Annotated in this window: 53 protein-coding genes, 3 pseudogenes and 1 other annotated feature (1 of these 57 running past the window's edge); of the genes and pseudogenes, 25 read left to right on the top strand and 31 right to left on the bottom strand. The window is 62.1% G+C overall.

Going from position 1 to position 55514, the window contains the following annotated elements; translation table 11 throughout:
• Positions 1 to 70, top strand: partial view of an arsenate reductase (glutaredoxin) gene (arsC, locus tag HJB89_RS31970; RefSeq protein WP_221150977.1) — the 3' end only. The gene continues 353 nt to the left of window position 1, outside the view; only the last 70 of its 423 coding nucleotides appear in the window; its start codon lies beyond the left edge, outside the window; the stop codon is at positions 68 to 70.
• A 9-nt stretch (positions 71 to 79) separates the two neighbouring features.
• Here the strand turns inward: arsC and HJB89_RS31965 are convergent, their stop codons facing one another.
• From HJB89_RS31965 to HJB89_RS31945, 5 genes are all read right to left on the bottom strand, one after another.
• Positions 80 to 346 carry a hypothetical protein gene (locus HJB89_RS31965; protein WP_017994411.1) on the bottom strand — a complete coding sequence of 89 codons (267 nt, stop codon included), beginning with the start codon at positions 344 to 346 and terminating at the stop codon, positions 80 to 82.
• A 112-nt stretch (positions 347 to 458) separates the two neighbouring features.
• Complete coding sequence (locus HJB89_RS31960; RefSeq protein ID WP_207580831.1) at positions 459 to 2993, bottom strand: mechanosensitive ion channel family protein; 2535 nt, start codon at positions 2991 to 2993, stop codon at positions 459 to 461.
• Between the two features lie 178 nt (positions 2994 to 3171).
• Positions 3172 to 3723, bottom strand: coding sequence for a DUF924 family protein (locus tag HJB89_RS31955; RefSeq protein ID WP_207580832.1), 552 nt, complete (start codon positions 3721 to 3723; stop codon positions 3172 to 3174).
• A 302-nt stretch (positions 3724 to 4025) separates the two neighbouring features.
• Positions 4026 to 5090, bottom strand: a complete 1065-nt coding sequence (locus HJB89_RS31950) for a histidine kinase dimerization/phosphoacceptor domain -containing protein (protein WP_221150976.1) — start codon at positions 5088 to 5090, stop codon at positions 4026 to 4028.
• 166 nt (positions 5091 to 5256) lie between these two features.
• Positions 5257 to 6702, bottom strand: coding sequence for an MFS transporter (locus HJB89_RS31945; RefSeq protein WP_221150975.1), 1446 nt, complete (start codon positions 6700 to 6702; stop codon positions 5257 to 5259).
• 541 nt (positions 6703 to 7243) lie between these two features.
• Between HJB89_RS31945 and HJB89_RS31940 the strand changes: the two genes are divergently transcribed.
• From HJB89_RS31940 to HJB89_RS31880, 13 genes are all read left to right on the top strand, one after another.
• Complete coding sequence (locus tag HJB89_RS31940; protein ID WP_207580835.1) at positions 7244 to 8569, top strand: ABC transporter substrate-binding protein; 1326 nt, start codon at positions 7244 to 7246, stop codon at positions 8567 to 8569.
• Between the two features lie 134 nt (positions 8570 to 8703).
• Complete coding sequence (locus tag HJB89_RS31935; protein WP_007629705.1) at positions 8704 to 9672, top strand: carbohydrate ABC transporter permease; 969 nt, start codon at positions 8704 to 8706, stop codon at positions 9670 to 9672.
• Positions 9669 to 10622 carry a carbohydrate ABC transporter permease gene (locus tag HJB89_RS31930; RefSeq protein ID WP_221117613.1) on the top strand — a complete coding sequence of 318 codons (954 nt, stop codon included), beginning with the start codon at positions 9669 to 9671 and terminating at the stop codon, positions 10620 to 10622. Before HJB89_RS31935 ends, HJB89_RS31930 begins: the two co-directional genes overlap by 4 nt.
• Positions 10619 to 10831, top strand: coding sequence for a hypothetical protein (locus HJB89_RS31925; protein WP_162117324.1), 213 nt, complete (start codon positions 10619 to 10621; stop codon positions 10829 to 10831). Before HJB89_RS31930 ends, HJB89_RS31925 begins: the two co-directional genes overlap by 4 nt.
• A 3-nt stretch (positions 10832 to 10834) precedes the next feature.
• Positions 10835 to 11932, top strand: coding sequence for an ABC transporter ATP-binding protein (locus tag HJB89_RS31920; protein WP_221117611.1), 1098 nt, complete (start codon positions 10835 to 10837; stop codon positions 11930 to 11932).
• Positions 11925 to 12953 (top strand): ABC transporter ATP-binding protein, encoded by a 1029-nt coding sequence (locus tag HJB89_RS31915; RefSeq protein ID WP_207580838.1) that lies wholly within the window; start codon positions 11925 to 11927, stop codon positions 12951 to 12953. The genes HJB89_RS31920 and HJB89_RS31915 overlap by 8 nt, the downstream gene beginning before the upstream one ends.
• Before the next feature lie 53 nt (positions 12954 to 13006).
• On the top strand, positions 13007 to 14647 hold the full coding sequence (locus HJB89_RS31910) for a dihydroxyacetone kinase subunit DhaK (RefSeq protein WP_207580839.1): 1641 nt from the start codon (positions 13007 to 13009) through the stop codon (positions 14645 to 14647).
• Between the two features lie 47 nt (positions 14648 to 14694).
• Positions 14695 to 15315, top strand: a complete 621-nt coding sequence (gene dhaL, locus HJB89_RS31905; protein ID WP_221117610.1) for a dihydroxyacetone kinase subunit DhaL — start codon at positions 14695 to 14697, stop codon at positions 15313 to 15315.
• Positions 15312 to 15710: a dihydroxyacetone kinase phosphoryl donor subunit DhaM gene (gene dhaM / locus HJB89_RS31900; RefSeq protein ID WP_207580841.1), complete on the top strand. Its 399-nt coding sequence runs from the start codon at positions 15312 to 15314 to the stop codon at positions 15708 to 15710. Before dhaL ends, dhaM begins: the two co-directional genes overlap by 4 nt.
• On the top strand, positions 15710 to 16066 hold the full coding sequence (locus tag HJB89_RS31895) for an HPr family phosphocarrier protein (protein ID WP_207580842.1): 357 nt from the start codon (positions 15710 to 15712) through the stop codon (positions 16064 to 16066). Before dhaM ends, HJB89_RS31895 begins: the two co-directional genes overlap by 1 nt.
• On the top strand, positions 16050 to 17627 hold the full coding sequence (locus HJB89_RS31890; protein WP_207580843.1) for a putative PEP-binding protein: 1578 nt from the start codon (positions 16050 to 16052) through the stop codon (positions 17625 to 17627). The genes HJB89_RS31895 and HJB89_RS31890 overlap by 17 nt, the downstream gene beginning before the upstream one ends.
• 1 nt (position 17628) lies before the next feature.
• A complete protein-coding gene (locus HJB89_RS31885; RefSeq protein ID WP_207580844.1) occupies positions 17629 to 18036 on the top strand; it encodes a hypothetical protein in 408 nt (135 codons plus the stop codon).
• Between the two features lie 48 nt (positions 18037 to 18084).
• A complete protein-coding gene (locus HJB89_RS31880; protein ID WP_221150974.1) occupies positions 18085 to 19077 on the top strand; it encodes a dihydroxyacetone kinase subunit DhaK in 993 nt (330 codons plus the stop codon).
• 16 nt (positions 19078 to 19093) lie between these two features.
• Here HJB89_RS31880 and HJB89_RS31875 read toward each other — a convergent pair whose 3' ends face one another.
• From HJB89_RS31875 to HJB89_RS31860, 4 genes are all read right to left on the bottom strand, one after another.
• Positions 19094 to 19822, bottom strand: coding sequence for an esterase family protein (locus tag HJB89_RS31875; RefSeq protein ID WP_221150973.1), 729 nt, complete (start codon positions 19820 to 19822; stop codon positions 19094 to 19096).
• Entirely contained in the window at positions 19819 to 20778 is a 960-nt protein-coding gene (locus tag HJB89_RS31870; protein ID WP_221150972.1) for an acetylxylan esterase, read from the bottom strand. Before HJB89_RS31870 ends, HJB89_RS31875 begins: the two co-directional genes overlap by 4 nt.
• Positions 20779 to 20976: 198 nt before the next feature.
• Positions 20977 to 21750, bottom strand: a complete 774-nt coding sequence (locus tag HJB89_RS31865; RefSeq protein ID WP_221150971.1) for an alpha/beta fold hydrolase — start codon at positions 21748 to 21750, stop codon at positions 20977 to 20979.
• A 190-nt stretch (positions 21751 to 21940) separates the two neighbouring features.
• Positions 21941 to 22552 (bottom strand): O-methyltransferase, encoded by a 612-nt coding sequence (locus HJB89_RS31860; protein WP_221150970.1) that lies wholly within the window; start codon positions 22550 to 22552, stop codon positions 21941 to 21943.
• Positions 22553 to 22819: 267 nt separating this feature from the next.
• Here HJB89_RS31860 and HJB89_RS31855 point away from each other — a divergent pair, with 267 nt between their 5' ends.
• The 3 genes from HJB89_RS31855 (at position 22820) to HJB89_RS31845 (ending at position 24655) form a co-directional block, all read left to right on the top strand.
• A complete protein-coding gene (locus HJB89_RS31855; protein WP_221150969.1) occupies positions 22820 to 23593 on the top strand; it encodes a siderophore-interacting protein in 774 nt (257 codons plus the stop codon).
• A 129-nt stretch (positions 23594 to 23722) separates the two neighbouring features.
• Positions 23723 to 24214, top strand: a complete 492-nt coding sequence (locus HJB89_RS31850; protein WP_221150968.1) for a MarR family winged helix-turn-helix transcriptional regulator — start codon at positions 23723 to 23725, stop codon at positions 24212 to 24214.
• A gap of 27 nt (positions 24215 to 24241) precedes the next feature.
• Positions 24242 to 24655 carry an NUDIX hydrolase gene (locus tag HJB89_RS31845; RefSeq protein WP_207580851.1) on the top strand — a complete coding sequence of 138 codons (414 nt, stop codon included), beginning with the start codon at positions 24242 to 24244 and terminating at the stop codon, positions 24653 to 24655.
• A 45-nt stretch (positions 24656 to 24700) separates the two neighbouring features.
• Here the strand turns inward: HJB89_RS31845 and HJB89_RS31840 are convergent, their stop codons facing one another.
• The gene (locus HJB89_RS31840; RefSeq protein WP_207580852.1) at positions 24701 to 25999 is read right to left on the bottom strand and encodes an epoxide hydrolase family protein; all 1299 of its coding nucleotides are present in this window, start codon (positions 25997 to 25999) and stop codon (positions 24701 to 24703) included.
• Between the two features lie 126 nt (positions 26000 to 26125).
• Positions 26126 to 27199 (bottom strand): DUF3095 family protein, encoded by a 1074-nt coding sequence (locus HJB89_RS31835; protein WP_207580853.1) that lies wholly within the window; start codon positions 27197 to 27199, stop codon positions 26126 to 26128.
• A gap of 217 nt (positions 27200 to 27416) precedes the next feature.
• Between HJB89_RS31835 and HJB89_RS31830 the strand changes: the two are divergent.
• A pseudogene (locus HJB89_RS31830) lies at positions 27417 to 27755 on the top strand (SAM-dependent methyltransferase); the annotation flags it as partial.
• A gap of 45 nt (positions 27756 to 27800) precedes the next feature.
• Here HJB89_RS31830 and HJB89_RS31825 read toward each other — a convergent pair.
• The 4 genes from HJB89_RS31825 to HJB89_RS31810 form a co-directional block, all read right to left on the bottom strand.
• Positions 27801 to 28148 carry a CAP-Gly domain protein gene (locus HJB89_RS31825; protein WP_207580854.1) on the bottom strand — a complete coding sequence of 116 codons (348 nt, stop codon included), beginning with the start codon at positions 28146 to 28148 and terminating at the stop codon, positions 27801 to 27803.
• Positions 28149 to 28284: 136 nt separating this feature from the next.
• On the bottom strand, positions 28285 to 29598 hold the full coding sequence (locus HJB89_RS31820) for an extensin family protein (RefSeq protein WP_221150967.1): 1314 nt from the start codon (positions 29596 to 29598) through the stop codon (positions 28285 to 28287).
• Between the two features lie 206 nt (positions 29599 to 29804).
• Complete coding sequence (locus HJB89_RS31815) at positions 29805 to 31373, bottom strand: heme peroxidase family protein (protein WP_259672166.1); 1569 nt, start codon at positions 31371 to 31373, stop codon at positions 29805 to 29807.
• Positions 31374 to 31868: 495 nt separating this feature from the next.
• A complete protein-coding gene (locus HJB89_RS31810) occupies positions 31869 to 33686 on the bottom strand; it encodes a methyl-accepting chemotaxis protein (protein ID WP_221150966.1) in 1818 nt (605 codons plus the stop codon).
• A gap of 289 nt (positions 33687 to 33975) precedes the next feature.
• Between HJB89_RS31810 and HJB89_RS31805 the strand changes: the two genes are divergently transcribed.
• Positions 33976 to 34362: an acyl-CoA thioesterase gene (locus HJB89_RS31805; RefSeq protein WP_164012065.1), complete on the top strand. Its 387-nt coding sequence runs from the start codon at positions 33976 to 33978 to the stop codon at positions 34360 to 34362.
• Between the two features lie 19 nt (positions 34363 to 34381).
• On the top strand, positions 34382 to 34969 hold the full coding sequence (locus HJB89_RS31800) for a hypothetical protein (RefSeq protein WP_221150965.1): 588 nt from the start codon (positions 34382 to 34384) through the stop codon (positions 34967 to 34969).
• 132 nt (positions 34970 to 35101) lie between these two features.
• Here the strand turns inward: HJB89_RS31800 and HJB89_RS31795 are convergent, their stop codons facing one another.
• From HJB89_RS31795 to HJB89_RS31755, 9 genes and pseudogenes are all read right to left on the bottom strand, one after another.
• The gene (locus HJB89_RS31795; protein ID WP_221150964.1) at positions 35102 to 36286 is read right to left on the bottom strand and encodes a DUF1501 domain-containing protein; all 1185 of its coding nucleotides are present in this window, start codon (positions 36284 to 36286) and stop codon (positions 35102 to 35104) included.
• Positions 36287 to 36297: 11 nt separating this feature from the next.
• Positions 36298 to 37809 (bottom strand): DUF1800 family protein, encoded by a 1512-nt coding sequence (locus HJB89_RS31790; protein WP_221150963.1) that lies wholly within the window; start codon positions 37807 to 37809, stop codon positions 36298 to 36300.
• 121 nt (positions 37810 to 37930) lie between these two features.
• Positions 37931 to 38278 carry a DMT family protein gene (locus HJB89_RS31785; protein ID WP_164012071.1) on the bottom strand — a complete coding sequence of 116 codons (348 nt, stop codon included), beginning with the start codon at positions 38276 to 38278 and terminating at the stop codon, positions 37931 to 37933.
• 414 nt (positions 38279 to 38692) lie between these two features.
• Positions 38693 to 39502, bottom strand: a complete 810-nt coding sequence (locus tag HJB89_RS31780; RefSeq protein WP_221150962.1) for a class I SAM-dependent methyltransferase — start codon at positions 39500 to 39502, stop codon at positions 38693 to 38695.
• 147 nt (positions 39503 to 39649) lie between these two features.
• A complete protein-coding gene (locus tag HJB89_RS31775; RefSeq protein ID WP_221150961.1) occupies positions 39650 to 41116 on the bottom strand; it encodes a SulP family inorganic anion transporter in 1467 nt (488 codons plus the stop codon).
• A gap of 69 nt (positions 41117 to 41185) precedes the next feature.
• Positions 41186 to 41241 (bottom strand) — a sequence feature (sul1 is cis-regulatory element that is thought to sense ions involved in sulfur or methionine metabolism; They are found in Alphaproteobacteria).
• Between the two features lie 178 nt (positions 41242 to 41419).
• Complete coding sequence (locus HJB89_RS31770) at positions 41420 to 41671, bottom strand: hypothetical protein (RefSeq protein WP_207580864.1); 252 nt, start codon at positions 41669 to 41671, stop codon at positions 41420 to 41422.
• A gap of 55 nt (positions 41672 to 41726) precedes the next feature.
• Positions 41727 to 42107, bottom strand: a complete 381-nt coding sequence (locus HJB89_RS31765) for a response regulator (protein ID WP_207580865.1) — start codon at positions 42105 to 42107, stop codon at positions 41727 to 41729.
• Between the two features lie 444 nt (positions 42108 to 42551).
• Positions 42552 to 43340, bottom strand: coding sequence for a thioredoxin family protein (locus HJB89_RS31760; RefSeq protein WP_221117601.1), 789 nt, complete (start codon positions 43338 to 43340; stop codon positions 42552 to 42554).
• A gap of 191 nt (positions 43341 to 43531) precedes the next feature.
• Positions 43532 to 43876, bottom strand: a pseudogene (locus tag HJB89_RS31755) (adenylate/guanylate cyclase domain-containing protein); the annotation flags it as partial.
• A gap of 233 nt (positions 43877 to 44109) precedes the next feature.
• On the opposite strand from HJB89_RS31755, the gene HJB89_RS31750 reads away from it, so the two are divergent.
• On the top strand, positions 44110 to 44877 hold the full coding sequence (locus tag HJB89_RS31750; RefSeq protein WP_207580867.1) for an adenylate/guanylate cyclase domain-containing protein: 768 nt from the start codon (positions 44110 to 44112) through the stop codon (positions 44875 to 44877).
• Between the two features lie 142 nt (positions 44878 to 45019).
• On the opposite strand, the gene HJB89_RS31745 is transcribed toward HJB89_RS31750, so the two are convergent.
• From HJB89_RS31745 to HJB89_RS31730, 4 genes are all read right to left on the bottom strand, one after another.
• Positions 45020 to 45397, bottom strand: coding sequence for a hypothetical protein (locus HJB89_RS31745; RefSeq protein WP_207580868.1), 378 nt, complete (start codon positions 45395 to 45397; stop codon positions 45020 to 45022).
• Positions 45398 to 45534: 137 nt separating this feature from the next.
• Positions 45535 to 45924: a hypothetical protein gene (locus tag HJB89_RS31740; protein ID WP_207580869.1), complete on the bottom strand. Its 390-nt coding sequence runs from the start codon at positions 45922 to 45924 to the stop codon at positions 45535 to 45537.
• 101 nt (positions 45925 to 46025) lie between these two features.
• Positions 46026 to 46250 carry a DUF982 domain-containing protein gene (locus HJB89_RS31735; protein ID WP_259672168.1) on the bottom strand — a complete coding sequence of 75 codons (225 nt, stop codon included), beginning with the start codon at positions 46248 to 46250 and terminating at the stop codon, positions 46026 to 46028.
• 422 nt (positions 46251 to 46672) lie between these two features.
• Positions 46673 to 47014 (bottom strand): hypothetical protein, encoded by a 342-nt coding sequence (locus HJB89_RS31730; protein ID WP_207580870.1) that lies wholly within the window; start codon positions 47012 to 47014, stop codon positions 46673 to 46675.
• Positions 47015 to 47242: 228 nt separating this feature from the next.
• Here HJB89_RS31730 and uvrB point away from each other — a divergent pair, with 228 nt between their 5' ends.
• A complete protein-coding gene (gene uvrB, locus HJB89_RS31725) occupies positions 47243 to 50275 on the top strand; it encodes an excinuclease ABC subunit UvrB (protein WP_221117599.1) in 3033 nt (1010 codons plus the stop codon).
• Between the two features lie 68 nt (positions 50276 to 50343).
• Here uvrB and HJB89_RS31720 read toward each other — a convergent pair whose 3' ends face one another.
• On the bottom strand, positions 50344 to 51042 hold the full coding sequence (locus HJB89_RS31720; protein WP_221117598.1) for a hypothetical protein: 699 nt from the start codon (positions 51040 to 51042) through the stop codon (positions 50344 to 50346).
• 70 nt (positions 51043 to 51112) lie between these two features.
• Complete coding sequence (locus HJB89_RS31715; RefSeq protein ID WP_221117597.1) at positions 51113 to 51835, bottom strand: SOS response-associated peptidase; 723 nt, start codon at positions 51833 to 51835, stop codon at positions 51113 to 51115.
• A gap of 258 nt (positions 51836 to 52093) precedes the next feature.
• Between HJB89_RS31715 and HJB89_RS31710 the strand changes: the two genes are divergently transcribed.
• The 3 genes from HJB89_RS31710 to HJB89_RS31700 all read left to right on the top strand — a co-directional run bounded on the left by HJB89_RS31710 (position 52094) and on the right by HJB89_RS31700 (position 55336).
• A complete protein-coding gene (locus tag HJB89_RS31710) occupies positions 52094 to 52480 on the top strand; it encodes a GNAT family N-acetyltransferase (protein ID WP_405049249.1) in 387 nt (128 codons plus the stop codon).
• A gap of 382 nt (positions 52481 to 52862) precedes the next feature.
• Entirely contained in the window at positions 52863 to 54635 is a 1773-nt protein-coding gene (locus tag HJB89_RS31705) for a cadherin domain-containing protein (RefSeq protein ID WP_221117595.1), read from the top strand.
• A 233-nt stretch (positions 54636 to 54868) separates the two neighbouring features.
• Positions 54869 to 55336, top strand: coding sequence for a DUF3828 domain-containing protein (locus HJB89_RS31700; RefSeq protein ID WP_221150960.1), 468 nt, complete (start codon positions 54869 to 54871; stop codon positions 55334 to 55336).
• Between the two features lie 75 nt (positions 55337 to 55411).
• On the opposite strand, the pseudogene HJB89_RS31695 reads toward HJB89_RS31700, so the two are convergent.
• Positions 55412 to 55514: pseudogene (locus HJB89_RS31695) on the bottom strand (IS110 family transposase); the annotation flags it as partial.

Here is a 55514-nt window from a genome sequence, read left to right as displayed (position 1 = left end):
CCACAAGGGCGCCTTCGCCAAGGAAGACGGCGAGAAGGTGCTCGACGCCGGGGGCAAGCGGATCGTCTGATCCGCCCACCTACTTGACGACGGCCGAGCCCTTGACGATGTCGATCGTCTCGCCGCCGTCGAGCCCGATACGGTCTCCGTCGGGCGTAGTCATGAAGCAGCCGGAAGCGCAGAGGTTTTCCGAAGCGCCGGCATCGACCACGACTTCGACGCGCTGGCCGCTCTCGGTGATGACGAGCACCACGGCTGCCGGATCGGTGTTGGTGATGGATGCTGCTTCAGCCGCGGGCGCGGCGAGCAGCGGGACAAGCAAAACGGCGGCAAACCTTGCCATCATGTGCGGCGGCGCGGACGCGCCCTCCCCTCGAACGATCGGTGCTGCCCGCGGCAGCAATCCCGCTGGTGGAGATCATGCACATAGACCTGTGAATGATGGCTGAATGAGCCGTTCAGCTCTTCAGGCTGCCATCCGCCGTCCGCCCGCGCAACTGCCGCACCGGCCGCTCCTCGTCCTCGATGGGCTTGTTCTTTGGATCGTCCTGGCCGTCCGTCTGCTCCTTGACGGCATTGGCAAGGACCGGCGCGGCATCGCGATGGATGGTGAGATCGCTCTGCGGCAGCGGGATCTCGATGCCCTCGGCCTTGAAGCGCCGGAGGATCTCCATCCTGAGATTGTTGCGCACCGTCATGCCGTCGCCCATGTCGGCGAGGAAGAAGCGCAGCTCGAAATCCAGGGAATAAGGGCCGAAGCGCAGGAATTCGACATGCGGCTCGGGATTGCGCATGACGAGCGGTATCTTGGCCGTCAGCTCGAGCAGGATATCCATCACCTGCTGCGGATCGGCGTTGTAGCTGACGGAAACCGGAATTTCCGATCGGCCGATCCTGTTGCGATGCGTCCAGTTGCCGACCAGGCCGTTGATCAGCTCCGAATTCGGTACGATGATCGACTGCTTGCGGAAAGTCTCGATCTCGGTGGCGCGCACCGAAATACGTTTGACGATGCCCTCGGCGGTGCCGGAAACGACATGATCGCCGACCTTGAACGGCCGCTCGACGAGCAGGATCAGGCCGGAGACGAAGTTGGAAACGATGTTCTGCAGGCCGAAACCGATGCCGACCGAAAGTGCCGACGCGACAAGCGCAAAGCTCGAGAGATCGATGCCGGCGGCGGAAACGCCGATGATCGCCGCGATACCGACGCCCAGATAGCCGATGCCCGTTTTGACCGAATTGCGCACGCCGAGATCGACATGGCTTCGCGCCATCACATTGCCGTCGAGCCAGCGCTGCAGCCAGCGCGTCAGCAGGTAGACGCCGGCAAACAGCAGGATGCCGGTGCAGATGCCGAGCAGCGAGATGCTGATGCCGCCGAGCCTGACCTCGGTGAACAGCCTATAGGCAAGGATCTGCAGGTCCTGCACATGGAAACCCCAGAGCAGCAGGATCAGCGGGATGCCGACGAGAAGCGCCACGGCATAGATCGCAAGGCCGACGAGCAGACCGGCCTGGTCGATTGCCACCGGGCCCAGTTTGAAGCGGCGCGTCAGGAAGCGCGCGAAGAAGGTGTCGCCAAAGCTTTCCTGCCTGGATATCGCCTTGCCTGAGAGCAGGCCGATATACATGGTGACGACGACCGCGCCGGTGACGATGAGCTGCGTGGCGACGAAGCGCGCCAGCCCCACATAACCGCTCAGCGCGGTGAGGATGAGGCCGCCGCCGACGACGCGCAGGATGATCGCCATGCCGCGCGGCCAATGCCGGCCCGGGGCATCCGGATCGCCATTCTTCGCCAGCATCGGCTTGCCGAACGAGACCGAGATCAGGATCAGGCCGATGATCAACGCGGCAATCAGGCTCCTGACCACGGTTAGCACCAGCGGCGAGCCCATCGTTTCGCCGACGGTCCCGAACAGATAATCGAGCGCATTGACGACGGCCATCGCCAATAGGCAATAGCCGATCGAGCGCGCGCCGAGATTGGAAAGATGAACGAGCCGCCAGCGTGGTTCGTTCGGCGCGAAGATGGCGTTGACGAAGCGACCAACGAAATAAACCAGCCCGATCGCTCCGAACAAGGCCCCGATGACAGGTGCGATGTCGGGCCGCAGAACGTTGAAACTATTGAGAAAGAAGAACGAGGTGACGAGCAGCACCGAAAGCGCCAGGGTCCGGATCAGCGTCGACCAGAAAGCGATCGACAGCCGACCGATATAGGACGGGTTTTCGACAGCTTCGTCGCGGCGCAGATACGAGCCAAACAGCCGGTAGCTGCCGGAGAGCAGGATCAGGGCTGAGGCGAGCGACAGGAAGATCGCGGCAAAAAGTGGAAAACGCTTGAATTTCCAGACGAAGGTGGCCCAGCTCGACAGGGCTTGCATGAACTCGCTGGCCTCATGCACGAAGGCGCTGACGGCATCGTCGAGCACCGAGACCGAAATTTCCGTACGCCTGAGCAGCGTATCGGCAAACAACCGTCGGCGCATCTCGGTGATCTCGTTGACGAGCTTCGTCACCGTGATCGACAGGTTTTCCGCGTCGCCCGTCACCGCGTTGATCTGCGCGCGCTCACCGGCGAGCGCGTTACGCTCCTGGGTGACGATCCCGGCCTCCGGCGGCTGCCCGTCCTTCGGCGGATCGCCGATCTCGGTAAGCCGGTTCTTGATCTGGTCGAAACGCGGCCTGAGATTGACCGATATGGTGATGACGGCGCGGCTAAGTTCGTCGGCCTTGGTCGCAAGGCCGACCAGGGCATCGTCATCCTCGGCATTCTGCTTGACGCCGTCCTGGAGTGCCGTCAGTTGGACCTTGGCATTGTCGATCTCCTTCGTCGCCTGGTCGAGCGGTGTGTCGGCAAGCGGCGCCTGCGCGGCTGCCGATGCCTGCGGCTCCTGCGCGAAGGCCGCAGCACCCTTGAAATGCGCGCCGGCCACCGCCAGCATCAGCAGAAGAATGGTGCGAAGCAGGATCGGTCTCAGCCGCAAAAGCGCCTCCGGAAAGATTATCGTCGGGATAGAATGCCAGCTTGTCATAGCAAAGAAAGGCGACAGAAAGGCGGAAGCTCCTGGAAAGGGTTAAAGCATGTCGCAGCGGTTGCGATAACGACATGCGTAGAACAAAGAACGAAAGCGCGACAAGTGAATCCGAAAGATCGCGGCGCGCTTAGAAACCCGCGCCTGGCGTCGAAAGATAGTCGCGTTCCCTGGCCGTCGACTCCCGTCCTAACATGGCATTGCGGTGCGGAAAGCGGCCATAGGCGGCGATCACGTCGCGATGGCGGATCGCATAATCCAGATATTCCGCGTCGCCGAGAGCGGTGAACAATGCCACCGACCGTTCCTGCTCGCCAAGGTCTTCGGCATGTTCGAACGGCAAATAGAAGAAGGTACGGCAGGCGGTCTCGACCGCCTGATCGCCACCGGCGGCAAGCGCGAGCTTAGCCTCCCGAAGCGCCAGCCCATCGGTCGCGAAGGCCAGCGGCGTGCCGCGATAGATGTTGCGGGGAAACTGGTCGAGCACGATAATGGCCGCCAGCCGGCTTTCCGCATCGGCCCGCCATTCGTCGCTGACACCCGCGGCAAGGGCGAGATGCGTATGGCGGAAGCCTTCGCGGATCTCCACGTCGAGTTCCGGCGGCGGGCGGAACCACAGCTCCCGGCCGCATCGGACGAACCAGAAATCGTAAACTTCCCGCGGCGTACGGATCGTCGTCATCTTCGCTCTCCCTAACGTTAGGCACCTTATGTAGCCTTAGTAAGTTATTGGAGAAGTTGGCGAACAGTGTGCCAAGCAGCCCCTCATCCGCCTGCCGGCACCTTCTCCCCGCCTGCGGGGCGAAGGGGGATAGCGGCAACCCCTCTGTTCCTCACCAGCATTTCGCAGGGCACGTCCCCTCTCCACGTCAGAACGGGGGTCCGAAGGACGGGTCGAGACCCGCGGCTCGGCCCCGGCAGTTAGGGTGAGGGGCAGGCTTCTTGAACTATGGCCGCATTGCGCAATTGCGGCTGCGCAAAACCCTACTTCCCCTCATGCAACGAAAACACCAGCGTCGCCTTCGTACCATCATGCCCGGGATCATAGGCGAAATCCGATTTCAAGCTCGCAGCCATGGCCGTCAAAATACGCGCGCCGAGCCCCGTTCCCCTCGCCGGGCTCTCCGGATCGAACCCCGCCCCATCATCCTCGACGACAACCCTCAACCCCTCGTCCGTCTGATCGACAAATACCCGGATCTCGCCCGGCACGCCGTCCCGATAGGCATATTTGAAGGCATTGGTGACGAGTTCGCTGACGATCAGCCCGAGCGTGATCACCTTGTCGGTCGCCAGATTGACCGGCTCAGCGGTCAGCACGACGCGGTGCGGCCGCTTGTCGTCGCGCATCGAGGCTTCGAGTTCGGTGAGCAGGCTGTTCAGATATTCATCCACCTGGACAGATCCGACCTGCCGGTTGGTATAGAGCCGGCGGTGCACGCTGGCGATGGCGTTGATGCGCAACTGCGTTTCGTGCAGCGCGTCGATCGCCACCTGGTCTTTGGTCATCGAGGATTGCATGCGGATCAGCGCACCGACGAGGCCGAGGCTGTTGGCAATGCGGTGATTGACTTCGGCAAGCAGCATTTCGGCAAGGTCGCGCTGCTGACGGATCACCTCCTGCGCCTGCGCCGTTTCGCGGCGAAAACGCGCCCGCTCCAGCGCCTGTTCGAGGGCAGCGGCGAGCAGGTCGAAATAATCGGCCGAGATTCCCTTGAGCATGTAATCGTCGGCGCCGGCTTTGAGCGCCGCGACCGCGATGCTGGTATCGTCCGAGCCCGTCGCATAGATGACCGGTGGATGATCCGGCAGCGCCGTGATGCAGGGCAGAATGTCGAGGCCGGTCTCGTCAGCCAGGACATGATCGAGCACGACGGCGTCGAAGCCGCCTTTGCCGAGTCTGGCAAGGCCGGCCGCACCGTTCTCAGCCCATTCGACCGAAAAGCCGCGTTGGCCAAGGTTCTTCTGCATCAAGAGGGCGAGCCCCTCGTCGTCGTCGATATAGAGGATGTGGATCAGGGCATCCGCATCGCCGCTAGAATTGCTCATTCCGTCTCCCGGCTTTTTCTCGCAGCGACGACCGCCGGCAAGCGTCCGAGTCGTCCGCATGGCAATGTCGTATTGCATTGGCCGCCCGAGGTAAACAGCGGTTATCCCTCACTCTTGTCGCAGGCGGCGCGGAACGGGACTGGGGCCGATTGTTTCACAGTGGAGGCTAATTTTTCAGGAATTTCCGGTGTCCGGATACTTCAGCTCCCGCCTCCGCCGGCAATTGCAGGAAACGCAGCACCGAGACCATGCCGATCGCGCCAACCACGACGAAAGCCCAGCGGAAATCGGCAAGAACGGGATTGTCGGCGCCTCTCAGAGCCGCGGCGATATTGAGGACGGCCGCCGCCACCGCCACGCCGAGCAGCATCGATACCTGCTGCAGCATGCTCGACAGCGTCGAGGCCGAACTTCGTTGCGCCGGGCCGATATCGGCGAAGGCGAGCGTGTTCAGCGCGGTGAATTCCATCGACCGCGACAGGCCGGCGAGGAAAAGCAGCGCATAGGTGAAAAACTGTGGCGTTTCCGGCGAGAGGAAACCGCAGGCGGCGATCGAAAGTGCCGCGATCAGCCCGTTGAACACAAGCACGAAGCGGAAGCCGAAGAAGCGCAGGAGCGGCGTCGTCACCGTCTTCATGCCGAGATTGCCGAGGAAATAGACGAGCAGATAGGCGCCGGCGGCAATCGAACTCAGCCCGAAACCGAGCTGGAACAACAGAGGCAGCAGGAACGGTGTCGCATTGATCGCCACCCTGCAGGCCGTGCCTGCCAACAGCGTCGACATCGAGAACGTCTGGATGCGGAAGGCCGAAAGCTCGAGCAGCGGATTATCGACGGTGAGGAAATGCCGTGTCGCCATGACAGACAGCACGACGCCCGCCGCCAGCATTGATATGACCGGCAAAAGCCCACCTACCCATTTGATCGAAAGCTCCAGGGCGGCGAGAAGAAAAGTCAGCCCTGCCGCGCTCAGGATGAAGCCGACAAAATCCAGCCGGCCGGGATTGGCCTCGCGCTGCTCCGGCACGAAGCGCAGCACCAGTGCCATGCCGAGAATGCCGATCGGGATGTTGATGAGGAAGTTCCAGTGCCAGCTGGCATAGGTGGTGATGAAGCCGCCGAGCACCGGGCCGATCACCGGCGCCGTCAGCGCCGGCCAGGTGATCAACGCGATCGCCTGGACGAGTTCGGACTTGCGGGCGTTTTTCAGCACGATGATGCGCCCGACAGGCGTCATCAGTGCGCTGCCCGCCCCCTGGACGGCGCGCCACAGCACAAATTCCGCCAGGCTGCCGGACAGCCCGCAGAACAGCGAGGCGGCGGTAAAGACGGCGATCGACATCAGGAAGATACGGCGCGCACCGAACCTGTCGCCGAGCCAGCCCGACAAAGGAATGAAGGCTGCCATCGTCAGCATGTAGACGGTGATGCCGATGCTCATCGACACCGGCTGTACATTAAAGCTTGCCGCCATCTGCGGCAGCGAGGTGGCGACGATCGTGCCGTCGAGGATCTGCATGAAGAAGGAAACGGCAACAACCAGCGCCACGATCTTCGCCTGGCGGCCGCTTGCCGCCTCTTGCCGATTCTCGCTCGTCTCTGCCGTGGTCATCGATCTGCCAATGAAAAGTCTGGATGCCGCGGCAGGAAAACGGGAAGGAAGCCGATCGGAGATCTGCCGCGCGGGAGAACGCGGAAACACGCCGCGCACTGGCTGCATACGCTCGTTGCGCACGGCCGGAAAGGCTAAATCTCGCACTGCTCGGGAATATTCCCGACGCGGCGGGCGGCGCGACCTTAAGAAAAAGGCCCCGCCGGAGCGAGGCCAAGTTTGAACCGCTCCCGGGAAAACAGGAGCGGCGTCGAGGTCCATATCCTGCGGCCAATCTCGCCGCGAGGTCAGATTTCCCCGTATCGGTACGCTCGCGAACGAAATTTCCAAGAAGCGCTGAGATTGGTCCCGCAAACTCCCCGCCCGCTTGGCGAGCCACCTGTGCAGTGCAGCAACGATTGCCGCTTGCAATGTTTATATAAATTGCTATTACTAAACACATTGCTAAACATGATGATTGAGGAGTTCATGTGAGCATTCTCTGAAATGGGTGAACATGCGACGCCGGCGGGGAGCCGGCCCTTGGTTCTGGGAGGAACTTATGCAGAAAACATCGAAAGCCCTTTTGGGGCTCGCCACGGCATTCGTCATGTCGTCGGCATTGCCCAATCTCGCCAAAGCCGATGAACTGACGCTCTGCTGGGCCGCATGGGATCCCGCCAACGCGCTCGTCGAGCTGTCGAAGGATTTCACCGCCAAGACTGGCACGCAGATGAAATTCGAATTCGTTCCCTGGACGAGTTACGCCGACCGCTTCCTCAACGAGCTGAATTCCCATGGCAAGCTCTGCGATCTCATCATCGGTGACAGCCAGTGGATCGGCGGCTCGGCCGAAAACGGCCACTACGTCAAGCTCAACGACTTCTTCGACAAGGAAGGCATCAAGATGGATGACTTCGTGCCGGCGACGGTCGTCGGCTACTCGGAATGGCCGAAGAACACGCCGAACTATTGGGCGCTGCCGGCCATGGGCGATGTCGTCGGCTGGACCTACCGCAAGGACTGGTTCGAGAAACCGGAACTGCAGAAGGAGTTCAAGGGAAAATATGGCCGGGATCTGGCCGCCCCCAAGACCTATGATGAGCTGAAGCAGATCGCCGAATTCTTCCAGAAGCGCGAGATCGACGGCAAGACCGTCTACGGCGCCTCGATCTATACAGAGCGCGGCTCTGAAGGCATCACCATGGGCGTTACCAACGTCCTCTACGACTGGGGTTTCCAGTACGAGAACCCGAAGAAGCCCTACGACATGGAAGGCTTCGTCAACTCGGCCGATGCGGTGAAGGGACTGGAATTCTACAAGTCCCTTTATGATTGCTGCACACCGCCCGGCAGCTCGAACGTCTACATGGTCGAATCCGCCGATGCCTTCAAATCCGGCCAGGTTGCCATGCAGATGAACTTCGCCTTCACCTGGCCCGGTCTTTACAAGGACGAGAAGGTCGGCGGCGACAAGATCGGCTTCTTCCCCAATCCGGCTGAAAAGGCGCATTTCGCCCAGCTCGGCGGACAGGGCATTTCGGTCGTCTCCTATTCCGACAAGAAGGACGCAGCACTTCAATACATCAAGTGGTTCGCCCAGCCTGACGTTCAGGCCAAGTGGTGGGAACTCGGCGGTTATTCCTGCCTGAATTCCGTCGTCAATGCGCCAGGCTTTGCCAAGAGCCAGCCCTACGCCCAGGCCTTCCTGGACTCCATGGCGATCGTCAAGGATTTCTGGGCCGAACCAAGCTATGCCACCCTCCTGCAGGACATGCAGAAACGCGTCCATAACTACGTCGTTGCCGGCAACGGCACAGCCAAGGAAGCGCTCGACGGTCTGGTGAAGGACTGGGAAGAAGTCTTCAAGGACGACGGCAAGATCTAGTGTCCGACCACAGGACAGGCGGCACCCCTCTGCGCGCCATCCTTACCTGGATGGCGGCCCGGATCGGCAGACGAGCCGGGCCGCCAGATCTCCCATATCCCAAAAGACCCACATCCCAAAGATCGGGTGAAAACTTGACCATTTCCCATTCCTCCATAGTCGAGAATGCAGTCGATGCGACAGCAAGGGCAACGCCGGTCTCGGTCGCCCGGCGCGTCCGCGGCCTCTCCGACAGGGCGATCGCCTGGCTGTTTATCGCTCCGGCGATCATCCTGCTGCTGGCGATCAACATCTTCCCGCTGATCTGGGCAATCTATCTCTCCTTCACCAATTACCGCGCCAACCGGCCGAATGCGCCGGTTCAGGGCGTCGGCCTTGGAAATTACCAGCGCGTTCTGAACGACCCCGATATCTGGCAGGCGATGCAGACCACCGCGCATTTCGTCTTCTGGACCATCCTCCTGCAGACGGTGATCGGCTTCAGCCTTGCCTATCTGATCGACCGCAAGTTTCGCGGCCATGCCTTCTGGACAACGATCATCCTGATCCCAATGATGCTGTCGCCCGCCGTCGTCGGCAATTTCTGGCGCTTCCTCTACGAGCCGCAAATCGGCCTCTTCGCCTATGCGGTGTCGCTGGTATCAGGCATTCCAACCTCCGATATCCAGATGCTCGGCAATGTCACTCTGGCGCCCTGGGCGATTATCATCGTCGATACCTGGATGTGGACGCCTTATGTGATGCTGATCTGCCTCGCCGGCCTGCGCTCGATCCCCGACTATATCTACGAAGCGGCCGAGGTCGACCGCGCCTCGCCGTGGCGCCAGTTCTGGTCGATCACCGTGCCGATGGCCCTGCCCTTCATCATGCTCGCCGTGCTCTTCCGTGGCATCGAGAATTTCAAGATGTTCGACATGGTGACGCTGCTCACCGGCGGCGGGCCGGGCTCCGTCACCGAGGTTGCCTCGATCACGCTGAAGCGCGTCGCCTTCGAAAGCTGGGCGACCGGCCGGGCCTCGGCTTTCGCCATCGTCCTCTTCGTCGCGGTGTTCGGCCTCGCCAACATCTATGTCAAGGCATTGAACAGGGTGAAGCAACGATGACCGCCGCCAACTCAGCCCATTCGGTCGTCGAACCGAACCGTTCCAGCAAGCGCATCGCCGGCACGATCGTCATCCTCTATGCGCTGATCACCCTCATCCCGCTCGTCTGGATCTTCCTGACCAGCATCAAATCGCCGCCGGATTCGATCAGTTATCCGCCGAAGATCGTCTTCACGCCGTCGCTCGAAGGTTATTGCAACCTGTTCACCACGCGTACGCGGCAGACTCCCGACTATATCGCCTCGCTGCCGGCGCCGGTCGGCACCTGCGAGGAGGTGACGCGCAAGCGCAACATGGTGATCGCCGGCCCGTCGAATTTCCTGCCGCGTTTCATCAATTCGCTGGTAATCGCCTTCGGCTCCACCTTCCTCGCGGTCTTCCTCGGCACGCTCGCCGCCTATGGCTTCTCGCGCTTCAAGGTGCCGCTTGCCGATGACCTGCTGTTCTTCATCCTGTCGACGCGCATGATGCCGCCGATTGCCGTCGCCATCCCGATCTACCTGATGTATCGCGAGCTCGGTCTGTCGGACACGGCCGTGGGCATGATCCTGCTCTACACCGCCGTCAACGTCTCGCTCGCCGTCTGGCTGCTCAAGGGTTTCATCGACGAAATCCCGCGCGAATACGAGGAAGCGGCGATGATCGACGGCTATACGAGGCTGCAGGCCTTCCGCAAGGTGGTGCTGCCGCAGGCCACAACCGGTATCGCCGCCACCGCGATCTTCTGCCTGATCTTCGCCTGGAACGAATATGCCTTCGCCGCCCTTCTGACCTCGGGCGAGGCGCAGACCGCGCCGCCCTTCATCCCGACGATCATCGGCGAAGGCGGGCAGGACTGGCCGGCTGTTGCCGCCGGCACGACGATCTTCCTGATCCCGATCCTCGTCTTCACGATTCTCCTGCGCAAGCAGCTGCTGCGCGGCATCACCTTCGGAGCCGTCCGCAAATGACCCACCTGATCGAAACACGCACCCCTGCCCGCCCAAAACGGCCGTTCTTCCTGCGCCGCGGCCCGATGGAGACCATCGCAACCGTTCTGATCGGGCTCGGCTTCCTAATGCTGTTCCAACCCTTCCTACTGGTGCTCTACACCTATTCGCTGGTCACCCTGCTTGCAGGCACGGTGATGTTCATCATCGTCTCAAAATTCCCGGAGTGAACCATGGCGGACATCCGGATCGAAAATCTCCGCAAGGAGTTCGGCAGCTTCGTCGCCGTGCAGGATTCGAGCTTCACTGTTCATGACGGCGAGTTCCTGGCGCTGCTCGGGCCTTCCGGCTGCGGCAAGACGACGACGCTTCGCATGATCGCCGGTCTCGAGCTGCCGAGCAGCGGCAAGATCTATCTCGACGGCGAGGATGTTACGTTCAACCGCGCCAGCGCCCGCGACATCGCCTTCGTCTTCCAACTCTTCGCACTCTACCCGCATATGAACGTGCGCAGGAATATCGGCTTCCCTTTGCTGTCGCAGGGCATGGCCAAGGCCGAAATCCGTCAGCGTGTCGAAGAGACCGCTCGGCTGCTGCAGATCGATCATATTCTCAACCGCTCGGTATCGGGCCTGGCCGGCGGCGACCGGCAGCGCGTGGCGCTCGGCCGTGCCATCGTCCGGCGCCCGAAATGCTTCCTGATGGACGAGCCGCTCGGCACGCTCGACGCCGAGTTCCGCGAGATCATGGTCCACGAGCTGCGTGAACTGCACAACCGAATCCACGCGACCACCGTCTACGTCACCCACGACCAGCACGAGGCGATGGCGATGGCCGACAAGATCGCCGTCATGAACCATGGCGTCATCGAGCAGTTCGGCACGCCGCAGGAGATCTATGCCAAGCCCGCAACCATGTATGTCGCCGATTTCATCGGTTCGCCGCCGATGAACTTCATGCGCTTCACCTCGGGCCTGAAAAGCGGCGACCGCTCCATCCTGCTCGACGGCGCCGATGTCGCCGTTCCCGAGATCCGAGAGGACATGGCCGAAAGCGAGCTGGCGCTCGGCGTGCGGCCGGAACATATCCGCTTCAGCGACGCCTCGGCGCTCCGCGGCGCCATCTACGGCAGCGAATATCTCGGCACCAATCAGGTCGTGGCTGTGGAAACCCCGGGCGGCCTGATCAAGGCCCGTGTTCCCGCCAATCGCAGCTTCCGGATCGGCGAAACCGTCGGCCTCGAATTCAACCCGGGAAAACTCACGCTCTTCGACTGCACGTCGGGCCGTGCGGTGGCATCCTCGCTCTATCAGGAGACCCGGCATGGCTGATGTCATCCTCAGGAACCTCGCCAAACGCTTCGGCGATACCCAGGCCTTGGCCGACCTCGATCTTTCGATCCGCGACGGCGAGTTCGTCGTGCTGCTCGGTCCCACAGGCGCCGGCAAGACCACGACGCTGCGGCTGATCGCCGGCCTTGAAAGGCCGGATGGCGGTCGCATCGAGATCGGAGGCCGCGATGTCGCCGCCGAAGCACCCGCCGAGCGCGACGTCGCCTTCGTCTTCCAGCAATATTCGCTCTATCCGCACATGACGGTTTACGAGAACCTTGCCTTCCCGCTGAAGGCGCCGGTCCGTAAGCTGAGTGCGGTGGAGATCGACCGTCGCGTCCGCGAGGTCGCGCGTATGGTCCGCATCGACCACAAGCTGGAGAACCGCTCGACCAGGCTTTCCGGCGGCGAGATGCAGCGTGTCGCGATCGGCCGCGCGTTGGTCCGCCGGCCGGCGATCTATCTGATGGACGAGCCGCTCTCCTCTCTCGACGCCAAACTGCGCGCCGAACTGCGCCTGGAGCTGAAGCGCATCCAGAAGGAACTGGGCTCGACGCTGCTCTATGTCACCCACGACCAGGTGGAAGCGATGACCATGGCCGACCGCATCGGCATCGTCGCCGAGGGGCGGCTGATGCAGGTCGGAACGCCGCGCGAGATCTACGGCAATCCCGCCAACCTGCATGTCGCAGCCCGTCTCGGCCAGCCGCACATCAACCTTCTGCCGGCGGACCTGCTTCCGGGCGGCCAGCCGCCGGCCGGCACGAAGACGGTCGGCGCCCGCACCGAACATCTCGACATCATCGTCGGCAAGGAAGCCAATGCCGCCATCGACTGGATCGAGCATCTCGGCGACCAGAACCATCTGCACATCAGGGTTGCCGATCCCAAGCAGCCCGCGCGGGATCACAAGCTCGTGACACTTGCTGATCCATATCTGGCGATTGCGCCGGGTGACCGGATCAGCCTGACGCTGCGCGATCCGCTTTATTTCGATGCGGCTGGACAGCGCCTGTCCTGACCGGCAAACAGACGTGACGATGGCATGAAAAACAAACAGACGGGTCTCGATCGATGAAACACTTCTTCAACCGCAGAGAAAGCATCGTTACCGAAGCTCTGGACGGTCTGCTCCTGACGAGCGGCAGCGGTCGTCTCGCCCGCCTCGACAGCTTTCCCGACATCAAGGTGATCCTGCGCGCGGATTGGGACAAGTCGAAGGTGGCGATCATCTCGGGCGGCGGCGCAGGCCATGAGCCCTCCCATGCCGGCTTCGTCGGCAAGGGCATGCTGACGGCGGCCGTATCCGGCGAAATCTTCGCCTCGCCGAGCGTCGATGCCGTGCTGACGGCGATCCGCGCCGTGACCGGCCCGAAGGGCGCGCTGCTGATCGTCAAAAACTACACCGGCGACCGCCTGAATTTCGGCCTCGCCGCCGAAAAAGCGCGCGCCGAAGGCTTCGACGTCGAGATGGTCATCGTCGCCGACGATATCGCCATCCCCGACATCAACCAGCCGCGCGGCGTCGCCGGCACGCTGTTCGTCCACAAGATCGCAAGCTATCACGCCGAAAGGGGCGACGACCTGAAGACCGTCGCGGCCCATGCCGCCTCAGCAGCGGGCGACATCGTCTCGCTTGGCATGTCACTCTCCACTTGCAGCGTGCCCGGCCAGGCGCATGAGGATCGTCTCGGTGCCGACGAGGGCGAACTCGGCCTCGGCATCCATGGCGAGCCGGGCGTCGAGCGCATCACGCTGCAGCCGGTTGCCGATATTGTCGCGACCATGGTGGCGCGCCTGTCACCGACATTGCGCGAAGGAGCAAGCCACGCCCTCCTCATCAACAATCTCGGCGCCGTGCCGCCGCTCGAAATGGCGGTCATTGCCAATGCCGTGCTCTCCTCGCCGCTTGGCCGCCGCGTCCGGCTGATCATCGGGCCGGCGCCGATGATGACCGCGCTCAATATGAACGGTTTCTCGCTGTCGCTGATCCGGCTGGATGCCGCTCGCGAGGCGGCGCTGACGGTGGCGGTCGAACCGCATGCCTGGATGCCTGCCGTCGAACGCCACGAGATCAACGTCATCGCCGCACCGAGGGCGGCGGCCGGCATGAATGGCGCGGCCGCAGCCGGGGAAAACACGCGCAACCGTCGCCTGATCACGGCGCTCTGCGAGCATCTGATCTCGCAGGAAAGCGAACTCAACAGGCTGGACGGCCGCGTCGGCGACGGCGATACCGGCTCGACAGTGGCGACAGGCGCCCGCAGCGTGCTTGCCCGCCTCGACACGCTGCCGCTCGACCGGCCGGCGGCAACGCTCGCCTCGCTCGGCGATATCCTCGGCACCAGCATGGGCGGGTCGAGCGGCGTGCTGCTGTCGATCTTCTTCACCGCGGCGGCAAAAGCGATGGCTGACAAAGCCGACATCGCCGCAGCCCTTCTTGCCGGGCTCGATAGGATGACGTTCTATGGCGGCGCCGGAGTCGGCGACCGGACGATGGTCGATGCCTTGGCACCCGCCTTGAAGGCCTTTGCATCCGGCGATATCGCCGCCGCAGCGAGGGCTGCGGCAGCCGGTGCCGAGTCGACGAAGACGATGATGAAGGCAAGAGCCGGACGCGCCACCTATGTCGGCGAAAGGGATCTGGCGGGCGTCGCCGATCCCGGCGCCGTCGCGGTTGCCGGCGCGTTCGGGGTGGTGGCAAGCCTCGTCTGACCGGAGTAAAGTTTGAGAGCCGCGTGGCAGGCGCGGCGACAGGGAGGATGGCAGTGCAGGCGGAACCGGTGCTAGTTGCGGGATTGATCGAGGTGTGCCGCGCGGCAATCGCGGAAAACAGCGATCACCTCTGCGCGCTTGATCGGGCCATCGGCGATGGCGACCACGGAACCAATATGCAGCGCGGCTGCGAAGCGGTGAGCGCCGAAGGCGAAAGCCTGTCCAGCCTGCCCTTCCCCGACGCCGTGGAAAAGATCGGCCTGACGCTGGTGATGAATGTCGGCGGTGCCGCCGGGCCGCTCTACGGCACGCTGCTGATGGAGATCGGCCGTGAGCTTCGCAAAAGCGAGGCGAAGGCCGATTTTTCGCTGGTGCTGAAGCAGGCGATCGACGCGGTGGCAAGGCGCGGACGGGCGCATGCCGGCGACAAGACATTGCTCGACGTGCTCTATCCCGTGCATGCGGCACTCGCCCGCCGCTCACCGCTCGGCACGATCGCCCGCAAGGCCGAACGTTCCGCCAGCCGCACGGCTGATATGAAGGCGATGCGCGGGCGCGCGGCCTATCTCGGCGACCGTTCGATCGGCCACGTCGATCCCGGCGCCTCGAGCTGCGCACTATTGACCACGGCGATCTGCCGTTATCTCGGGGAGCACCGTCCGGAATGAATGGAAAGACCGCAAATGTGGGCATCGTGATCGTCTCCCATTCGCCGCTTGTGGCACGGGGCATCGCCGACATGGTGCGGCAGATGGTCGGCGACTGCGTGCCGCTCTCCTGGTCGGGCGGCAACGTCCATGGCGAGCTCGGCACCGATGCCGGCGGCATCCTCAGAGCGATCGAGGCCGCCTGGTCCGATGCCGGGGTTGCCGTCTTCGTCGATCTCGGCGGTGCCGAAACCAACAGCGAGATGGCGATCGAAATGCTGGGCCTTCCCCGCTCGGCCCTCGTCTCCATCTGCAACGCCCCGCTGGTCGAGGGCGCCGTCATCGCCGCCGCCGAGGCGTCGGGGGGCGCGTCACTGGCCAAGGTGGTCGCCACAGCCGAGGAACTATCGCCCTGATGACGAGCGGATTGCGCATAGAGAAACAGGAGCCCGAGCGATTGCCCGAGCCATCTAAGGTGAATTGCCAGACGGAGGTCGAAGTCAAGCACGGTGTCGGGCTGCATGCCCGCCCCTCCGTCACCTTCACGCGGCTTGCCAAGTCCTTCCCTTGCTCGATCGAGGTCGCGGTCAACGGCAGCGATGTCTGGCTGAACGGCAAGAGCATCATCAAGATCATGGGCGCGAGAATCCGCAAGGGGTCGATCCTCAGGATCCGCGCCGACGGCATTCTTGCAGAAGAGGCGATCCGCGCCCTGAAGGGACTCATCGAGCGCAATTTCGATGAGGAAAAGAAACATGGCCGGACCGCTTAGACTGAAAGCGAAGAGCGCATCCCCGGGCATCGCATCCGGCCCGGCCTTTCTGGCCGAGCGGCCAGGCGCTCCCGCCGCGCCTCGGACCGCCGGCGGATACGCCGCGCTGGAAAAGGCGATCGACATCTCGATCGGCGAACTCGAGCGCCTTGCCGAGGGAGCCGACGCCGAAAGCCGCGATATCATCGATTTCCAGATCGAGGTGCTGCGCGATCCGACGATCGCGGAAGCGACCGGCGCCCGCATGGAAACCGACGCGAACGTCGTCTTTGCCTGGGTCGCCACCCTCGACGCCTATATCGGTGAACTCGAAGCGGCCGACGAGGAGCAGATGCGGGCGCGTGCCGTCGATATTCTCGACATCAAGAACCGCGTGCTCGGCGCGCTCGCCGGCACCCCGATCGCCGATTTCCCGTCCGGCTCCGTCTTTGTCGGCAAGGACATGGAGCCCAGCCGCTTTCTCGCCCATGACTGGTCGAACGGCGGCGGCATCGCGCTGTTTGCAGGCAGCACCGCCGGCCATGTCGCCTTGCTCGCCCGGGCGAAATCGGTGCCGATGGTGGTTGGCACGGGCCGCTTTTCGGCCGTGGACGGAGATCCTGTCAGCGTCGACGGAAACGCCGGTGCGGTCGTCCTGCAGGCGGGCAGCATGCTGATCCCGCCGCTCGCACCCGCACAAGCGCCTGCCGGCGACACACAAACCGCTGGCGGTGAGCTGCGCACGGCGGACGGCGTGCCGATCCTGCTCTCGATCAACATCAACGAGCCCGCCGAGATCGATGCGCTCGATCCGGCAACGGCGGGCGTCGGCCTGATGCGCTCGGAATTTTCAACTGCCTCGGTCGCCGATGCAGCCAACGAGGAGCGGCAGCTGGCAATCTATCGCCGCGTGCTGGAGCAGGCGGGCGAAAGGCCGGTGACGATCCGCATGCTCGATATCGGCGGCGACAAGCCGCTCGCTGGCCTCGAAGACCTGCCGGCTCTCGCCTCGGGCTTGCGCGGCATCCGACTGCTGCTTGCCCAGCCGGAAATCGCCCGCGTCCAGGCACGCGCCCTGCTGCGCGCCGCCGTCTTCGGTAGGCTTTCGGTGATGCTGCCGATGGTGACCTTTCCCGACGAAATCGACAGGATGCGCGAGATATTCCGCGAGGAGGCCGAAAAGCTCGGCCGCCGTTCCCTGCTCCACCGCATGCCGCCGATCGGCATGATGGTGGAGGTGCCGGCGGCGGCATTGATGCTCGACACCTTCGGATCTGCGGCATTCTTCTCGTTCGGAACCAACGATCTCACCCAATATCTTGCCGCCTCCGCCCGAGAGGACGTCGACGCCGATGCCGGCAAGGCAGCACCCGCCGTGCTCCGGCTGATTGCCGAGGCGGTGAAGCTTGCCGCTGGCAAGCCGGTCAGCATCTGCGGCGACATGGCCGGCGATCCCAGCTATCTGCCTGCACTGCTCGCTGCCGGCCTCCGGCATTTTTCCGTGGCGCCGGCCCGGCGTCCCGCGATAAGATCGGCGATCATCGGCCTCAATGCCGATGGCACAAGGGCAGCCGGAGAATAGAATGGCGCGCGAAGACACCGAAGACGCCATTATCGCCTACAAGTCCATTCTGGCGCAGATCATCGACAACAGGCCATCGGGCACGCGCCAGCGCCTGGCGACGGCGCTTGGAAAGCATCGCAGCTTCGTCACCCAGATCACCAGCCCGACCTATGCGACGCCGCTGCCGGCGCGCCATCTCGCGACGATCGTCCGCGTCTGCCACTTCAGCGCCACCGAACAGGAGCGCTTTCTCGAAGCCTATCAGGCCGCCCATCCCGGAAAGCTGCCGGATGTCGGCCACTCAGAGAAATTGCGGCACCTGTCGCTGATGGTGCCTGATTTCGGTGACGACAGGAAAAACCGCCTTCTTGAAGAGGCGATCTCCGATCTGGTGCAGAAGATCGTCGCAATATCGGACGCGGAATGACGAGTGAGCCGCTTGACGTAACGTAATGCTTTTGGCCTTGGGGGCTTGATGAAGAAGTTCATGAACACTGCGGAAACCATGGTCGCCGAAAGCGTCGAAGGCTTCGTGCGCGCCCATGAGGCCTTCGTGGTGTTCGGGCCCGAGCGCAGATGCATCCGCCGCCGCCATCTCAACCCTGGCAAGGTGGCGCTGATCTCCGGCGGCGGCGCCGGGCATGAACCGATGCATATCGGCTTCGTCGGCCACGGCATGCTGGATGCCGCCTGTGTCGGCCATATCTTCACCTCGCCGACGCCGAGCCAGATCATTGCCGCCATCGAAGAGGTCGATACCGGCGCCGGCTGTCTGCTCGTGGTCAAGAATTACGACGGCGACCTGATGAATTTCGAAATGGCCATCGAGATGGCAGGCGACCGTCATAACCTCGACATGGTCGTCGTCAGCGACGACATCGAGACGTCGAGAACCGGTGATGGCCGCGGCCGGCGCGGTGTTGCCGGCACGCTCATCGTCGAAAAGATCCTTGGTGCTGCGGCCGAACGCGGCATGTCGCTCGCCGAGTTGAAACAGCTTGGCGAGGGGATGAACACACGCATCCGCTCGATGGGTGTGGCGCTGAACGGCGTGACGGTGCCGCAGACCGAGCGCACGACGTTTACGCTCGGACCCGGCGAGATGGAAATGGGCGTCGGCATCCATGGCGAACCCGGCCATGCCCGGCAGCCCTTCGCTGCCTCCGACGCCATCATCGGCCATCTCTGCGAGACCATCTTTGGCGACATCTCAGTGACGCCGGACAGCAAAGCACTGCTGTTCGTCAATGGCCTCGGCGGCACGCCGCCTGCCGAACTCTACCTCGCCTATAATGGCGCCCGCCGTTTCATCGAGGAGAAAGCCATCCCGATCGAGCGCTCACTGGTCGGAACCTACGTCACCTCGCTCGACATGCAGGGACTATCGATCACCCTCGCCTTGCTGACCGACGAGGAGATCGCGCTCTGGGACGCGCCGGTGGCGACTGCAGCGCTGCATTGGCCATAAGGGTGTACCACAGACGTCAGATGTAAAGCGCCGCCATCTTCCGCCAGCCCCCGGCGCGGTGGGCGCGGCCGTCCCAGACATGCAACTGATGGCGAATATTCTTTTCGCCGAGCAGCCGGCTGAGATAGCGGTTGTTATCGAGGAAGGGATCGGCATCGCCGATGGTGAGAACGATGTCGCGCTCACGTAGCCTGTCGAGCCGCCAGTCGGAGCCGAGGCCGGGCAGGAAATGCGTCGGCGTGTGGAAATAGACGCTGTCATCGTAATAGCCGTCGAACAGGTCGCTAAAGGATTCTACCTTCATCGTGAGGTCGTAGCGTCCGGAAAAGGCGACGAGCTTGCAGAAGAGATGCGGATGGCGAAAGAAGAGGCTCGCCGCCTGGAAGGCGCCGAGGCTGCATCCATGCACGATGGTGCAGTCATGCGGGTTCTTCGCCGCCATCAGCGGCAGCACCTCGTTGAGGATATAATCCTCCAGTGCGACATGTCGGCGGATACGCTCGGCCGGATGGCGGTCAGAGCCATAAAGGCTCTCGGCGGCCAGTCCCTCGATGCAATAGAGTTGGAGTTGGCCGGCCTGCAGTTTGTCGGCTAGGCTTCCGACCAGGCCAAGCTGCTCATATTCCAGGAAGGTCCCTTCCCGCGTCGGAAACACCAGCACCTTGGCGCCGGCATGGCCGAAAACCAGCATCTCCATGTCTCGATGCAGACGCTGACTGTACCAGCGCAGGTATTCGCGGTTCATGGCACCCTGAAGAACTGTCCGATCTTGTCGCGGAGAACCGCCTCTTGCTCAGCACTTCCAGGGTAGTCGAAATGCCCGGCGTCCAGGATGAAGATTTCATTAAATTTCGGTATCGAATTGGCGACAGCGAACTGGCAGGGCGGCGCCACCGAAGGATCGAAAAGCGCCACTGCCGTCAGCATCGGCACCTCGATCCGCCGTGCTGCGGTCGCCGCATCGTAGAAGCTGAGCGTTTCGAGCACATTTCCATGCTCTGCCTGATATTCCTGCACCGATTGTGCGCTGCCGACGCTCGGCAGGTCGAGGCGCAGCGGCTGGTGCCCAAAACTCGGCAGCGCAAGATGGCCGCGATCGATGCGCTCGTCGTAGGCGATCGCTATTGCCCCGACGCCGCCGCCGAAGCTGATGCCGCTGTAGCCGATATTCCCCGAGAGCCAGGGATAGAGCGCGTCAAGCGTCGAGACGGCTAGCCAGATATCCGCGACGCAGCCGCCGATGATATAGGAGTCCAGCTTGTCGATATTGTACAGCACATGCCAGGACGGGTTTTCGGAAATCGGCGGATGGGCGCTGAGCGACAGCCCGCGGCAGCAGGGAAAGATCAATGCCGTTTCCTTGACCGGTAGGTCGAAATCCGGATGATCCCGCCCGCCGTAACCGTGCCCGACGACAAGGCCGCGCCGCACCTGCCCCTGACGCGGCAAGATGAGCCAACCGCCGATCCGGAACGCATCCGTGGAGACATAGACGAGATCGAGCACATGCCAATCTGGATGGGTGATCTCGCTGCGGGAAAGCACTGGCTGCGGATCGACCGTCAACGCCTTGCGATAACGCCCCTCCCAGAAATCGTCGAAACCATCAGGCGCTTTGGGCGGCTTGACCGCAAGAAGCTCTTCGAGCTGCATGCCGTAGGTCGGATCGAAGGAGAATGGGTGGGTTGTAGGGATACTCATCTGGACTTTGTCGCGTGAAAGCACCGGTCGCGCAAGACGATGTGACGGCTACTTTCCCACCCGCTCTCGCCAGCAGCGCTCATGCGCAGGCCAAAGGGCGGAGCCTCGAAGGGCGGGGGCGGGTGACGTGCACTACGACGGTGCATCCGCTATGCACAGCGTAACCGTCCCATAGACACCACCGCCCGGCGTCGGAAATTACTGCCCGGCCGCCTCCAGGATCAGCTGGGTGATCTCGTCGGGATGGGAAATCAGCGAGAGGTGGCTGGCCTTCACCTCGACCGTCTTTGCCCCCATGCGCTTGGCCATGAAACGTTCGAGATCGGGATTGATCGTCCGGTCTTCGGTCGAGACGGCATACCAACTCGGCTTCGAACGCCAGGCGGCCTGCGTAGTCTTGCCGGTCAGCAGCGCCTTCTGGAATGGCTGCTGCACGGCATAAAGTACTTTCGCCCTCGCCTCCGGCAGGTCCCCGGCGAAATCGCGAAGGAAGGCCGCTTCGTTCAAGCGTCCCTCGTCGCCGTCGAAGACGATGCCGGCCGAAGCCGGCGGCGTCGGGAAGGTCTTCGCAAGCGCGGTATAATCCTCACCCGCATCCGGCGCCCGCGCAGCGACATAGACGAGCGCCGAAACGTTGGGATGAACGCCAGCCTCGGTGACCATCATGCCGGAAAACGAATGCCCGACCAGAACCGTCGGGCCATCCTGCCGGTCGAGCACCCGCTTTACGGCGGCGACGGCGTCGGGCAACGTCGTCAGCGGGTTCTGTGCAGCCGTGGCGTTCAGTCCGGCAGCCTGCAGGCGCGCGATCACCTCGGTCCAACACGAGCCGTCGGCAAACAGCCCATGCACCAGCACGACATTGCGCGCCTTCACCGGAGCCGATGTCGCGGCCATGTCGCGGCTGGAGAGAAGAGTGGCGGCGGCGCCGGCAACGAGGGCGGCCGAGAAAGTCCGTCTGTTCATCATCATGATCTGGTTTCCTCACATGTTGAGACTGTCGAAGGGGCAAGAGCATGGGTTCGAGATCGGGGATCCGGACCCGGTGAAAATCGGTTAGTCGATAACACCGTGTCGGATCGCTCATCTGAGGCGCGAGGTCATCCGCCTCCCGGCATTCGACGCAGCCGGCCTGATCGCTAAAACCAACCTCGCCTCAACCTCAGTCGAAATGGCTGACCTCGAGCCCGTTGCCGACCGGCAGCAGCACACTTGATATGCCCGGCTTGGCGCGGATGGCTTCGCCGTAGCGTCCGACATCGTCGCCTCCCGGACGCAGCATATTGTCGGCGACGATTATCGCGCCCGGATTGAGCTTGGGATAGAAGGCCTCGAGGCAGGGAAGGTAGAGATCCTTCCAGAGATCCACAAGCACGAAGTCGATGCCCTCAGAAAGCGCGGCGATCATCTGGACGGCGTCCCCGACCTTGAACTCGACACGGTCGGCAAGCCCCGCCTTGACGGCCATGTCGCGCGCATAAGCCGACTTGTAATCGTGCATTTCCATGGTGATCAGCCGGCCGCCGGAGGCACGCGCGGCTTCCGCCAGCCATATCCCTGAATAGCCAAACGAGGTGCCGAGTTCGAGAATGGTCGGAGCCCTGAGGCTCCTGGCGATGATATTGATGAACTGTCCGGTCTCTGGTCCGACCGCGCGCAGCCGCTGATCCTGTCCGCCATCGCGGCCGCCGGGAGGCAGCTCGCGCGGGCTATTGCGCTCCGTCTCGATCATCGCGTGATAGATGTCGAGCACTTCCTCGATCCTGCTGTCCATCGGCCCCGCCCTTCTGTCCTTGCGATTGATGGCCGACTTTGCCCGACCGAATTGGCTGCGAAAAGTTAAACTTCGGCAATCATCGGATTTCGCAGCCGGCATGCGGTTGCACACGCCGCCACCGTCGGCTACATCAAACGCGTCAATGGCCGGGTCACCCGGCCACGTAAGCGTTAACGTCACTCAACGCGTATGATCGAACGGCTTTGCGGCTTCGATCTGCGCGACTGTGTCCTGCGGATCGAGTTTCAATGCTCCTGAGGACACATGGATAACAATCAAAGCAAAGAGCAGACTTCATCGGCCCCTGCCATCGAGCGGGCGCGCCACGACACGCGACGGCGCACGCTGACGGCCGAAAGCGTCGTCGATATCACCCCCGGAATGCGCCGCATCACGTTGACCGGCGACGATCTTGCCGATTTCATCAGCCTTGCGCCCGACGACCACATCAAGATTTTCGTACCGGCCGCCGATGGCGGAGAAGAGCGCCGTGACTACACGCCGCGCCGCTATGATAATGCCAGGCGGAAATTGACCATCGATTTCGCCTTGCACGAGGTAGGCCCGGTGACGCGGTGGGCAATCGGCGCCCGCCCCGGCGACCGGCTCGAAATCGGCGGGCCAAGAGGCTCCGCCGTGGTCTCCGCGAACGTCAAACGATGGCTGCTGATCGGCGACGAAACGGCACTGCCGGCGATCGGCCGGCGGATCGAGGAGAGCACCGCCGGAACACTCATCACCACAGTCGCCGCCGTCACCGGCCCGCTGGAAGAGCAGACCTTCGACACCTCAGCCGAATTGCAGGTCCACTGGGCGCATCGGCCTCTCTCGCAGACAACCGATGCCGCAGCGCTGCTGAAACTTCTGGCCACGGTCGATATCCTGCCGGAAACTTTCATCTGGGTCGCGGCGGAAGCCTCTGTGACACGCGATATCCGCGCCTATCTGCTGACGGAAAGAAGCTACCCGCTCGGCTGGATCAAAGCGTCCGGTTATTGGGTGTTCGGCAAGGCCGATGCGACGGAAAAGTTCGCTTAAGCCGAAGAGCTCGACACTGGCCGCCGCTCCGGAAATCGGGGCGACGGCCGGATAAAACACCGTCTTTACCATTGCGATTTAATCGGATGCGATATATATAATTGATAAATATTGAAACAGGATAGGCCCATGCCCGCATCTAAAGCAAAACAGCCCGCATCAAACTCCCCTAAGACTGATGGTGACGGCCGTAAGCTTTCGAACTTCCTGTGCTTTGCGGTCTATTCAGCCAATCTCGCCTTCGGCCGCGCCTACAAGCCGGTCCTGGACGCGATCGGCCTGACCTATACCCAGTATATCGCCATGGTCGCCCTTTCCGCGGAGGACGAACAGACCGTCAGTACGCTGGGGGAAAAACTGTTTCTCGAATCCAACACGCTGACGCCCATTCTCAAGAAGCTGGAGTCAGTCGGCTTTATCACCCGCCATCGCGATCCCGCCGACGAACGGCAAGTGCGGGTGAGCCTGACGCCGGCGGGACGCGATCTTCTCGAAACCGATCCCAGCTCCGTCCTGATCGACGCCGTCGGCCTCGGCGATGATTTCCCCGTCGTACAGAAATCGGTGACGCGGCTGCGCGACAACCTGCTACGGGCACAGGTCAAACCGGAAAAATCATGATCGCGACACATGTCGGCACCTGGTGACATGCCCGAGATCGCAATCGGCGCATTGATTGTGAATGCGAGCGTTCTACTCGCAAGGCGAAGTTCCGAACGCAAGACGCACGCGGATCGGTGGAGCTTGCCGGGCGGTCATGTCGAGAGCGGCGAAGACGCCGAGACGGCGATGCGCCGGGAATTGTGGGAAGAAATCGGCGTGACGCCGCAGCACTGGCAATCGGCAGGAATGTTCGTTTCGGAAAGCCCGCCCGGAGCATCCGCCACATTCCACGTCTATCACGTCGATCGATGGCAGGGCTCCCCGCGACTTATCGGTGATGAACACACAGCGCTCAGATGGTTTGCCGCCGCCGAGATAGACTGCGAAACCGAGCTGGCACCGCCTCAGCTCGGTGAAATCCTCGCAAAGCTCGTCTCGCAGCAGAGCCGCAAAGAGTGAAGGCGCGTTGCGCGAACCCGGTTCGGCACAATGCACTTTTTTGCCTTACTGGCGCAGCGATCCAAATGCCGTCCTCAGCTCAGCCGCCATAGCCATAGGCTGTTCCCAGGCGGCAAAGTGGCCGCCTTTGTCGAGCCTGTTGTAGTGAATGAGTTTCGGATAGGCCTTCTCCGACCAGCTCTTCGGCGCCGCATAGATTTCGTCGGGAAAGGCACTCACGGCAACCGGAATCTTGATGCCCCTGGGGTCGAAAAAGCCTCCCGATGGAAAATGCGCATTGTCCCAGTAGAGGCGTGCAGAGGAGATTGCGGTATTCGTCAGCCAGTAGAGCGTGACGTTGTCGAGGATATCATCCTTCGTCAGCCCCTCAGGCTTTCCGTCGAAAACACGGGCGATCATCTGGTAGCTGCGTATGTCGTGGTCGAGCATCCAGGCCGCGAGACCGACCGGCGAATCGACGATCCCGTAGAGCGTTTGCGGCCGGTTGTTCATCTCGATGGCGTAGCCCAGCCCATTCTTGTAGAAGTCGTCGAGCTGATCCCAGGCGTGCTTTTCATCGGGCGAGAGGCCTGCGGGCGGCGGCCCGCCGGCGGCGAGCGCCTTGGCGATATCGGCCGGAACCGTGGCCGCCATGTTCGTGTGGATGGCGAGCAATCCCGGCGGTTCCTGCAAAGCCATCAGCTCCGTGACCGCATTCCCCCAATCGCCGCCCTGCGCCACGAACCTGGTGTAGCCGAGGCGCTGCATCAGCGTCACCCAGGCACGAGCAATGCGAGGAGGATTCCAACCCGGCGCAGTTGGCTTGCCGGAGAAGCCATAGCCTGGCAGTGATGGGATCACCACATGAAACGCGTCCGCTTCGCCGCCGCCATGCGCGGTCGGGTCGGTGAGCGGCTCGATGATCTTCAGTTGCTCGATGATCGAGCCAGGCCACCCATGGGTGACGATGATAGGCAGCGCATTTTCATGCTTGGAGCGGACGTGGATGAAGTGGATATCCAGCCCATCGATCTCGGTGACGAACTGCGGCAGCGCATTGAGCCGGGCCTCCATCTTGCGCCAGTCGTAATCCCTCGCCCAATGGTTCGCGAGCTTCTGGATCGTCTCGCACCGTACGCCCTGGCTATCATCCGTAACGGTCTCCTTGTCCGGCCAACGGGTCGCCGCGACGCGCCGGCGCAGATCGTCGAGCGCCTCCTCGGGGAAGTTGACGCTGAAGGAGGTAATCGTCTCGCCGCTCGCCTCGGCGCTCCCGGTCCCGCCAAGCATGCTAATGGCCCCGGCTGCCGCGGTGGCGGCCAGCAGTTCGCGCCGGGTGGGCATTGATAGGGATGTCGGTGACATGACGCTTTCCTCTCCGTTCGATCTGCAGGAATGGACGAGGATCGACTGGCCGACCTCGTTGCAACAGTAGGTCATTCGCGTCTGCCCGGACTATGCGCCGGGGCTATGGAGGGGTCAATTACCCTGTCAGGCTATGTCTCGACCGCCGCGAATGGGCCTCTCAGGCTGACGCGATGCCACGGCAAGGGCGCCCTCCTCCATCATCTCGGCCGCCTTGGCATAACCGCCGTCCATTCCATCGAGGAAATGCAGGTGCGAATCCGGGCGGCCGGATGGCACGAGGCAGGTCATCAGCGCATGCGACTGGCGGTGCAGTCCGAAATCGACCTCGCCGCGCGCCCGCGCCGCAATGAGCATGGCCTCGACGCCGTCGATCTGCTCCGGCGCGCAGTCGAGCGTCAGGCGCAGGCCGTCGTCGAACTTGCGGAAATCCGAATTGGAGGCGACCTCCGACCAGTGCGGAGCATCGACCCGCTTTCCGCCGTCCCTGTGGACAGCCATATTTCCGGGAAGTGGATGAGACCGGCGCGGCGCGGCGTCGAAAACCCCAAGCACGCGCTTCGCCAGCGCCGCAAAGACCTCTGGGCTGGTATCGTCACGAGGCTCGACCAAGAGCGACAGGATCTCACCCCGCTGGCTTGGGAACGGCGCCCAGTCGCAGCTCAGGCCGGTCAGGTTAGGCCTCATAGCATAACGGCCGGGCTTCACCAGATAGCACCCATTCTTGATCTGTCGCTCCGCCCATTTGAGCCCGCCTCCGGCAAACATCGCATAGGTCGCACTCTCGGAAGCGGCATAGCGCGCGATCCTGACATCACGTCCATTCGCGCGGATTTCGCCGACAGTGACGAGCCCAACACGCAGGTCGAGATGAAGATCGGATTTGGCAAAGCCCGCCACATCACGCAGGGCCGATGTCGCGGCCATGATGCCATTCGCCGACAAGGCGAAGGCCGCTCCGTCTCCGCGAAACACGAAGGGGAAATCGAACGAGCCCCAGGCATTGCCGAGTGCGGCGATGATCGATGCGCCGGCATAATTGACGTCTTCATAGCGCCCGGAGCGGATCGCCTCAGTCGAGCTGACGACGTCGGTGATGCCGATCAGCCAATCGTCAGGCAGCGGCTCGTAGACCTCGGGATCGAGCACAAGCGAAAACTCGTCATAGGCCCGGCGCAGCTGCGCATCGCTGTTGATCATGGCACGTCCTCCGATCGGCAGGGTTGCTGCCAGCTCAGAAACGGGTCTGCCGCCGATCGGCAGACCCCCGCTTGGAATGTCGGCGCGAGGCCGGCCCTTCCCGTTCAGACAAGCTTGGTTTCGACGTCGATGTTGGCCGAACCGAATTCGATGTCAACACTATTCCGATTTAATCGGATACGATTTATTTGGAGAGCAAGAAGAGCCCGCTCAACCCAACGGCGTCGGCAACATGTGCGAGGTCTATCGCCTGACGACCGTCTTCGGCAGCGCCCCGACCGATCCGGCCGCCGAAGCCTTTGGGCATGACGCCGCCGAGCAAGTGATGCGGTCGCAATTCGGAAACATGGCAATGTCGCAGTATCCGGCAAGCATGCGGATCACCGAGCCTGAGGATGCTTTTCTGGCGCTGACCTCCTATCCGCCCGGCGAAGGCGCCGACGAGCCTCAGCTCAGCCGCTTCCGCCAGGCCATCGCCGATGCCTTCCGGCAAGGCGGCAGCGCGCTCGATGTCAGCAAGGAGACCGGGCTGTTCCTCAGCAGGAAGCCGGCCTGATCGGATCACGGCCTTCCATCGCGACCGGCCGAGGCAGACCGGCGCTCAGACCTTTTCTTTCTTCTTGATCTTTTCCTTCGGTTCCACCGGTGCATCCGGCGTCGGGGCCAAAAGCTTGCGCAGCGATGAAATCTTGTCCTTCACAAGCGGCCGGAAGCGCGTCGCGCGATAGGGCATGTCGGCCGCACCGTAACCTTCCGGCCCGTCGTCGTTGCCGCGATTGATTTCCGCGAGCTTCACCCCGATGAACGTGCCGTCGATATAATGGGTATATTCGCCGACCCAGCGGATCGTGTAGATCTCGCCCTTGCGGATAAGTTGGTCGATGCTGACATGCTTGAAGGTATCGTTGATGCAGACGACCTTCTGGCCGACATGGAAATCATAGCTCATGGATCAAACTCTCGAACGGCAATCCGCCTGACAGATCTATAGCGCGCCGGAAGGCAGGGATGAACCATTTTCTGCCAGCGGTTTTTTTGCCGCGACAAAAGCCGCACCTGCGCCGCACGGTTCAACGCGAAATGCATCAGTCGCAATAGGCCTTGCCGCTCTTGCGGGACCGCAGATCGAAGTGGAAGTGGTTCCAGTGTTCGGGGTTGCTGCCGGGGCCGAGCACGGTGTTGAAATAGCGGCAGCTGTCGCTGCGCACCGCCTTCAGCAGCCGGCCTTCGCGCAGCGAAAAGAGACCCTTTTTGCGCACGTCGATCTCGTGGCCGTTCTTCAGCACGAACTTGCCGACGTCGATCGCGTTGCCGCGAGCGTGTTCCGACATCGGATTGTATTTCTGCCGGCTGTTGTTCATGCGCCGGCAGGAATAGCCGCCGAGCGGCTGGATCGTCTTGATGCCGGTCCAGTAGCGGTAGCGGGCAGACGGTGCCAGCTCGTTCTTCACCCATTTGGCGAAGGCGAGCGTCACCTGGCAGTTCAGCGTCACCGCCGGCTGCACGCCGATATTGCCGGAAAGCCCCTTCAGCGACACCGGATAGGGCACCTGACAGGCGGGCCCATTGGAAATCGGCGGCTTTTCGTCGAAAAGCACGCCCATGCGCTTCAGCTCGTGCCGGCAGGCAAGCTCGGAGGTCGGCATGACGCTCGGGTCAACGGGTGCTGCCGGTTCGCTCATCATCGGATTGTTCGGTCGCAGCATCGCGACCTCTTCGCTTTCGTCCTCTTCCGGAACGCGAGACGGCGCCACCACAGGGCTGCCGTCGTTCCAGGCCGGCGCCTGGCTCATCTGCGCCTGTGCCGCCGGCTGCGGCATCGCCCGCGGTGCGGGCTGGCGTAGCGGCCGGTTCACCTGCGTAGGGCTATCGGTGCCGATTCCGTCAACGACCGGCTCCGTCACATTTCCCTCGGCGATCTGCTGCTGTTGTTCCTGCGCCAACCCGACGACCGGCTCTGCCCCAAGCTCGTCATCCATGTTGACGCCGCCGGAAGGGACCGCAAGGTTCTGCGTGCCGCCCCAGTTGCCGCTCGGCTGGCCCGCCGCCAGCGCCTCGTCGCTGTCGATCATCGGCAGGCGCCCCCCGCGCGCCGCCGGCGCGGCATGGCCGGTGCCGGCAAGGTTCGGCGTATCGAGGTAGTCGATGGACCCGTGACTATTGCCGGCAGGCGCACTGGAAACTGGATAGGAGGCCTGGCTTTCCGCGGGCGCAAGGCGCTCCGCACGCGCCATTCGGACCGAGGGCGCCATGCGCGCCGCCGGCGAGATCGAGCTGACCCTGGTGCCGTTGTCGACATTGGCCGGCGGCACAAGCCCATCGCTGATCGAACAGGTGGTCAGCGACGCAGAGAGCAGCAGGGGCAAAAGGGCTCGCCGAGGAAAGGAAACAAACGCCATACTCTTATCGCTTCCGCAGGCCGACTGGGCAGTGACAGAAAAAACTCACTCCAATTTTAATTAAAAACGGTGAATGAAAACTTACCGGCACAATCTGAACGCGACGGAGATGAAAAAGGCCGCTTTCGCGGCCTTGAGATTGGCGATAGATGCAACTTTTACTCGGCATCCTCCCCGGCCGCTCCCGCAGCCTTGATCGACCTCGGCTACCTGTTGGTGAAATTGACCAGGTCGGCCATGGTGAAATGCCGCGCCTCGGCGCTCGGCAATGTCGGCCGCCATTTCGGCCATTGCGCTAGGAAGGAATGCCGATCCTCGCGGATCAGGCCGGCGATGACCTCGGCGATGATCGTGCCGCCGACCGGCCCGAGATGCTCGCTGTTTCCAAAGATCTCCGCCTCGCGCAGGATGTAGAACCACAACGGCGCGTTATCCTTGAAAATCCCGGGGTGATCGCTCAGCAACGCGCCGCGCGCCCGCTTCCTCTCGGCATCCTCGCTGTCGAACAGCTGCTCATCCGACAGCGCCTCCATTTCCATATGGCGCGCCACCGCCTGGCCGGAAGGCAATCCGAGCCGCCAGCCGCGCAGCAGGTTCAAGGCGGCGAGCGCCCTGCGGATATGGATCGGCTCCCTTTGGTGATCGGGCAGGCTCGTCAGCGGATCGACCAACGTCGTATCGAGCTTGTAGGAGGGCTGCGGCAGGACTGCGCCAGCCGGCGGCGTCCCTTCGGGCGCGACCCCGTCGAAGAAGAAGGCCCAGTCGATCGCCCAGAAGTCGGGCAACTCGCGAAAACCGTTCAAATTTGCCCGCGGGTGCTGGATCACGTCAGTCAGAGAGAAAATCGGAATGCGATTGAACTTTGCCTTTTTCCCGTTGAACCGCTGCTCGATCGGGTCGGGCTTCGTGACGGTTCCGTTCAGCGAATAGCTCGGTCTCACCATTGTATGACCGTATCGGTACGCCGCCACCGAGAATTCGACGGGGATGAAGGCGTAGCGGCCCTGTGGATTGTAGAAGCGGACATTCGGCTTTTCGCCTCTGCCGACGATGACGCGCTCGTAGGTCTCCTTGCCGATGATACGGGGCAGGAAATCATGCAGGACAATCCACTGGTAGTGCCAGCGCACCGTCTGCTGACAGAGCCCGAAATCGCGGCTGCGCAGCGTATCGACGACCTTGTTGTGAAATCTGAGGAAGGTGGCGTGGAGCTGCGAGACGATCACGTTTTCGTCGTTGCGCTTGTCGCCTAGCAGCGCGCGCCGGATCTTGGCCGCGTTCCTCGGCAGGTCGGGGCGGTTTTTCCTTGCGCCGTCAAAATCCTTGTCGTCTCCGAGCAACAGATGAAGTTCGTCGTCCTCGTAGAGGAAAGGTTGATCGGCCGGCCCCGAACCATAGACGGAATCCAAGTCGAGGCGCGGCGTGCGGAAATCCTGCAGGGCATCGGGATCGTTGAAGCGGTCGAGCGACGAGACTGGATCGAATGTGATGTCATGATCGAGAAACTGACCGAAATAGGTGAAGCCGGCAGGAATTGCCGGGTTCTCGTCTTCGGGCTCCCGCTCGTCAAGCGCGACGTCGACGGGTTTTCCCTCTTCGATCTTCTCGGCGAACTCCCCCTGGAACATCGTTTTCGCAAGATCGGTGAGTGCGTCCTCGGTAAATGCGGCGGCCGGCAGGTTGCGGAACATCCTCCCGAACCTCTGGTCGCGAACACTCGATTGCGCGACGCTATCCATGCCTCTTACTGGCGAACCATGCTTGCTGCGAGCCATTTCGGCCTCCCTCGGTTACTGAACTGGAATGCGGCAGCGGTGCGATGAGGGCAGCGATATTCGATGCGGAGGACTGAGATCCTCGAATTCGGGGAGACACACGGCGGCCATGCCAAGGCCGCCGCGGCCGTGGTCCCGGATAGTTTGCCAAATTGGAGAATTATGGTGGCTTCCGCAACGACAGCAATCGCTATCTTCGAAATACCATGCCCTCACCTACAACCTGAATGAAGCATAGCGTAAGGTAAATTGCAATGATATTCGCTTGAAGATTGAATCTGCTGCTTTTTATCAAACACATCAGCCAGGTATATCAGCCTGAAGATCTTGGAATTCCGCCGGCCCACGATCCTCTCTACTCGAAAGGATCATGCTGCGTCGCGATCCGCGCATCTGACGCGATGACGGCGCCACAACGAAAAGAGCCGTCGTTGCGGCTCTTTTCCTGACGTTCCGGTCTGAAGCCGTTGTGAGGCCGTTACTTCGCTCTTGCCTTCACGCGGCCCGCGTATACCTCGTCTCGGCCCGCGGCTCGGCGCGCAGGCGGAAATTCGAAAGCAGCGTCTTCAACTGGGTGCTCTCATCGGCGAGCGTGCGGCTTGCCGCCGTCGTCTCCTCGACCATTGCCGCGTTCTGCTGCGTCATCTGGTCCATATGATTGACGGAGCCGTTGATCTCGTTCAGCCCGGTGGACTGCTCGCGGGCCGCCGTCGCAATCGATACCACGTGGTCGTTGACCTGGTTGACCAGCGCCTCGATTTCCAGCAGCGCCTCGCCCGTCGAGCGCACCAGCGCCACCCCGCCCTCGACTTCCGTTGCCGACCGGCTGATCAGCTCCTTGATCTCCTTGGCAGCATTCGCCGAGCGCTGGGCAAGTTCGCGCACCTCTTGGGCGACGACGGCAAAGCCGCGGCCCGCCTCGCCCGCCCGCGCCGCCTCGACGCCGGCATTCAGCGCCAGCAGGTTGGTCTGGAAGGCGATCTCGTCGATGACAGAGATGATCTGGTTGATGCGGCTCGACGATTCCTCGATCCGGCCCATCGCCGTCACCGCATTGCGGACGATATCGCCGGAGCGGCCGGCGCTGGCTTTGGTTTCGGCCACCATCGCGCGCGCCTCGTTCGCCCGCTCGGATGCCGTCTTGACCGTCGCAGTGATCTCGTCGAGCGCTGCCGCCGTCTCCTCGAGGGCTGCCGCCTGCTGTTCCGTGCGCTTCGACAGGTTGCCGGTCGCCTCGCTGATGTCGGAAGCGCTTTCATTGACGACGTGGCTCGATTCGGCGATTGCGTGGATAACGCCGTTCAACGCGTCGACGGCGGCGTTGAAATCGCCCCTGAGCTTGGCGTAATCCTCGCCGATATCGTCGATCGCAACCGTCAGATCGCCGCCTGCGAGCTTTTCCAGGCCAACGCCGAGCGCCTGCATTGCCCGGTTTTGCCGGTCGGAGGCCGAGCGCAGGCTTGCCTCGTTGCCGCGTCGCTCATCCTCGATCTGCCGCTGCCTTTCATCTTCCCGTCCGCGCAGCGCGCTGCGTTCGTCGACGGAGTCGCGCAGCACCAGCAATGCCTTGGCCATCTGGCCGATCTCGTCGCGCCGGTCGCTGCCGGCGATCTCTACCGATGCCTCTTCGGCGGCGATCGCGTTCATCGCCGCCTTCAGCCGGGCGATCGGCGCCGTGACGCTACGCACGATGGCGTAGGCGATGGCAATCGTGGCCGCGGCCCCGAGCAGGCAGAGCACCGCCGCCCAGATCGCGTTCTGATGATAAAGCGCGGCAAGGTCATCAGCATAGACGCCGGTGCCGACGATCCAGCCCCAGGGCTCAAAACCGGCGACATAGGAATATTTCAGCACCGGCTGATCGGCGCCCGGCTTCGGCCAGTAATAGTCGACGAAGCCCTTGCCATCCTTCTTCACCTTGTTGACAAATTCGACGAACAGGAATTTGCCGTTCGGGTCCTTCATCTGCGAGATATCAGTGCCATTCAGCGCCGGCTTGATCGGGTGCATCACCATGGTGGGATGCATGTCGTTGATCCAGAAATAACCGTCGGCGCCGTAGCGCATCGCACCGATCACGTCCTTGGCGGCCGCCTGCGCCTGTTCGCGGGTCATCGTGCCCGCCTGCTCCATCTTGTAATATTTGTCGAAGATGCCGAGCGCCGTCGCATCCATCTGCGCCAACCCCGCCTTCCGCTCCGCTTCCAGCTCGGAATAGGAATAGTTCAAAAAGAAGATCATCGTCGCTGCGAGTACGGCAAGCGTAAATCCGACGAGGCAGTAGAGGCGGGTGGAAATCTTGACGTTGCGCATGAGGTTCCCAGCGATTCTCGTAAATGAGGTAGACCCATCTTGGATTGCCGGAATTACTGGAGCGTAAAGCTTAATTAGAAGATGATTAAATACCGTAAGGGAAGGCCGAAGCACTCGAAATCAACTGTTTGAAATCGAATGAAATTTCAATCGGAAACGGCTGCAATATATTTCCCGGCGGTTAGCTGGAGCGCCCGGCCATGCCGTCTTTTACAGCCCACAGCCTTTGCACTAGGCTATCGTCCAGTGAATCGCCGGCCGATGGCCCGCACCAGATGGAGATCCCTTGATGACCGATGCCGCCAAGCCGAGAGGCGAACTGACGCTCAGGACGCTTGCCATGCCGGGCGATGCAAATCCGGCCGGCGATATCTTCGGCGGCTGGGTCATGGCGCAGATGGACCTTGCCTCAGGCATCCGCGCCACCGAGCGCGCCAGAGGCCGCGTCGTCACCGCCGCCGTCAAGGAAATGGCCTTCGAGCTACCGGTCAAGATCGGCGACACGCTGTCGGTCTATACCGATATCGATCGCGTCGGCCGCACCTCGATCACGCTGATCGTCGAAGCTTGGGCGCACCGTGCACGTTACGCCAAGATGGAAAAGGTGACCGCCGGCACATTCATCATGGTGGCGCTCGACGAAGACGGCAAACCGAAACAAGTCCCCGAAGCGTGACAGACCAGGGGTCGAGAGCATGGAAACGGTCGGCTCGCCGGAGGTCTTCCTTCACATCAAGGTGGTGATGGGCATGGTCATCAGCCTTTCGCTTGCCAGAATGCTGACCGGCGTTGCCGGTATCGTCCAGCATCCCGCCAAGGCCAAAGTCTATTCCGTCCATCTTGGCTGGGCGCTGTCGATGTTTCTGTTCATCATCCATATCTGGTGGTGGGAATATCGCCTGCAGGCCGTGCCGGCAATCGGCTTCGGGATCTACCTATTCCTCGTCTGCTTCTGCAGCCTGTTCTTCCTGCTCTGCGCCCTGCTCTTTCCGGCGAGCCTCGATGAATATGGCGGCTACGAGGAATATTTCATTTCCCGCCGCAAATGGTTCTTCGGCATCCTCGGCCTCACCTACGCCGTCGATATTCTCGACACGGCGATCAAGGGCCATGAGCGCATCCTCGCGCTCGGCTGGGAATATCCCGCCCGAAACATCGTCTATATCCTCCTCTGCGCCATCGCCGCCTGGACCCCTAACCGTCGCTTCCATGCCGCCTTCATCACCGCCAACCTCGTCTATCAGGTCAGCTTCATCTTTAGGCTTTATGATGTGCTGGGGTGAGACGCGATCCCGCAAAGCGGGAGCAATCGATCCAGTGAATCGATTGCAGCGTCGAACGCCCTGAGCCCAAGCGAAGGGCCGGGCGGCGGCTTGCTGCCTCTTATCCCCAGCGGGAAGAAGAGGTGCAGCCACTCACCCACGCAAAAACTGCGACCCCTTGTCAAACCCCAACCCCGGAAAGATCTTCCCCGTCAGATCATCCACACCGACATCGAACTGCCGATACAACATCGCCGCGGCGAGTTCACGCACATCGGCGGTCGGCATCAGGTCGCGGTCGTCGAGCAGCTGACCGTCGCCGATGCCCGGCCAGCGGCCAAGGATGCGGCCGCCGTTGATGGCGCCGCCGGCAAGCAGGGCGCATCCGCCGGTGCCGTGGTCGGTGCCGGCGGAGCCGTTCTGGCGGGCGGTGCGGCCGAATTCGGTCATGGCGAGCACCACCGTCTTTGCCCAGATTTCGGCCCCAAGCGTCGTCTTCAGCGTGTTGATCGCCTGCGCCAGATCCTGCACCGGCCGCTTGAACTGGCCGGCCTGGCCGATATGCGTGTCCCAGCCGGTGATCGAGAAGCTGGCGATGCGGTAGTCGTCCTTCAGCATGTTGGCCGCAAGCGCTGCCACGTCGGCGGTCTTTTCGCCGCGCTGGCCATCCGGCTCGACCATCATCGAGGCGGAGTCAGCCCGCGTTGCTTCGGCAAGTGCAGCGGCAAACGGCGGATCACCGGCATAGAGCCGCGTCAGGAATTGCATCTCGTCGCGCGCCGGCGCCAGATTGGAATCCGACGCCCAGACGTCGACGTCGTTCGGGCCGGAGAGGATCAGCTCGGTCGAGGTGTTGACGTCGATCGCCTTGCGTGCATCCGAGCGCGGAATGACGGCGAGCGCTCGGTTCAGCCAGCCGGTCTTTTCCTCGGCGACATGTTCGCCGCCGGATTCCAGCATGTCCTGCCCGTCGAAATGGCTGCGCTGGTCGCGATAGGGCGTCGACACCGCGTGCACGAAGGCAAGCTCCCGGCTCTTCCACAGCGGCATCAGGTCGGCAGCGGCGGGATTGAGGCCGAAATGCCCATCGAGATCGAGAAGCCCAGTGTCGGGCGTCAGCGCCAGCGTCGGTCTGAGCGCGGCAAAACCCGCATCGCCATAGGGCTGCACCAGGTCCAACCCGTCCATCGCGCCGCGCAACACGATGGTGACGAAACGGTTGTCTCCCGGCATCGCCGCGAAGGTGAGCGGCGTGAAGACGGGGGCGGCGGCCAGACAACAGGCGGACGCTAGAAAGCCTCTGCGGGACAGTGAAATCCGGTTCATCGACAGCGTCATGGGCGGGCCTCCTATCGGCGGTTGAATTCGGGCGATGCCAGCACCAGCGTCAGGCCGCTGATCTTGTTCGGCGCCTGCGACACGACGCGGATCGTCTCGTCGCGCGCCGCATCGGCAAGCGTCGATTTCAGAAATTCGCGCGGATCCTCGTCGCGCCCAAATTGCGCCGCCGCCCGCCTTGCCCAAGCCAGCCGCTCGGCAAGCTGGCTGCCGGTAATCCAGGTGGAGAAACCTTCCTCGAAGCCGGCCGGGCTCGGCGGCAGCCAGGTCGGCTGGCCCATGCGCTTCAGCGCCCCCTGCCCCAACGCCCGCGCCGTCCGGAAGGCCTTGAGCCGCGTGTCCCTCGCCTCGCCGGCGGGACCCGTCGCTATAGGCGACCCTGCCATTCCAGGCGTATTCGCCGCCATGTCGCCCTCATCAGTGCCTTGCTGGTTGGCCGCCAGGAAACTGCCGACGACGCCGTTGACTGGCCCCGCATTCAGCGCCCTCAGACCTGCAATGACATAGTCGAAAGGCTGGCGCGCCTTGGCCCCTTCGTCACGCCAGGCGGCAGGATGGTCGAGCATGGCGGTGTAGACGGCGATGAGATCACCATCCGTCTTCTTCCAGACCATGGCCATGTCGGACACCATCCCCTCGTCGGGCTGGTCGGAGATAAAGTGCACTGCAAGCTTGCGGCTGATATGCGCCGCCGTCTTCGGGTGGACGGCGAGATCGTCGAGCATGTCGAGATAGTCGTCGCGCGAGCGCCGCCGCCCGCCATAGCTGACGCCGAGCACCTCATGCGTACCGGGCTCTGAGATATTCGGCCGGAAGGCGATGTCCATCTCCTTGCGGTCGATGGTGAGCCCCGTCAGCACCATGGCCGCCGCCGTGACATCCGCCTGGCTGTAGCCGCTGCCGGCGCCGAGCGTGTGCAGTTCCAGCAGTTCGCGGCCGAGATTTTCGTTCAGTCCCTTGTTGCGCTTGATGCCGCCGGCTGAATCCGGCCCCAGCGAATCCGCCTGGTCGAGATAGATCAGCATGGCCGGATGGGCGGTGGCACTGCGCAGCAGATCACCGAACCGGCCCGACATGAACGGCCGGATAGCCTCGGCCTCGTAGAGCGGCACGATGAGACGCATCGGCAAGCTCTTATTGGCGCTGGTGGAGAAATGATCGGTCCAGAAGGTCGCCAGCCGCTCGTAGAAGCCGTACGGCGACAGCACCGCCTGCATCAGCCGCAGATTTACATCGTGCTGAAACTGCTGCTGCGCTTGCCGCTGCACGCCCTTCCGCATCTCGCGCTGCGTCGTATCGTCGGTCACCGACTTGGCGTCCTGGCGGATTTGCTTCAGCTGCTCCTGCAGGCTGAGGATCGCGCGGTGGCGCGTCTCGGGACCGCCGAGCGGAAAGTCCGGCGTTGCCGCTGCCCCCTTGCTGAGCTGGCCGATCAGGTCGTCCTTGCTTTGCGGCGGCGCCTCACCCGGCCGGAAACCATAGCCGAACCGGATCGCCGCCATCGTCGGGAAAGAGAGGCTCATGGCCGGTCAACTCCTGATCACGTGGTAGTGACAAGCTGCCAGCCGATTGCGACGCCAATCTGTAGGAAATGTGGCGATTTCCGGACATGGACGATTTGTAATCTGTTGAAAAAACTAAAGTTTATGCCCGGAAGATAAAGGATGCCCCGATCGCGATGAGCGCGAAGCCGATCGCATGATTCCACGTCAGGTTCTCGCCGAGCCAAAAGATCGAGAAGCCGGCAAAGACCAGCAGCGTGATCACCTCCTGCATCGTCTTCAACTGCGCCGTCGTATAGACTGCCGAGCCGATACGGTTGGCCGGTACCGCCAGGCAATATTCGAAAAAGGCAATGCCCCAGCTGACCAGGATGGCAAGGAAGATGGCACTGCCCTTGTGCTTGAGATGCCCGTACCAGGCAAAGGTCATGAAGATGTTGGAGGCAAACAGCATGACAACGGGCCAGAGGGCGGCGGGAGAAAACGACATGGAATAACTCGGGGCTGTGGAGGGGAAATAGCTGATCCGGAGAGATACCGGCGGGCCTTACCTAGCACGCCGCCATCTGACGGCAAGCCCCAAGGCTCGGGCCAATCGTCTCACGCCACCGAGATGTCGCCGGCCGGCCTTTGCTTGTGCCTTGCCGCCGGCCTCCATCGCGATTGGCATGGTCGGGGCATCGCACCACGGCTCTAGGGGCGGCGGCATCCCCGACGCCCCTCATGCTGAGGCGCGCAGCCCGAGAGGGCGGAGCCTCGAAGCACACGCCAACATTACTTCTTGCATTCATTCGGTGCCGGCGCGCCCGCCTCGTCCTTCGAGGCCCTGCCGGGCACCTCAGGATGAGGCTCTCCGGGGCGCCGGCGCATGCTCGCTGTCTCAGGGGCCGTTATACCGACACACCTAACCGCCGCCCGGCACCCTGCCCCGGCACGCCCACGCCACCGATGCGAACGACCGCGGGCCATCCGGCTCGCCGGCATCGTAAGCGGCCCTGACGGCTGTATCGACCGCTTTTCGCTTCGCCGGGTCCAGCCCCGCAATATACTTGCCGAGTGGTCCCTCGCCGGCGGCGATTGGGTCCCAATAGTCCCCAAAGGAAAGATATTCCATCCGGATCAGCAACGAAGTCTCCTCGACATCGGCAAGACCCTGCGCGATGAAGCTCTCCTTCATTTCCCCCGGCCGCATCATCGGCTGGAAACAATATTTGCGGCGTAAGGGCAGCGCGTTTTCGTCAAGCATCGCCACCGTATCCCACATCATCCTCATGCCGGACATGCCGCCATAATGGTCCCAGACGGCGGCCGCGACCACGCCGCCCGGGCGCACGACACGGGCCATCTCGGACACTGCCTTTCCCGCCTCGGGCACGAAATGCAGCACGAGCAGCGATATCGCCCTGTCGAAGCGATTATCCTCGAAGGGAAGCGCGCAGGCATCGCCCTGCCGGATCGTGATCCGCCGATCGGTGTTGCGCCGCGTTGCGGCCTCGATGAAAACCGGCGAATAGTCGACACCGACGATCTCCTGCAAGCTCGGCTTTTCCGCCAGCGTAAAGGTCAGGCTGCCGGTGCCGCAGCCGACATCGAGCACGCGATCCCCATCCGCCAACCCGGCGAAATCGATCAGCATCGGCGCCAGCCTCTTGCTCCAGCGCCCCATCAGCAGTTCATAACCATCCGCACTTTCGACATTGAAACTCGACGGCATCGAAGCCTCCCCTTCAAGGACGATGCGTGTCAATATGGCCCCCCGACGGGCCGGCGCAAGCGGATAGTCATTCCCATACTTGTTATGGAATCCGCGCGCTGATTTTTCTATCCGGCAAAGCCTATGCTCCGCCTACCCTTGCCGCCGTCACACCCCCTCCAGCACCACCTTGCCATCGAGGCTTTCGATCAGCGTCGAACTCGCCTGGTTGAGGCCGGCAACCTCCACGGCGATGCCATGCGCCCGGAAGCGCTGCACGACCTTGTCGAGTGCGGCAACGGCGGTGATGTCCCAGAAATGCGCCTCGGAGACGTCGATCAGCACGGTCTTGCCAACAGCGTCCTGAACGTCGAACGCCTCGACGAAGACGTCGGCCGAGGCAAAGAACACCTGGCCGGACACGCGGTAGATGCGTTGCCCGGCGGCTTGATCGGGCGCCACCTCGATGCGCAGCAGGCGGGCGACCTTGAAGGTGAAGAACACGCCGCTGAGCAGCACCCCGACCGTCACCCCGAGCGCCAGGTTGGCGGTGAAGACGGTGACGACGACGGTCGTCACCGTGACGGCGCTCGACATTCGGGGATGGACGACGACCGCTTTAAGCGACGACCAGTCGAAGGTGTCGATCGAGACCATGACCATGATCGCCACCAGCGCGGCGACGGGAACCTCGGAGACCCATGGCTTCAGCAGCACCATCAGGATCAGCAGGAAGGCGCCGGCAAACAGCGTCGAGAGCCGGCTGCGCCCGCCGTATTTCACGTTGCTCACCGTCTGGCCGATCATGCCGCAGCCGGCAATGCCGCCGAACAGGCTCGCGGCTGCATTGGCAAGGCCAAGACCCGTGCATTCGCGGTTCTTCGAACTCGGCGTATCCGTGAGATCGTCGACGACGCTCGCCGTCATCATCGATTCCAGCAGCCCGACCATGGCGATGGCAAGTGCGGGTCCGGCGATGATCCGGAGGGTTTCCAGCGTCAGCGGCACCGCCGGCCAGCCGAACACCGGAAGCGAATCCGGCAGTTTGCCGAGATCGGCGACGGTGAGAACAGGGAGCCCGAACCCGATCGAGGCGACGGTCAGGATCAGAACGCAGATCAACGGCGACGGGATCGCCGTCGTGATCCGCGGCGTCAGATAGATGATAGCAAGCCCGGCACTCAGCACGGCATATTCCGTCCAGCCGGCGCCGATGATGTGCGGCATCTGCGCAGCAAAGATCAGGATGGCAAGCGCATTGACAAAGCCGGTGCGCACGGATTTCGACACGAAGCGCATCAGCACGCCGAGCCGCAGCAGGCCGAACACGATCTGCATCAGCCCCGCCAGCAGCCCGGCCGCGAAGAGATAGGGCAAGCCGTGGGCATGCACCAGCGGTGCCGCGACCAGTGCGACCGACCCGGCCGCCGCCGAAATCATCGCCGGGCGTCCGCCGGTGAACGCAATGACGATGCCGATGACGAAAGAGGCAAACAGGCCGACCTCGGGATCGACCCCCGCCACGAATGAAAAGGCGATGACCTCGGGGATCAGGGCGAAAGTCGCAACCGCACCGGCAAGCATTTCGCGCGTGGGATTGGCGGACCAATCACGACGGATGGAGGAAAGCAGCATGGATAGAGTCTCGCAAAGCATGGCCGGGCTCGCTCTATCGAGCGGTCGTGTCGCGACATGCAGGTTTTGCGTTATCTGGCGGATCGGCGGCCAGAAGAGCCACCCGGGGTCTCACCGGGTCCGTGGTGAATGTCCGTGGTATAGACGAGATTTTTGCTGCAGCGCAACATTCAATTTCGCAGGGATGAAAGCGAAAGCTGCGAGCGAAATTGATGCGCCGCTTGCGATCGTGCCGGACGGGGCGATGAAAACTCGCCGCGAAGGTCCTCCTGCGCGATGGCGCGACTGGAGCCGAAGCCACCCTCACTGCCAGAGAAAGTCCGGGCCTGTGCTCTGGGACGTAAGCTTGAGTGTGCCGTCCGGCTGAACCACATAGCTTTCGAAAACACGGTAACCGAATTGACCGAGAAAGGTATGTTTGACCACAGTTCCCGGACGATAGGGTGAATGAATGACCTTTCCCCGATAGGTGAGGCTACCCGAAAGAGGCTGCGGGTCTTGCGCGCTGGCGCAGGCCGTGAGGGTGAAGAGAATGGCAACGAGTGTGTGCTTCATCCGGATCATCTCCCTGGAAGGTCCAGCGACGTGCACGACGTCAATCTCCTTCTTATCAGATCGCTGCCCTGCTGCGGTCGAAATCTTTGCGTCGGGCCGCCTCTGCCCGCGAGAGCGCGCTGACAATCCTTTCCTCGGAGAAAGGCTTGGAGATCACATCGAACGCTCCAGCGATACCGTTGCCGACACTCTCAGGACTGCCGGTCACGAAAATAACGTCCACGCCGAAGCGGTCGATCAGCCGACGGGCAAGCTGAGCGCCGCTCAGCCCGTCGGAGAGGTTGAGATCGACCAGCGCCACATCGCTTTTCTGAGCATAGGCGAGAGCTTGCTCAACCGTCGAAACCGGCCCGATTGTCTGGTGCCCGGCCTCTTGCGCAATGCGTTCGAGCTCCAACGCAATAGTATTCTCATCTTCAACGATCATGACCTTCATGGCTAAGCCTCCTCACCAAAGCCGGGTGCTCGGGCACACTGCCGGTAACGGGTACAACGCCGTCGACCCAAAATGTTTCCACTCTGCATTGAATTTCTTTCGGACATCAGACGCCGCCGCTGGCTAATCCTCCACTGCAGCAGCAGAATGCCGTCCAACGGCGCTTCGCCGTAGGAGACAGCCCGGAACACATCACAGAGGACGAAGGCGCAAAAGTTCCAGCCGCACCGGGCTCGATACGGCAGTGAGCGCTCTTCTGTCAGGTGTTTTTATGGTGGCGCTGCTGAATGCTGGCGGAAAGCGGATTTGTGCCGAGTCGGCGGCCCACCTGCCCGCCACCGTGACCGGCAAGGCAACGTCCCATGGCGGGAGATCCAATGATTTGACAGCGCCTTGCGGCGGACCGAAGCCCTTGGCCTCCGGTCCGCCGCAACTCGACCTCGCTCACGGTTTCGTATTTGCACTTTCGGCCCGGAACGCCGCCTCGCCGGCGTCGGAGACATCGACCCACTTCTTGTCCGGCTCGGCGTCTGCCACATAAGCGTCGTTCCAGTTCCACCATTTGTAGGTCGGGGTCTGAGGATAGCCCTCGGGCGAATCCTCCCAGACTTCCTGGCGGCCGAGTGGCGTGATATCGAGGTAGTTCCAGGTGCCGCCCATCTGCTCATCGCCGCGGTTGTTGATGAAATAGGTGCGGAAGATGCGCTCGCCGTCGCGGTAGAACACGTTGGTGCCGTGCCACTCGTCGACGCCGAAATCCTTGTCGAAACTGTCGGTGATCGTCACCCATGGTATCGTCCAGCCCATCCGCGCTTTCAGCCGGGCGATGTCGGCCTGCGGCGCGCGTGAGGCAAATACCAGCGTCGTATCGCGGGCGTTGAGATGGGCGACGTGAGCCACTTGATCGGCCACCATCGAGCAGCCGCGGCAGGCATGCTCGGGCCAGCCGAAGACGCCTGGCTCGTAGAAGGCGCGGTAGACGATCAGCTGGCGACGGCCCTCAAACAGTTCGGGCAGGCTGACCTTGCCCTGGGGTCCCTCGAACGCATAGGCCTTTTCGACCGCCATCCACGGCATGCGCCGGCGCTCGGCGGCCAGCGCATCGCGCGCACGGGTCTGCGCCTTTTCCTTTACCAGCATCTGCTCGCGCGCCGCCTCCCAGGCCTCCAGCGCCACGACCGCCGGTCTCTGCATGCTCTGTCCTCTCTTTCCATTTTCGGCTGAAGCAGTCATGGCTCAATCTCCTCGTTGGGGCGAATTCCCGCGCCTCGAAGCCCGGCTCATCGCGCGTTGTTCGGACATAGTCTCGCATCGGAAATCGAACAGTGGGAGTAACAAGTGTGACCGTATTCCCATTGCCCCGATCGCAGCCGCAGCGCCGGTCCGGATGATGCGTGAACAGGTGCTGGATGGAGCGCGTCAATGACGCCGTCGCCCTGGATGTCTTCGCCCTCGACGATGATATCGCCGAGATGGATGCCGATCCGGAACTCGAGCCCGTGCTCCGGAAGGGCCACGGCGTTGTGCGTGGCTTTCCGCTGCTGGACCTCCACCGCGCAACGCAAGGCATCGACGACGCTCTGGAATTCGACCAGCGAACCATCGCCCATGGTTTTGACCAGCCGGCCATGGTGACGCTCGATCGCCGGCTCGAAGACATCATTCTGGTCCGCCTGAAAACGCGCACGCGTGACCTCTTCGTCGATCTGGCTCAATCGACTGTAACCGACGACATCGGCGATTAGGATAGCTGCAAGACGGCGCTCCATCCCCGGTCTTTCCTGGAGAGCGAAGGTATTGTTAACAACATCCTATAGTAGGTCCCATCGCGATGCTATCGTCGCACCCGCGCAATAGTCGAATTGGCGGCGAGCGGTCCGATAAGAATGGCGCCAGACGAAATACTTCAAGCCATCGCAGCCTTCGACTATCAGCAGAGTTGCCAAAAGCAGGCGAGTATCGGAAGCTTGTTTTTTGGCTATAAGGCGACGGATTGTTCGATATGACCACAGCCTCTTCCAGTCGGCAGACCAGCCACGGCAGCGCCAGGATCTGCCGCGGCTGCTGGGACCAGATGCATATGCCGATCCCGATCGGCGGCCCGCTCGCCTTGCCGTTCCGCGCCTTGGGCATCACCCGCAGCAAGATGAACCCCGATATCTGCACGATCTGCGAACGTTCCTTTCAATACGTCAAGAAGCAGCGCCAGATCACCGTCGACGCGACCATCCTGTTTGCCGATATCAGGGGCTTCACGGATCTGTCGGAGCGCATCGAGGCTGTGCAACTGAGCGAGATCGTCAGCCTGTTCCAGGATCGCTGCGCCCAGGCGATCTGGGCGCATGACGGCATCGTCAACAAGCAGATGGGCGACGGCCTGATGGCGATCTTCAATTTCCCGATCGTCCGCAACGATCACGCCGTCGCCGCGATCCGGGCCGCGCAGGAGATCCAGCGAAACTGCGCCGCGGCGCTGAACGGCCTGGTGCTCGACACATTGCCCGGCCGCACCCTCGGCGTCGGCGTCGGCATCCATTCCGGCGAGGTGCAGATCGGCGAATTCTCGAGCTTCCGCAGTGATTTCACCGCGATCGGCGGCATCGTCAACCAGGCGGCCAGGCTTGAATCCCAAGCCGCGGCGGGCGAGATTCTGATCTCTGCGGAAACGGCGACGAAGGCTCCCGACCTCGCAGCAGGCGCCGAAACGCGCATGCTTGCGCTGAAGGGCATCGAACAGCCGGTGCAAGCAAGCGTGCTGGTGAAGGGCTGAAGTACCGCACCTCTTTTTTCACGCTTTGATTGCTGGGGGAACCGACTGTAAGCGGGTTAACTCAGGAACAAGCGAAGGGATCTCTGGTTCTGACGACGTCCGAAAGGTGCTCGGCGAGGCTGCCAAGCGCCCCGCCGCTTCCTCAGTACTTCATGTTGCGTAATTCCGGAAAATCATAATAACGCAGCAGCTTATCATGGCAGCGATAGTCGTTCTTTTTCAGGTACAATATCATGTTGTGTTGCAAGCCCAGGCCGATATAGGACCAGTTCGGATTGCTGCGTTCCGTCGTGCGCGTGCAATAAGCGTATATCTGCTTTTCCGGATTCAGCAGAACCACGCTGGAAATCTCCGCCTTTACGAAGTTCCCCGGTTTAATGGTTCCCCGCAGAGCGTCGATGTACTCGCGTCGAACTGCGCTGGAAGGCGGCCGCTGGGAATCTGTAACGGACTGCGGCGCTGGCGTTTGGCAGCCGGTCAGCGCCAGCAGAGCGGCGCAGACAAGGAATTTGTTTTTCATTCAGTTGGATCTTCCTCTATTAAAATCGATAGATCGAGCTTTCCGGATGGCGGCGCTACCACGACGCTGGAGGCATGCCGCGCCGCCGGTCAACAAGGCCTGGAACGGCGACGCGGCCCGAGCCCTCGTCTCTTTCGTCAGGTCTTCATGCCGTTCATCTCAGGAAACGGGTAGTAACGCAGCCGCTTGTCGCGGCATCGATCGTCATTCGCCGTTGCGCCCAGCACTTTGCCCTCTGTGAACGAGACCCCGAGATAGGCCCAGTCTCCCCAGCTGTGCTTCGGCACCACCCGGACACAGTAAGCATAGATCTGTTTTTCGGGATCGAGCAGAACGACGCTGGATATGCGCGCCCAGACGACTTCTCCTGCTTCGTGTCTATAGCTTCTCTTGAACACAATATTGATGAAGTTCTGCCGGACTTCATTTGAGGGCGGACGCTGGGACTCTGCCACGGATTGCGACACCGGGGCGTTGCAGCCGGCGAGCGCCAGCAGAGCAGCGCAAACAAAGACTTTTATTCTCATTTCTTAAAGTCTCCAAAGAATCGGAGCGCATGTACGCTGCCTATTCCCACAAACACAGCGGGAATAATATTTGCAATACATGGCAAGAAATATCGTTGGCGTCACCGGCTGTCGACCGCATGACCGGCATCGTCCTCATGATCATCGATCGGCACGCCGGCTTCCAGCGCCGCAAGGATAAAGGCCTGCCTCACCGTCTCGGCCGGCATGCGCCCGGCAAGCCAGGCGCGGCAGAAATCAATCGTTCTCTGCTGATGGACGCCGCCATGGATCGGCCAGTCCGAGACGAGGGCATAAAGCGCATCCTGCGGCGTGCGGAGAACCAGCCGTTCGCCGATTTCAAGATCGATGGAAATCGGTTTTCCCCAGAAGGACGGATGGTCGCTAATGGCAATAACACCTGAAGCTGAATTGACCAGGAATAACTGCGGAAGACCGATCTCGGTTCCAGTGTGCGCCCGGATGGTATCACTATTGAAAGGCCGGGTACGCCGACATTGGAAGGATGCAAGAAGCAGCGTTGCGGCGCGTCCTTCGAGGCTCCGTCCGATGGACTGCGCACCTCAGGAAGAGGAGCGTTGGAGGATGCCGCGCCAGCGCTCAAGAGAGATCTTGAGATAACCGCCGGCGCCCAAGAGAGCCTTATCCTGAGGTGGCCCGCAGGGGCCCCGAAGGACGATGCGGGTGCGCCGGCTTAGCGGCGCCACGTCCCTAGGTGCCCTGGCAACGAAGCCGCGGCCGCCCGTTGTCAGGCGGGCAACTTGCAGCCCTTGCTCATACCAGCGGACTGCATGGCGGAAACCTTGCCTTTCGACGCGGCAATCTCGCCTTCCTTGTCTCCCCCCGCAACGCTGCCGATTGGGACGCCGACGAGAAAGACGCCGAAGGCATCGCCGTTCGCCGCACTGATCTGCTGCTTCGACAAGTCGTCCAGCTTAGCTCTCTCCTTTTTCAGTTCGACAGCGAGAGCTTCGCAGCCAAGGTTCGTATAAGCCGCCATCGGAATATCGACCTGCACGATGGCGTCAGGACGTTTGGCGCAACTGGCCAGTGCAGCGGTCGCCGCGAATGCGATAATGATCTTTTTCATTAATGGTCCCCGATTCCCGCAATAGCTGTAACATTGCCGCCCTCAGCGCGGGAGGTGATCCGCTTTTCAACCACAGACTTTTTATTTATGTACTCGGGAAAACCTCATTGCAGCCTCTTTGCCAACATTCCGCGCCCAACATTATTCGCCAATCTGAACGATTCATTCGTTTCCCTTTTGTACTCTTTCCCTCTTCCCTTTCGCGCTAACTCTCTCCATATTCCCGCCATGGCCAAATCTCCGAAGAAATCCCCCGCCCCGAATGGCTTCGAGGAAGCCCCGCAATCGTCCTTCGAGGGCGCTCCGCTGTCGGGTTCCGTCGCCGATTGGGTAAAGCAGCTGGAGGCAGATGCCGAAAGCTCCGGCGTCGAGTCGCAGCGCGAAATCGCCTCAAAGGCGGGCAAGCACCGCAAGAAGGTGGAAAATGAGGCGCGCAAGCATTCGGAGGCCGTCGGCGTCAACAAGAAGGTGGAGATTGCCGCTTCAAAAAGCGCCCGTGGAACTTCGATGGGCGGTTCCACCGACCCGAAGACGCGCGCCGCCGCCGGCCTCAACCCCGTCTCCGGCATGGATACGACGCTGGAGGAAGCCTCGTCGTTGCAGGCCGGCACCGCCGTCACCGCCACCGTCGAGGCGCTGTCGGCGCTGATCGAGAGCGGCAATCCGCTGCACAAGAACGGCAAGATCTGGACGCCGCACCGCCCTGCCCGGCCCGACAAATCCGAAGGCGGCATTACGATCCGCATGCAGTCGGATTACGAGCCGGCCGGCGACCAGCCGACCGCCATCCGCGATCTCGTCGAGGGGCTGGAGAACGGCGACCGCAGCCAGGTGCTGCTCGGCGTCACCGGCTCGGGCAAGACCTTCACCATGGCCAAGGTGATCGAGGCGACGCAGCGCCCGGCCGTCATCCTGGCGCCGAACAAGACGCTGGCCGCCCAGCTCTATTCCGAATTCAAGAACTTCTTCCCCGACAATGCGGTGGAATATTTCGTTTCCTACTACGATTATTACCAGCCGGAAGCCTACGTGCCGCGCTCCGACACCTATATCGAGAAGGAAAGCTCGATCAACGAGCAGATCGACCGCATGCGCCACTCGGCGACGCGCTCGCTGCTCGAGCGCGACGACTGCATCATCGTCGCCTCTGTTTCCTGCATCTACGGTATCGGCTCGGTCGAGACCTATACGGCGATGACCTTCCAGATGTCGGTCGGCGACCGGCTGGACCAACGCCAGCTGCTGGCCGACCTCGTCGCCCAGCAATATAAGCGCCGCGACATGGATTTCACCCGTGGTAGCTTTCGGGTGCGCGGCGATACGATCGAGCTTTTCCCCGCCCACTTGGAGGATGCCGCCTGGCGCATCTCGATGTTCGGCGACGAGATCGACGCCATCACCGAGTTCGACCCGCTGACCGGCCAGAAGGTCGGCGACCTGAAATCGGTGAAGATCTACGCCAATTCGCACTATGTCACTCCGCGCCCGACGCTGAACGGCGCCATCAAGTCGATCAAGGAGGAGCTCAGGCTTCGCCTGACCGAGCTGGAGAAGGCCGGCCGCCTGCTGGAGGCGCAGCGCCTGGAGCAGCGCACCCGCTACGATATCGAAATGCTCGAAGCCACAGGCTCCTGCCAGGGCATCGAGAATTATTCCCGTTATCTCACCGGCCGCGACCCCGGCGATCCGCCGCCGACGCTGTTCGAATACATCCCCGACAATGCCCTCGTCTTCATCGACGAAAGCCATGTCACCGTGCCGCAGATCGGCGGCATGTACCGAGGCGACTTCCGCCGTAAGGCGACGCTGGCCGAATACGGCTTCCGCCTGCCCTCCTGCATGGACAACCGGCCGCTGCGTTTCGAGGAATGGGACGCCATGCGCCCCGACACCATCGCCGTCTCGGCGACACCGGGCGGCTGGGAGATGGAGCAATCAGGCGGCGTCTTCGCCGAACAGGTGATCCGCCCGACCGGCCTGATCGACCCGCCGGTCGAGGTCCGCGCGGCCCGCAGCCAGGTCGACGACGTACTCGGCGAAATCCGCGAAACATCCGCCAAGGGTTACCGCACCCTCTGCACCGTGCTGACCAAGCGCATGGCCGAGGACCTGACCGAATATCTGCATGAGCAGGGCGTGCGCGTCCGCTACATGCACTCCGACATCGACACGCTTGAACGCATCGAAATCCTCCGCGATCTGCGCCTCGGTGCCTTCGACGTGCTGGTCGGCATCAACCTTTTGCGCGAAGGCCTCGACATTCCCGAATGCGGCTTCGTCGCCATCCTCGACGCCGACAAGGAAGGTTTTCTGCGCTCCGAGACCTCGCTGATCCAGACCATTGGTCGTGCCGCGCGTAACGTCGACGGCAAGGTCATTCTCTATGCCGACCAGGTCACCGGCTCGATGAAGCGGGCGATGGAGGAAACCAGCCGCCGTCGCGAAAAGCAGATGATCTATAACCAGGAGCACGGCATCACCCCGGAATCGGTCAAGGCCAGGATCTCCGACATCCTCGACAGCGTCTACGAACGCGACCACGTCCGCGCCGATATATCAGGCGTCTCCGGCAAGGGCTTCGCCGATGGCGGCAACCTCGTCGGCAACAACCTGCAGACCCATCTCAACGCCCTCGAAAAGAGCATGCGCGACGCCGCCGCCGACCTCGACTTCGAAAAGGCCGCCCGCCTGCGCGACGAAATTAAACGCCTCAAGGCAGTGGAACTCGCCGCCATGGACGACCCGATGGCCCGCGAGGAAGCGAAGGCGATGGAGGGCAAAAGCGGCCGCCCCAATGGTAAGAACAAAGCAGCGCGCTCGAGTAACAGCCCTCATGGTGAGGAGGCCCAGGGGGCCGTCTCGAACCACGAGGGCGGGCGTGGAACCTCCTACTTCGCCAAACCCTCGATCGACGACATGGGCCCAGGCACTGACACCGCCACTCCGCTCTTCCGCAAACCCGCCCTCGACGACATGGGCCGCGACATCGCCGAACCCGCCAAGAAGGGCCTGTTCCGCAAGAACGACCTCGACGAAATGACTGTCGGCCGAACGGAAAAGCCAGTCATCGGGCATGTGCCGGAAAAGCCGGATGCCGCCAAGGCCACGAAGCGGTTTTCACCGTTGCTTGAGGGGCAGCCGGAGCGCGATGACGTGCGTCCGGTCGTACGCGGGAAGACGGGTGTGGGGAGCTATGAGGATCCGGGCGAGCAGAAGCGCAAGGGACGGACGAAGGGGAAGACTGGGCGGCCGGGGCGGTGAGGCAAGCGCAGCGCCGAGTGACCGTGCCCACTCCGCAAATTTACGAACACGGCGAACACCACCTCCCTTCACCCACACCCCGTCCTCCCCGTCCCCGCCACCAGCGCAAAATAAATCCGCTCCACCCGACAGGCAGCACTCCTGGCGCTCGCCTCAAACCCCGCCGCCGGCCATCCGCGTCGAGGGCTGCCGTCGGCCGCGATCAGCCAGTACCAGCGCTCGTCTGACCCCGTCAGATCGATCTTGAAGATCCGCCCCATGCAGACATCGCCATGGAACCCGATGAAATCGTCGCCGGCCTTCTCCTTCCAGGAGTGCCGCCATCTTCCCCTCGGCGTCTCGCCGCTGATGACCATCTCCCAGCTCTTCCACCCGTTATAGTCCGATTGCGCCGTCAGCGAGCCATCATAGGGTTTCGGCTCGATCTGCAGGCAGCTTTCCAAAAACTCCGCGACCGAGTTGCAAACGGTGCTCCATGCCTCGTCATTGTGCCAGGTCAGCTTGTAGGCGAACTCATCGGAGACATTCTTCAAGGCTGCGGCGACGGCAGAGGCGACGCCTTCCCTGCTCGCCGGTTCGCCGTGCAGCCTGATGTGGAGATAGGTGCAGAGAAAATCTGCCGTATCTCGCGCGATCGGCTCGATGACATCGAGCTTTCGGCGCTTGCCAACCTCATAGCCGCCAAAATCCCGAATACGACGCTGAGGCTGTTTGCGAAGGGCATTATTGAGGAACGACCTTAGGAGCGTTCCGATATCGTCTTGCATGCGTTTCCTCTCCTCATGAGGATGTCTCTGCCGCATGGTTTCGTGAATGGCTCCGCCCGAGCCGGTAAAGTCAGATCAGCGTCGGTTCCGGATCGTCCTCGACCTCTTCGATGATCTCCGGCCTGTCGTTCTTCGGAGAGCCGACATCCCGACCGATCTTCCACATCGACATCTGTTCGGATGGGAAAGGTTTCATGAGATCGTTTGGGTCCGGCTCGGCGGACAGCCATCTCTCGTAATCCGCGCGATGCAGGATGACGGGCATGCGGTCATGGATCGTCGCCATCATCTCGTTCGGCTCGCAGGTGATGACGGCGAAGCTGCGGATGGACACGCCCTTCTCGTCCGTCCACGTCTCCCAGATGCCGGCGAGCGCAAAAGGCGAGCCGTCTTTCATGGCGATGGCATAGGGCTGCTTGTTCTTGCCGGTGCCGTGAATGTCCTTCCATTCGAAGAAGCCATTGATCGGAATGAGGCAGCGACGCGACCGGTATGCCGAGCGGAACATGCCGTTGCCGCTGATGGTCTCGCCTCGAACATTGACCGGCGGTGGCCTGCCGCCGGGCTTGGCCCAGGAAGGCATCAGACCCCAGCGCGCGGTCGCGAATATGGGGCCCGACGTATCGGGTTCGCGCACGATATCCCTGATGATAATAGGATAATCTTGCGACGGCGCTCCATTCCAGCGGGGAAAACGATTTCCCAGCCCGTCGATATCCCCACCCTTCACGGCAAAGGCGAAATTGCTGATCAATTCTTCAAGCGAAGTTTTAACGAAGATACGTCCGCACATCTTACTCTCTGCCGATGGAATATGAGATGTTCTGATTATGTTCTCGACAGAGACGTCGTCAACGAAGCGTCAGTTGCACCCGTTCAGGAATGCTCCTTCGCGGCCCTGAGGACACAGAAATGAAGGATGAGAGGTGGGCGCCCTCACGTCGAGGCTGAGAGGAGGCCTGCCCCAGCAATCGATCCCATTGCGAAGCAGGCGGAATCGGCAGAAAAACACTCCCGGCAAGCGACGCGACAAATGAATCGGAATCCACCCATGCCAGAACTCCGTATCGATCCGTTTCCCTCGCCCGCCGAACTCAACGCCCTCTTGTCAGCAGCCTGGAGCACGCCTGAAGCACCGGATTTCTCCCGCATCCTGCCCCGCAGCCTCGCCCATATCGGCGCCTACCACGACGATCAGCTCATCGGCTTCGTCAACGTCGCATGGGATGGCGGCATCCATGCCTTTATCCTCGATACCTCGGTTCACCCCGACATTCGCCGGCAGGGGATCGCGACGCGGTTGGTCAGGGAAGCGACCAGAGTTGCGCGGGAGCGCGGCGCTGAGTGGCTGCATGTCGACTTCCAGCCGCACCTGACCGGCTTCTACCGCGGCTGCGGATTTTCCCCCACCGAGGCAGGACTCATCAAGCTCAAGTAAGACCTCCCGCGCGGGAATGCAGGAACACGTCGAAGCCAGCACCAACCTGCGATGGTGGCTCGGATGAGCCGCAGCGCGGCGCCGCCGAAAACCCGCTTCAAAACACAATTTTTCCGAGAGTACCTCGGCTGAAAATAAAAAATCATACTATTTAGCAGACCAAAATATCCCTTTGAGTTCTCAAATTAAAATGCGTCTCACAGTATCTTATCCTTAGTTTTTCATTAAAAAAGCAATGAAAAGATACAATTTTGCATTGAAAACTTAATAGGGGATTGGCATAGATCCCCAGGGGGCTGTCGTCCGTTGAAGCTGCAAGAACAGTTCTACTGAGGATTTCTCATTTTCATAGAATGCAAGCATCTATTGGGGTAGGTTTAATATGGCCTTGAATATTCTGGACACCAACGGCGCAACGATTACCAAGACGGTCGCCGAGTTCGAAGCTTACGACGTTATCCGCCACTCCGCCGCCAGCCCTTCCTCGGCTGTCACTCTGGTCGTCTCGGATTCAGGGGTGGCCGATCTGGCCGACGAGTTGGGTTCGGTCTCCGCGAATGTGACGGGCTCAAGCAGCGACAATGCGATCACGACAGGCGCAGGCAACGATGACATCAATGGCGGCGACGGCGCAGACACGCTGAATGGGGGCGCCGGAAACGATCAGCTTCGTGGCGGTGATGGCAATGACACGCTGAATGGCGGTGCTGGCAATGACTTACTCGCGGGCAGAGATGGCAATGATATTCTGAATGGCGGTGACGGCAATGACCAGCTTGTAGACGACGTCGGAAATGACGTCATCAGAGGCGGCGCGGGCAACGATACGATCTCCGATGGTGACGCCGGCGGCCGTACCCCTGAAGTCTTCGACATCAATGCGGGCGACGGCGACGATGCCATAAGCGTGAAGGCTCAGGGCTCCGGAACAATCGACGGCGGCGCCGGGATCGATACTCTCCAAGCGTTTGAGCTAAGAGGCCTGACGATCAAGAACATCGAAGTCCTTGAAACGGTGGGATATTGGGTTGCCGGTTCAAGCGCGCAGTTCGAAAGCTTTGACAAGATCGTCTGGTCGACAGATCCGGCCCATCACTTTAACGCCGCACTGGCAGTCACGGACAGCGCCCACCTCGATCTTTCCGACGAACTGGGAAATCTTGGAGCTTTTGTCACCGGTTATGTCTCCGGCATCGACGTCAAGACCGGCGGCGGCGACGACGAATTTACCGGCACCGACGGCGACGACATTTTCGACGGCAGCGGCGGCAACGACATCCTCAATGGCAAGGCCGGCAATGACAAATTGACCGGCGGCGCCGGCAACGACACCATTGATGGCGGCGCCGGCATCGACACGGCGTTCTTCGCCGGCAATTTTGCCAATTATTCCCTGGCATTGAGCAATGACAGTCACATCCTGACCAGCGCCGCCGAAGGGACGGATACGCTGCATGACGTCGAATTCGCGCGCTTTGCCGACGGCGTCTACGATTTCGCCACCGAAAAGTTCACACCAGACGGCAGCAACGCCGCGCCGACCAATATCCAGCTTTCGAAAACCACCCTCTCAGAGAACACCCCGATCTGGACCACGCTCGGCCTGCTCAGCGCCAAGGACGCCGATGGTGACACCCTCACCTACAAGCTCATCGACGGCGCCGACGATCACTTCCGCCTGAATGGCAACCGCATCGTCACCTCGAAGGCTTTGGACTACGAGACGGCCAATTCGTACACGATCAAGGTCGCTGTCTCCGACGGCAAAGTCACGGTCGAAAAGGACATCACGATCAACGTCCTCGACGTCAACGAGGCCCCGGTCAACAAGGCGCCGATCAATCTCGCCTTCTCGCGCGGCTCGATCTCCGAGAATGTCGCGATCGGCACATCGGTCTGCCTTCTCTCCGCCATGGATCCGGAAGGCGGCGCGGTGAAGTGGCGGCTGACTGACGATGCGGACGGCATCTTCAAGCTCGTCGGCAACAAGATCCAGACGAAGGCGGCGATCGACTTCGAAAGCAACCACAGCCTGACCTTCACCGCCGAAGCCTATGACGCGGCTGGAAACACCACCAGCCACGATTTCACCATCGCTGTGAAAGACGTCTTCGAGCCGTCGTTTACGAGCCTGTCGCATGAAGCGTTGATATAACCGCGATACGATCGCCGGTGGACGCAGAGAAGCGTCACCGGCGATCCCGACCAAAAGACGGAACTCGCGTCTGGCGACCATAGTCCCATCGGCCGAACTTTCCTGGCGATCGCCCGCAGACAACAGCCGGAGACGACAAGGCTGACGGCCGTGCCGGGCAACCCTTTCCAAAATGCAGCTCCACCTGGACGCCCGTTTCGGTTATGATTTCTGCTCATCCGAGGAGAGCCCGCATGCGCCTGCCCACATTCATCCTCGCCCTTGCCGCGTCGGCGCTCGCCGCCCTGCCCGCATCGGCCGAGACTTACAAGACACCGAAGGCGCTGCTCAAGGCGCTCTACAGTTACAACACCGACAACAGCGACGCCGAGGCGCCCTCGCCGTATTCGATCTTCTTCTCCGACCATCTGAACGAGCTCCTCCAGGCCGATCTCGACAACACGCCCGATGGCGATGTCGGCGCGATCGACTTCGATCCCGTCATCGCGGGCCAGGACGGCGCGGCGAGCGACGTCAGGATCGGCCAGCCGAGCCTGCTGGATGATAAGGCCGAGGTGGAGGTGCAGTTCGAAAACAGCGACGAGGTGACGCTCTTCTACACGCTGGTGCGGCAGCACGGTGGCTGGAAGGTCGAGGACATCGCCAATCAGAAGGGGAATAATCCGTGGAGCCTAAGCGGGTTGCTGGGTGATGCGCAGTAGGCGGACGGGATGAAAAACACTAAGGCGGTGCGATATACCTCTTCTCCCCAGCGGGGAGAGCGACTGTCTTATTTGTCAAGCGTTTTGCCATGGTCGTCCGTCCCTGATGATGGCATTGAGGATGGTGAGCAGCTTGCGCATAGTTGCGACGGTTGCGACGATCTTGGGCTTGCCGGCC

The sequence above is a fragment of the Rhizobium sp. NZLR8 genome (assembly GCF_019685025.1).
Classification (GTDB): domain Bacteria; phylum Pseudomonadota; class Alphaproteobacteria; order Rhizobiales; family Rhizobiaceae; genus Rhizobium.
The sequence above is the reverse complement of the archived record's forward strand: the minus strand, read 5'-3'. Positions and strand labels throughout refer to the sequence as shown.

Excerpts from the sequence above, each read along its gene's own strand:
- HJB89_RS31945 (WP_221150975.1), bottom strand. The coding sequence starts at position 6,702 with ATGACCACGGCAGAGACGAGCGAGAATCGGCAAGAGGCGGCAAGCGGC.
- HJB89_RS31845 (WP_207580851.1), top strand. The coding sequence starts at position 24,242 with ATGCCCGAGATCGCAATCGGCGCATTGATTGTGAATGCGAGCGTTCTA.
- HJB89_RS31815 (WP_259672166.1), bottom strand. The coding sequence starts at position 31,373 with ATGGCTCGCAGCAAGCATGGTTCGCCAGTAAGAGGCATGGATAGCGTC.
- HJB89_RS31805 (WP_164012065.1), top strand. The coding sequence starts at position 33,976 with ATGACCGATGCCGCCAAGCCGAGAGGCGAACTGACGCTCAGGACGCTT.
- HJB89_RS31745 (WP_207580868.1), bottom strand. The coding sequence starts at position 45,397 with ATGAAAAACAAATTCCTTGTCTGCGCCGCTCTGCTGGCGCTGACCGGC.
- HJB89_RS31930 (WP_221117613.1), top strand. The coding sequence starts at position 9,669 with ATGACCGCCGCCAACTCAGCCCATTCGGTCGTCGAACCGAACCGTTCC.
- HJB89_RS31870 (WP_221150972.1), bottom strand. The coding sequence starts at position 20,778 with ATGAGTATCCCTACAACCCACCCATTCTCCTTCGATCCGACCTACGGC.
- HJB89_RS31720 (WP_221117598.1), bottom strand. The coding sequence starts at position 51,042 with ATGCAAGACGATATCGGAACGCTCCTAAGGTCGTTCCTCAATAATGCC.
- uvrB (WP_221117599.1), top strand. The coding sequence starts at position 47,243 with ATGGCCAAATCTCCGAAGAAATCCCCCGCCCCGAATGGCTTCGAGGAA.
- dhaM (WP_207580841.1), top strand. The coding sequence starts at position 15,312 with ATGAATGGAAAGACCGCAAATGTGGGCATCGTGATCGTCTCCCATTCG.
- HJB89_RS31880 (WP_221150974.1), top strand. The coding sequence starts at position 18,085 with ATGAAGAAGTTCATGAACACTGCGGAAACCATGGTCGCCGAAAGCGTC.
- HJB89_RS31700 (WP_221150960.1), top strand. The coding sequence starts at position 54,869 with ATGCGCCTGCCCACATTCATCCTCGCCCTTGCCGCGTCGGCGCTCGCC.
- HJB89_RS31820 (WP_221150967.1), bottom strand. The coding sequence starts at position 29,598 with ATGGCGTTTGTTTCCTTTCCTCGGCGAGCCCTTTTGCCCCTGCTGCTC.
- HJB89_RS31910 (WP_207580839.1), top strand. The coding sequence starts at position 13,007 with ATGAAACACTTCTTCAACCGCAGAGAAAGCATCGTTACCGAAGCTCTG.
- HJB89_RS31740 (WP_207580869.1), bottom strand. The coding sequence starts at position 45,924 with ATGAGAATAAAAGTCTTTGTTTGCGCTGCTCTGCTGGCGCTCGCCGGC.
- HJB89_RS31765 (WP_207580865.1), bottom strand. The coding sequence starts at position 42,107 with ATGAAGGTCATGATCGTTGAAGATGAGAATACTATTGCGTTGGAGCTC.
- HJB89_RS31840 (WP_207580852.1), bottom strand. The coding sequence starts at position 25,999 with ATGTCACCGACATCCCTATCAATGCCCACCCGGCGCGAACTGCTGGCC.
- HJB89_RS31925 (WP_162117324.1), top strand. The coding sequence starts at position 10,619 with ATGACCCACCTGATCGAAACACGCACCCCTGCCCGCCCAAAACGGCCG.
- HJB89_RS31750 (WP_207580867.1), top strand. The coding sequence starts at position 44,110 with ATGACCACAGCCTCTTCCAGTCGGCAGACCAGCCACGGCAGCGCCAGG.
- HJB89_RS31875 (WP_221150973.1), bottom strand. The coding sequence starts at position 19,822 with ATGAACCGCGAATACCTGCGCTGGTACAGTCAGCGTCTGCATCGAGAC.
- HJB89_RS31920 (WP_221117611.1), top strand. The coding sequence starts at position 10,835 with ATGGCGGACATCCGGATCGAAAATCTCCGCAAGGAGTTCGGCAGCTTC.
- HJB89_RS31950 (WP_221150976.1), bottom strand. The coding sequence starts at position 5,090 with ATGAGCAATTCTAGCGGCGATGCGGATGCCCTGATCCACATCCTCTAT.
- HJB89_RS31760 (WP_221117601.1), bottom strand. The coding sequence starts at position 43,340 with ATGACTGCTTCAGCCGAAAATGGAAAGAGAGGACAGAGCATGCAGAGA.
- HJB89_RS31800 (WP_221150965.1), top strand. The coding sequence starts at position 34,382 with ATGGAAACGGTCGGCTCGCCGGAGGTCTTCCTTCACATCAAGGTGGTG.
- HJB89_RS31730 (WP_207580870.1), bottom strand. The coding sequence starts at position 47,014 with ATGAAAAAGATCATTATCGCATTCGCGGCGACCGCTGCACTGGCCAGT.
- HJB89_RS31795 (WP_221150964.1), bottom strand. The coding sequence starts at position 36,286 with ATGACGCTGTCGATGAACCGGATTTCACTGTCCCGCAGAGGCTTTCTA.
- HJB89_RS31890 (WP_207580843.1), top strand. The coding sequence starts at position 16,050 with ATGGCCGGACCGCTTAGACTGAAAGCGAAGAGCGCATCCCCGGGCATC.
- HJB89_RS31885 (WP_207580844.1), top strand. The coding sequence starts at position 17,629 with ATGGCGCGCGAAGACACCGAAGACGCCATTATCGCCTACAAGTCCATT.
- HJB89_RS31790 (WP_221150963.1), bottom strand. The coding sequence starts at position 37,809 with ATGAGCCTCTCTTTCCCGACGATGGCGGCGATCCGGTTCGGCTATGGT.
- HJB89_RS31835 (WP_207580853.1), bottom strand. The coding sequence starts at position 27,199 with ATGATCAACAGCGATGCGCAGCTGCGCCGGGCCTATGACGAGTTTTCG.
- HJB89_RS31775 (WP_221150961.1), bottom strand. The coding sequence starts at position 41,116 with ATGCTGCTTTCCTCCATCCGTCGTGATTGGTCCGCCAATCCCACGCGC.
- HJB89_RS31940 (WP_207580835.1), top strand. The coding sequence starts at position 7,244 with ATGCAGAAAACATCGAAAGCCCTTTTGGGGCTCGCCACGGCATTCGTC.
- HJB89_RS31710 (WP_405049249.1), top strand. The coding sequence starts at position 52,094 with ATGCCAGAACTCCGTATCGATCCGTTTCCCTCGCCCGCCGAACTCAAC.
- HJB89_RS31705 (WP_221117595.1), top strand. The coding sequence starts at position 52,863 with ATGGCCTTGAATATTCTGGACACCAACGGCGCAACGATTACCAAGACG.
- HJB89_RS31865 (WP_221150971.1), bottom strand. The coding sequence starts at position 21,750 with ATGATGATGAACAGACGGACTTTCTCGGCCGCCCTCGTTGCCGGCGCC.
- HJB89_RS31850 (WP_221150968.1), top strand. The coding sequence starts at position 23,723 with ATGCCCGCATCTAAAGCAAAACAGCCCGCATCAAACTCCCCTAAGACT.
- HJB89_RS31780 (WP_221150962.1), bottom strand. The coding sequence starts at position 39,502 with ATGCCGTCGAGTTTCAATGTCGAAAGTGCGGATGGTTATGAACTGCTG.
- HJB89_RS31955 (WP_207580832.1), bottom strand. The coding sequence starts at position 3,723 with ATGACGACGATCCGTACGCCGCGGGAAGTTTACGATTTCTGGTTCGTC.
- HJB89_RS31860 (WP_221150970.1), bottom strand. The coding sequence starts at position 22,552 with ATGGACAGCAGGATCGAGGAAGTGCTCGACATCTATCACGCGATGATC.
- HJB89_RS31965 (WP_017994411.1), bottom strand. The coding sequence starts at position 346 with ATGATGGCAAGGTTTGCCGCCGTTTTGCTTGTCCCGCTGCTCGCCGCG.
- HJB89_RS31915 (WP_207580838.1), top strand. The coding sequence starts at position 11,925 with ATGGCTGATGTCATCCTCAGGAACCTCGCCAAACGCTTCGGCGATACC.
- HJB89_RS31855 (WP_221150969.1), top strand. The coding sequence starts at position 22,820 with ATGGATAACAATCAAAGCAAAGAGCAGACTTCATCGGCCCCTGCCATC.
- HJB89_RS31715 (WP_221117597.1), bottom strand. The coding sequence starts at position 51,835 with ATGTGCGGACGTATCTTCGTTAAAACTTCGCTTGAAGAATTGATCAGC.
- HJB89_RS31785 (WP_164012071.1), bottom strand. The coding sequence starts at position 38,278 with ATGTCGTTTTCTCCCGCCGCCCTCTGGCCCGTTGTCATGCTGTTTGCC.
- HJB89_RS31825 (WP_207580854.1), bottom strand. The coding sequence starts at position 28,148 with ATGAGCTATGATTTCCATGTCGGCCAGAAGGTCGTCTGCATCAACGAT.
- dhaL (WP_221117610.1), top strand. The coding sequence starts at position 14,695 with ATGGCAGTGCAGGCGGAACCGGTGCTAGTTGCGGGATTGATCGAGGTG.
- HJB89_RS31810 (WP_221150966.1), bottom strand. The coding sequence starts at position 33,686 with ATGCGCAACGTCAAGATTTCCACCCGCCTCTACTGCCTCGTCGGATTT.
- HJB89_RS31770 (WP_207580864.1), bottom strand. The coding sequence starts at position 41,671 with ATGAAGCACACACTCGTTGCCATTCTCTTCACCCTCACGGCCTGCGCC.
- HJB89_RS31895 (WP_207580842.1), top strand. The coding sequence starts at position 15,710 with ATGACGAGCGGATTGCGCATAGAGAAACAGGAGCCCGAGCGATTGCCC.